Raw genomic sequence first — 56,145 nt, 5'->3', positions numbered from 1 at the left:
CTGTTTTGGCCTTCTTCAAGCGTTTTGTAAAGCCTTCCTGATCTGACACAAGATCGGTAAATTCCTCATTGGCATATGTCACATAGTCAGGGTAAAGGTTTTTCTTTTCACTCAAGGACAGGCTGATTTTTTGTTTGACGGCTTTTTTGTATTGCTTTTTGGTGATGACGCCGTCTTTCTTTAAAATACCTAGCAGCCGTTCTTGGCGTTTCTTTGTGTGTTTGAATTGCTTCAATGGGTCATACAGTGTTGGGTTGTTTGGAATCGCAGAGATAAATGCCATCTGTGCAAGCGTTAAAGAACTAAGCGGCTTATCAAAATAGTAATTAGCCGCAGAACCGACACCGTAAACACCATTACTGAAATAAATCGTATTTAGATAGCTTTCGAGAATTTCATCTTTCGAGAATTTCCGCTCTAATTCATAGGAATAGAGCAGTTCTGTAAACTTTCGGGTGAACGAACGTTCATGGCTTAAATATAAATTACGAGATAATTGCTGTGTGATCGTACTTGCGCCTTGGCTAATGCCATGGTTTTTCACATTTGAGGCAAGGGCACGAACAACTCCCATAAAGTCAATGCCTTTATGGTCATAAAAGTTACGGTCCTCTGAGCGGAGGAACAGCTCCTTCACATGATCAGGAATTTTATCATACGTGACGAACACTCGGTTTTCATCGTTTGATACGATCTCAGAGATGAGAGAACCATCCCGGTCATACATATAACTGTTTTGGGAAAAATCTATCTTTTCCAGCTTGATTTTTTGATCAAGCACTTCGTTCACAGGCTTCACACTTGCAGCTTCTTCCTTTGATAGATAAAAAGTCAGAACAAATAATGGAATGAGGGCAGCAAGTAATAACCAACCAATCATTGCACGAAACATGAGGTCACTCACTTTCTTCAATTTTCTAGCCATATCGTACCATTCTTTTGCGAATACGAGAAGGTTATTTTTAGAAAAGAATGGGCTTGAAGTCTAGTGAATAAGGCTTCTACACAAGAAAAAAGAGTATCTGATGTTGGATCAGACACTCCTTTCTTTTGCCTTGGACTGTGAGCGGACTGCCCATAAAAATAATGCGCCAAATAGAAAAATGCCGGCGGTGACATAAAAGACAGCTGGAATCCCGTAATGACTCGCCACAATGCCGCCAATCACCGGACCGACAACATTCCCAAGAAAGCGGAAGCTGACATTGTATCCAAGCACTTCCCCTTGCATAGAGGCAGGTGCTTTGATCCGAATATACGCCGTCGTACACGGAATAATTCCGCCAAGTGCCATCCCGTATAGAAAGCGGAAAAGTACTAACATCGCATAGGAATCCGCCATTGCTTGCGGGATGAATAAAATAGAGGAGAGGATGAGAAGGGCAAGCAGCACCTTGTCGTGACCAATTCGATCTCCGAGATCTCCCCATTTTCGTGTAAAGAGCAGGTTGCCAAGTCCAGTTGCAGAGAACGCAAGACCTGCATAAAATGCGAGATTAACAGGACCGTGTAAATCATGAATGTATAAAGCCAAAAGTGGCTGAATGCTAAAGTTCCCTACTTGTGTAATAAACGTTAAAAGCATCGTGACGACAAGCAAAGGCTGTTTGAAAATATGAACGAGCACATCCTTCCGTGAGTAAGAAACGCGCCTCGCTTCTTTTGAACGGATGGGATGTTCTTTCACTCCGAAAATAATCACAATTGCTGACGCATAAATGACAGCCGCTGTGAGGAAAAACGTGTAAATAAATCCGACGCTGTCTGCCATGAATCCGCCCATTAATGGACCAAACAATCCTCCGGCAACATTACTCATCTGCATCGTACCAAGGGTTTTACCGGCAGTTGCCTTTTCCGTCTGTGCAGAGATGAGTGCCATTGAAGTCGAGATAAAGCCTGTGACAAGCCCCATGAAGAGCCGCAGGGCGAATAGCTGATAAACGGTTTGCACAAGCCCCATTAATAGAATACTTGTTGCAATCCCAATTCCGTTAATGAGCAAAATCTTTTTATAGCCATGCCGGTCTCCAATCCGTCCCCAAATCGGAGAAATCAGAAAGGCCGTTAAAAACGTGACGCCAAAGACATAGCCGCTCCATCTTTGGACAAATTCATTTGAATAACTGCTATCAAGAGATTCTATGTAAAGTGATAAAAAAGGGACGATCATTGTAATGCTGGCAGATACAAAAAAGTTCACAAACCACATGATGTATAAGTTTTTCTTCCTGTTTGTGATAGAGACCACCTTCTTTATTTATTTCGTGTTCCTTAATAATTATAAAGGAAAATAAACGATCTTTCATCTGATGGATAGGTTGGGCATAGTGAATCTGCATTATTTTCAAGAAAATGAAGTGATTTCAAGGTCCGTCTTAATATAATGGTATCAGAATGAAAAACTGACGAAAAAGTGAGGTGAGACTGGTGGAACAGAAGACGGTGCTTGTGGTCGATTTTGAATTTACAATGCCTGATGGAAAGTATCATCCGCAAAATTTTTTTCCTGAAATTATTGAAGCTGGGGTAGTGAAAGCGGCAAGTGAAACGATCATAGACACATTCTCTAGCTACGTCAAACCGAAAAAGTTCCCGAAGCTGACGAAGCGCTGTAAATCGTTCCTCGGCATTACGCAGCAGGATGTAGAGAGCGGGATTTCCTTTGAGGCATTTATCGAGAAGCTTGTGTCGCTTGCTGGGGGAGAGGATTGTGAGATTATTACATGGGGCAATATGGACATGAAAGTGCTGAAGCAAAACTGTATGCTCAATCACATTGCCTTTCCTTTTAAGGGGAAGCAGAGGGACCTTGCCTTTGAATATAAAACTTTTTTTGGTGATCGCACACTGACAGGGCTTCGGAAAGCGGCGAAGGAATACGGCAGTGAAGGAGCTGGTAAGCATCATAAGGCACTAGATGATGCCATGACGACTTATCAGCTGCTAACCCTTTTTGAAAAAGACAGAGCCTATGTGGAAAATCCGCAAACAACCAAAATTGGTGAGCTGATTGATTTCTCACACTTTTTTGATTCGGCTGATTAGCGGGCGTCTTCTGGAAAATAATCTTTTTCGAGAGAAGATAGGCATGCTCTTGATTTTTCAGCCCATTTTGAATCATCCGCATGGAGCGCTTGTTTTAATTTTTCTACAGCTTCTTTTAGTGATACTTGATAATCTGGTATAACGCCATCAGAAGGCTTCACCATATGATGAGGGATATTCGTCTGTTCACGATAGGCCAAAGCCCGTCTTTCTTGGAAAAAAGGCACGTCTGCTTCTTTTGGGTGATGCAGGTCGCCTTGAGTGGGATGTGTCAGAACGGCTTTTACTTGAACGAGATAGGCCGATGGTTTCACTGCTGTCACTTCCCCAACGTAAACACCTGTTTTATAAAATCCTTTCACAACTTGTCCAATTTGAATGTCTGTCATGTGAAATTCCTCCATTTCCTTCTCGTAGGAAGGTATTTCATTTCTTTTAGCCAATATAGTGAAGTAAACGAGCAAAAGGGGGAATGGCGAATGCTGTCGTTCATCGCACTCTTTCTACTGTATTTTCCTGAAGATAAAAGGGAGTACATCCCAGCGGCAATCACCACGGTGATTTTCTTTATGGCTGCATTTATTTGCTTTCGTCTGATCGTTCGTGCGTCTAAGAAGCAGGAGCGGATAGATGAAAAAAAGACAAAAAAAATGGAGTGATCATTTTCTTCTTGTATCTTCAGGAAACTTCACGGTAACGGTTGTACCAGACTGAAGCGAGCTTTTGAAACGAATGGTGCCATGGTGATTTTCAATGATAGAAAATGTCACGGTCAGCCCAAGTCCAGTCCCTTTATTTTTCAAGGTGTAATAGGGTTCGCCAAGCTTTTTCATTTGGTTTTCTGTCATTCCTACACCGTTATCTACGAAATAAATGCATATTTTATGATTTTCTTTTGAAGCAAAAAGTTCAATTTTCCCTTCGTGTTCTGGGGCTGCTTCAATCGCATTTTTAATTAAATTAATCATGACTTGCTTGATCTTCGTTTCATCACCTTGAATGTATAAGTCTGGTTCAATGGATTGATGAATCGTGACCGATTTGAAATTCGCATAGGATGTCATCAGTGATGCACATTCCTCGAGTAATTTAGATAGGTTGAGAGATTCAATTTGATAATAATTTTGTTTCGCAATGTCAAGATAACTCGTAATAATATCCTGCGCCCTGTCTAACTCGGACAGAACGAGATTTTTATAATCTTTATTGGTTGACGTCTCTTTTGTATTGTCACTAGAAAAGAGCAATTGGATAAAGCCCCTCACCACTGTCAGCGGATTGCGTACTTCATGGGCAACGCTTGCAGCGAGTTCACTTACAATGGTCAGCTTTTCTGATTGGACGAGCTGTGTTCTCATTTGCGCATTTTCTTTCACGAATTCAATGGAATAGATACTTAGCACGAGAAAGAATATGTAGTAAAGAGTTGAGAAAAATAACTCAAGTAACTTCTGCTGCATAATAAATGCCGGGCTGTATTCCATTAAGCTGACCGCAAATAGTCCAATGTAAATAAAGAATCCTTTGGATAAACCGATAAGCACTCCATACATCAGCTTTTTCAGCTTCGGATATTGACGCCATTTCCGGTAGAACAGAAATGGGATGAAAAAGTAAATCGGTACGACAATGAGTCCAACCCATAAAAAAGAGCCATACATCACGAATTTGACCATGGAACTTATCAAGATGGCGACGATCCCAGCTGTGTAGCCTCCGTATAAAATGGCAAGTACAAGAGGGATGGATTGAAGGCCAGTCTGCAAGTCTAAAATCGAACCAACTGGATACATAATACATAGTGCTGAAGAGATGGATGCGAATACTGTGATGAGCAGTTTATTCGTTTTTGGGAAATGAGCAGGGGTCCGGCTTAGCCATAGCGCATGATATAAAAAGATTGGAAATAGAATAAAAGATACATGGAGCAGAAAATCCTTGAACATTTCCATTTAAATGCTCTCCTCGTAAATAATAGTAATTCCTCTCATTATATCATTTCATGTACAAAGTAGATATGATAAAAGGAGGGTTTTTTTCTTTAAAAAGAACACCCGTGAGGATGTTCTTTCGATCATATAGGCCTTATTCAGATGATTGCGTAAACGCTTGATGAAGGCGTTTCAATCCTTCTTTGACTGTTGAAGCAGGACAGCCGAGATTCATCCGAATAAAGCCGTCTCCTTCGAGTCCGTACACGTGACCAAGCTCTAGGATCACTTTGCCCTTTTTTAGCAAATTGCGTTTCAATTCCGCTTGACTGAATTGATAATCCCGAATGTCTAGCCACAATAAATAAGAAGCATCTGGTTTCATATAACGCATGTTTGGAAGATGTTCGTCCATATAGTCCATTGCCATTTTCATATTGTTTTCGAGATAAAGAACAAGTGCATCAAGCCACTCATCCCCATGGCGGTATGCTGCTTCCATCGCAGGGATCGCAAAAGCATTCAGTTTGGCCAGTCCGTTTCTTTGCATTTCATTGTTGAAAAGGGTTCTTTTTTCTTCATCGGAAATGATAATGGCAGATGCTTGGAGGCCAGCTAAATTAAATGTTTTACTTGGTGCAATGCAAGTCACTGTGATATGTGCTATGTCGTCAGAAAGACTAGCAAATGGCACATGCGGCTTTCCGTATAGCATCAAATCAGAATGAATCTCATCTGAAACGACTGTGACACCGTGCTTGATACAGAGGTCTCCTACTCGCTTTAACTCTTCTTTTGACCACGCTCTTCCGGAAGGATTATGCGGATGACAGAGGAACATGAGCTTCGCTTCTGGTCTGCTTAATTTTTTCTCTAAATCATCAAAATCCATGACATAGCGGTTGTTTTCTATTTTTAAAGGATTGGTTGAGACTGTTCGTCCATTTCGTTCAATCATTTGATAAAAAGGAGTATACACAGGGGACTGTATGATGACTTCGTCACTTGGTTCTGTATAGGCTTGGACTGCAAAACTAAGTGCCGTGACAATCCCAGGTGTGAAGGTGACAGCTTCTGTCTGGATCGACCATCCATGCCTTCTTTTGAGCCATTCAGCTACTGCCTGCTGCGTATCCTGATCTTGAAAAGCATAGCCAAATACACCGTGATCCAATCGCTTTTTTAATGCATCAAGGACGACCTGCGGCGCTTTAAAATCCATATCGGCTACCCACATTGGCAGCGCATCTGTTGTAAGGAATAAAGACTCTGCTTGATCCCATTTCACTGATTTTGAACCTTTACGTATGATCTGTTCGTCGAAATTCATGAAACCCACCTCTAGCCGTTTTTCAACCATTGTTGGTTGTGCTAAAATAAACATCACAAAATTTATTATAAGCGGTGATACCGATGAAAGATAGTCAAGCTGTAGAAGAGATGATTCAACTCATTAAGGCATGGGACCCTTTTCAATATGGGGAGGACTTTTATGAAACGGAGCCTGCTGACGTCATCAGTGCATTATACGACGCAGAAGACTCTTTATCTTTAGCAAAAGACATTCAAGCCATTTATCATCACTCATTTGAGCAGCTCCTGCCTTTTGAGAGCTGTCAACATATAGCGAATCAGCTTTTCGTCATACGAGACAGCAGCTCCTGCACACGCTAAGACAGGCTGAAATGTCCGATTTGATCAGACACAAAGACCGGATTTTCTTCAGGAACGAGGTGCCCGGTTTTTTTTAATGCGTGCAAGGTCGAGTTTGGCAGATCCTTGTGCAGCCTCTCTCCTATTTGGATGGGAACGATTCGATCTTCCTCACCCCAAATGAGCAGCACGGGTGTCTCCATTTTCTTTAGGACATCCGAGGTCAAATCCCCTTCCCGGTGCCGAATCAAGCGGAAAATCCCTCGGAAAATTTGATCATCAGAAAAAGGCTTTAAATATCCATCCACCATCTCTTGATCAATGATGGAATGATCATGCACAACAGCCGTTAAATTTTTCATGATGCCTTGCTTCAAGAGCTTTCTTTTAAGATAGAGATAAAAATAAGGAATATATGTGCTGTAAACAACTGATCTCTTTGATTTATTTAAATATCCTGAGCTGCACAAAAGGACCGCCTTTTCAAATAGGTCTGGCCGTTCAGATGCGGCATATAAAGCAATTTGGCCGCCCATCGAATGACCCACAAGGATCGCATGCTGAATCTGTAAGTAACCAGCTAGCTCGATAATGATCTTTGCCATGTTGCGATAGCTGTAAATAAACGTATTCGACTTCTCGGACTGTCCAAATGGCGGCAGATCGATCGCGATTAAATTGAAGTCTTGTTTCAGAAGCGGGATGAGCTTTCGATAGCTGAAGATAGAAGAGAAAAGACCATGAATTAAGATCAATGTTTTCTTCCCCTGATTTGGATAGTGCTCGTAATAGATGTCTAAACCGAATTTACTTTTCATATAAGCTGGATGAACAATGTCCATACTCATCACTCCGATACTTGATACTCTCTCTGTTAGGTGACTGTATTGTACCCTAAAAAGTGGATCTTAAGCTATGGTTAGCATCTTTTCCCTGCTTAGCATAATGGGAAAAACGTGCTATAATGTTCAGAAGATTTTTTAAAACTAGCTTTTTACAATCTGAGGTGTGAAATCAAATGAAATTAACAGAAAAAGAAACTGAAATATTAGAGATTTTAGATGAAAACAGCCGTGCCGATTTAAATACAATTGCAAAAATGGCAGGCGTGACAACAGAAGAAGCAGAAGCGATTATTCAAAAACTTGAAGATCAAAAAGTCATTATTGATTACTCAACCATGATTGACTGGCGTAAAGTAGATGGTCACGAAGGCGTCACAGCAATGATTGATGTCAAAGTGACACCAAAAAGAGGCGTCGGATTTGATGAAATTGCTGAACGTATTTACCGCTTTCAGGAAGTGGAGTCTGTCTATCTCATGTCAGGTGTTTACGATCTATCTGTTGTGATCCGCGGAAGATCTATGTCTGATATTGCCCGCTTCGTGTCTGAAAAATTATCGACACTTGATTCCGTTGTTTCAACAACTACCCACTTTATTTTGAAGAGATATAAACATGATGGGAAAGTGTTTGAAACAGGAGACGATGACAAAAGAATCGTGGTGTCACCTTAAATGAAAAAGTCTTATTTATCTGAAACGGTGCAAAGCATTCAGCCGTCAGGTATTCGGAAATTCTTTGATTTGGCAGCCACAATGGAGGGGGTCATTTCCCTTGGTGTTGGCGAGCCAGATTTCGTGACAGCTTGGAATGTCAGAGAAGCAAGTATTATGTCATTAGAACAAGGGCTTACCTCTTATACGGCGAATGCAGGGTTATTATCTTTGCGAAAAGAATTGAGCAACTATTTATATAAGCGGTTTTACATTGACTACAGTCCTGAAGAAGAACTGATTATCACAGTTGGCGGAAGCCAGGCACTTGATTTGGCGTTTCGTGCAATTTTAAACAGCGGGGATGAAGTGATCATTCCAGAGCCTTGTTTCGTAGCATATGGGGCCCTTACGACACTTGCGGGCGGAGTACCTGTTTATTTAAGTACATCGGCTGAAAAAGATTTCAAAGCAGATTCTGCGGATCTTCGCACGAAGCTGACGCCTAAGACAAAAGCGATTCTGCTTTGCTCACCATCAAATCCAACTGGCTCAGTCTATTCAAAGGAAGAGCTTGAAGATATTGCTCAATTTGCAAAAGAGCATGACCTTCTCATTATCACAGATGAGATTTACGCAGAGCTGACGTACGATGAAGCTTTTACAAGTGTGGCGGCAATTCAAGATATGAAGGAAAGAACGATCCTCATTTCAGGCTTTTCAAAAGGGTTTGCTATGACTGGCTGGCGCTTAGGATATGTGGCAGCACCACCTGTACTGCGCGATGCCATGTTGAAAATACACCAATATTCTATGATGTGTGCGCCCTCTATGGCACAATATGCAGCAGAAGAAGCCTTGAAAAATGGGCTTGAAGATGTAGAGAAAATGAAGAAAAGCTACAGAAGGCGGCGAAATTTGTTTGTCGGCTCTTTGAATGAACTAGGGCTCACATGTCACCAGCCAAACGGCGCATTTTACGCTTTCCCGTCCATTAAAACGACGGGCATGACGTCAGAACAATTTGCTGAGGAGCTGCTCCTAAGTGAAAAAGTAGCCGTAGTCCCTGGTAATGTCTTCGGACCGAGTGGTGAAGGTCATATTCGTTGTTCATATGCTTCGTCTCTTGACCATCTTCAGGAATCACTTTCAAGAATCCAGCGCTTTTTGCAGGAACGACAAGTGAAAGAAGAAGCACCTGCCATCATCAAATAAAAAAAGGCATCAATCCATTAGGACTCATGCCTCTCAAATTAGGGGGGAATACTAGAAAGCATTCTTGTTTTCAGGTATTCCCCCTTTTGAACTGATCTAAACCCAATTAAAAAATATTTTGCGTAAAAGACCGTTCTATGATATAGTTTTTAATTGCGTATAAACGAATATTAAAACATTTATTTAGGAGTTGTTATCATGGCGACAAAGTTTGAAGTAGGCAGTGTTTACACTGGTAAAGTAACAGGATTACAAGCGTATGGTGCGTTTGTTGCATTAGATGAAGAAACTCAAGGACTTGTGCATATTTCTGAAGTAACACATGGTTTCGTAAAAGACATCAACGAGCATCTTTCAATTGGTGACGAAGTTCAAGTGAAAGTTCTTTCTGTTGATGAAAAAGCTGGTAAAATCAGCCTTTCTATCCGTGCTACACAAGAAGCACCTGAAAGAAAAGAAAGCAAACCAAAGAAACAAAGACCACAGCAAGTGAAAGAAGAAGCTGCTACACCACAAGGTTTCAATACGCTTAAAGATAAACTTGAAGAGTGGATTGAGCAGTCTAACCGTAAAGACTTAATCAAGAAATAAAAAAAGCACCGCTTCAAACGGTGCCTTTGGCTGCCTCGTATAGGCGGCCTTTTTTATGTCTTTTTGTTTAGCGAACCTCTGGATTCGGCTCGTCACGGCGAACAGCTTCTTCGCTTGGCTTGAACAATAGACCAAGGTTAACAAGACCTGCAATTCCAACAAGACCATAAATAATACGTGATAATGCAGAGCCTTGTCCGCCAAAGATCGCTGCTACTAAGTCAAATTGAAAAAAGCCGATTAGTCCCCAGTTAATAGCACCGATAATCGTGAGCACGAGGGCAATACGCTGAATAGCACTCATCGTGATTCCTCCTTTCGCTACAGCATCAATACATTTATATTTTGCAGATTTTTAGCCAAACTATGCGTAAGAAAATGGATTAAAGCAAATTACTTTACTTTTGGAATGATTGAGGCGCATAATGTAGCGCGAGGAGGAGATCAAATGGATCGATTTACTTATTGGAACCCAACGAAATTAATATTTGGAAAGGGAGAAGTTTCAGCCCTTTCAGATGAACTCAAACACTACGGAAAAAACGTATTACTTGTATATGGTGGAGGCAGTATTAAACGAAACGGCCTTTATGACCAAGTTGTCAGCATCCTAAAAGAATCAGGAGCTGCAATCACTGAACTTGCTGGTGTTGAGCCAAACCCGCGCTTAACAACGGTAAGAAAAGGGGTTGAGCTTTGCAAAGAGAACAACGTTGACTTTATTTTGGCAGTTGGTGGCGGCAGTGTTATTGATGCAACGAAAGCGATCGCAGCCGGAGCCAAGTACGATGGAGATGCTTGGGATATCGTGACGCGTAAGCATGTCCCAATGGAAGCAATTCCGTTCGGTACGGTGTTAACCCTTGCTGCAACAGGTTCTGAAATGAACTCTGGATCAGTGATCACAAACTGGGAAACAAATGAGAAATATGGCTGGGGAAGTCCAGCAGTTTTCCCTAAATTCTCTATTCTTGATCCAGTGAACACATTCACTGTACCAAAAAACCATACGATTTATGGCATGGTTGATATGATGTCTCACGTGTTCGAACAATATTTCCATCACACGGAAAATACACCTTACCAAGACCGGATGTGTGAAGGGCTTCTTCGTACAGTCATTGAAACAGCACCGAAGCTGATCAACGATCTAGAGAACTATGAGCTGCGTGAAACGATCTTATTCACTGGGACCATTGCGCTCAATGGTATGCTGTCAATGGGAGCACGCGGTGACTGGGCATCTCACAACATCGAGCATGCGGTATCTGCTGTCTATGATATCCCTCATGCAGGCGGACTTGCGATCTTGTTCCCGAACTGGATGAAGCATGTCATTCAGGAAAACCCAGGCCGCTTTAAACAATTAGCAGTACGCGTATTTGATGTGGATCCTGCGGGCAGAACAGACGAAGAAGTCGGCTTAGAAGGAATCGACAAATTGTCAGCTTTCTGGACAAGCCTTGGCGCACCGAACCGTTTAGCGGACTATGATATCAACGATGAGAAAATTGATTTAATCGCAGATCGTGCAATGGCACGCGGTGAATTTGGTCAATTTAAAAAGCTAAACAAAGAAGATGTTCTAGCTATTTTGAATGCTTCTTTATAATCAAACAATGAAAAGATAATTGCTTTCGAGCAGTTATCTTTTTTTGAGTTCGACGTGTACATATGTTAAAGTAGTCTTTCATGTTTTTGGATATATACGCTGTAAGGAGATGTATCAACAGATGGAAAATTTTATTTATTATAATCCAACGAAATTAATGTTTGGAAAAGGACAACTAGACGGACTAAAAAGCGAACTCGCTCGTTATGGAAAACGAGTGTTACTTGTATATGGTGGAGGCAGCATTAAGAAAAATGGTCTTTATGATAATGTGATCAGCGCGTTAAATGAAGCAGAAGCTGACGTATTTGAGTTGTCAGGTGTTGAACCAAACCCGCGCCTCACCACAGTGAAAAAAGGAATCGACATCTGCCAAAATGAAAAAATTGATTTCTTATTAGCTGTTGGCGGCGGCAGTGTGATCGACTGTACAAAAGCGATTGCAGCCGGAGCGGAATATGACGGAGATGTGTGGGACATTATCTCAAAGAAAACAACCGCTCAAAAAGCATTGCCGTTTGGCACAGTGCTCACACTTGCGGCAACTGGTTCAGAAATGAATCCAGACTCTGTCATCACAAACTGGGAAACAAATGAAAAATATGTGTGGGGCAGTTCAGTCACTCATCCTGCTTTTTCAATTTTAGACCCTGAGCATACTTATTCAGTGCCAGAAAACCAGACGGTGTACGGCATGGTCGATATGATGAGCCACGTCTTCGAACAATACTTCCATAATGTCAAAAACACGCCTTTACAGGATCGAATGTGTTTTGCTGTTCTTCAAACAGTCATCGAGACAGCACCAAAACTGCTTGAAGACTTACAAAACTATGAGCACCGTGAAACGATCCTTTACGCAGGAACGATCGCTTTAAATGGCACGCTGCAAATGGGTTACTTTGGCGACTGGGCGTCCCATACGATTGAGCATGCAGTATCGGCTGTCTATGACATTCCGCATGCAGGCGGACTTGCGATCCTCTTCCCAAATTGGATGCGTCATACACTCGATCACAATGTGGAGCGCTTTAAAAATCTCATGCTGAACATGTTTGACATCGAGACAGAAGGAAAATCTGATCGTGATATCGCATTAGAAGGTATCGACAAGCTGTCAACATTCTGGACAAGCCTCGGTGCACCAAGCCGTCTAGCCGATTATGACATTGGTGAAGATCAGCTGGACAAAATTGCCGACATTGCGGCGAAAGAAATGGAATACGGTGGTTTTGGTAACTTTATGAAACTTGGTCGTGATGACATTCTTTCTATTTTGAAAGCTTCTTTATAATCCTGCTTGCCGTTTCTCTCTATGAGAAACGGCTTTTTGCTATCGGAGTGACGATCACTTGATTTCAATAGCTAGTTCCGCTAAAGTGAAAGGGACAGAACTAACGTAATGGAGGGCTTACAAGCGATGACACATATTCAATTTGACTACTCAAAAGCGTTACCTTTCTTTCAAGAACATGAGCTTACATATTTAAAAGATTTTGTGAAGGTGGCCCATCATAATATTCATGAACAAACGGGTACAGGCAGTGATTATTTAGGCTGGGTTGACTTGCCGAAGCAATATGATCGCGAAGAATTTGCCCGCATTAAAAAAAGTGCAGATAAAATTAAGTCAGACTCTGATGTCTTGCTTGTTGTCGGAATCGGCGGTTCGTATCTCGGCGCACGTGCGGCGATTGAATTTTTGAACCACTCTTTCTATAACACGCTACCAAAAGGCAAACGCAAGACGCCGCAAATCATCTTTATTGGAAACAACATCAGTTCTTCTTATTTAACAGATGTGATGGATCTATTGGAAGACGCAGATTTCTCTATTAACGTCATTTCAAAATCTGGTACAACAACAGAGCCAGCGATTGCGTTCCGCATCTTTAAAAAGCTCCTCATTGAAAAATACGGTGCCGAAGAAGCGAAAAAACGTATTTATGCAACAACTGATAAGGCACGCGGTGCATTGAAAACATTAGCAACAGAAGAAGGCTACGAATCATTTATCATCCCTGATGATGTAGGTGGACGCTATTCAGTCTTAACAGCAGTAGGTCTATTGCCAATCGCAGTGAGCGGTGCAGACATTGATCAGATGATGGAAGGTGCGGCAAAAGCAAGCGAAGACTTCGCTTCATCTGAGCTTTCTGAGAATGCGGCATACCAATATGCTGTCGTCCGTAATGTCCTTTACAATAAAGGCAGAACGATTGAAATGCTGATTAACTATGAGCCAGGACTGCAATACTTTGCAGAATGGTGGAAACAATTATTCGGTGAAAGTGAAGGGAAAGATGAAAAAGGAATCTACCCTTCATCTGCGAACTTCTCAACAGATCTTCATTCACTTGGTCAATATGTTCAAGAAGGAAGAAGAGACTTGTTTGAAACAATCGTTAATGTAGACAAGCCTCGTCATGAGCTTGTCATCGAAGCAGAAGAACAAGACCTTGATGGCTTGAACTATCTAGCAGGAAAAACGGTTGATTTTGTTAATAAAAAAGCATTTGAAGGAACGATGCTTGCTCATACAGATGGAAAAGTACCGAATCTGATCGTCACAATTCCTGAGATGGATGCTTATACATTCGGATATCTCGTTTACTTCTTTGAGAAAGCATGCGCAATGTCTGGATATCTACTAGGCGTCAATCCATTCGACCAGCCTGGCGTAGAAGCTTATAAAGTGAATATGTTTGCTTTATTAGGAAAACCAGGCTTCGAAGAGAAAAAAGCTGAGCTTGAAAGCCGACTGAAACAATCGTAAGAATGGGAAATAAACCTTTTTCAGCGTGATAGAAAACCTTTGAAGTCTAGGAAGGGCAGCTACTTTTGCGGAGCGAATTGAACATTCGTGAGCACCAGCGCGCAGACCTGACAACGAATGCGAGGGTTTGTCTACACGCTGAAGCACACCTTTGAAGGGTGTGCCTTTTTTATTTTCTCACGGTTCCTGTGCAAGCCTCCTTACGCTCTGTACATAGAATAATGAGCAGAGGAGGGTGAAACATGAGAACGAATCATATTTACATTCACGATATTTCTGGCCAGGCAATCGTCAACTTTGGCAATGTCGGACGCATTTGTCCTATGAGTGCTACGAAGGAAACATCAGGTTCCGTCAGTGCGAACGAGACGAATCAATCATCCAATCAAAGCTTATTTGATGCCACTTTTTCAAACAATGTACAAATCACGAGAGATAGATGTATGAATTCTTCTCTTTAACGAAACCTATTAGACAAAAGGAGGGTTTCGTATGATTCATGTACCATCCAGGCTGCCTGGTGAAAGCTTTTCACTTTACCATTTAGAAGAGACAATGAAGCCGCTCGGTTATGTGATTAATGGTAACTGGGATTACGATCACGGATACTTTGATTATAAAATTGATAATCGTGATGGCTATACTTTTCTCAGAGTTCCTTTTACAGCCGAAAAGGGCCAGCTGGATCAGCCAGGCGTTGTGGTGAAACTTGGAGATCCATTTCTCTTAAAGCATGTCTATCAAGATAAGTTAGATGATCATGCGATGGTTGGAAATGTGGGAGCATCCTTTAACCAATTCCAAGAACCAAAAGAGAAAGATGGAGATGTATCAAAAGCTTATACTGAGATTGGCTTTTCGCTCGTCAAGGAATTAGAAGACGCACTGCTTTAAAGGCTGATTAGTTCATCCTCTGGATGAAGCTCATAATCAAAGGGAGGATTCATCATGGGTCCTTCTTTTTTTTGTACACCGACAATGATCACATGATGCTCTAAAAAATGATGGAGCGCTGTTAAGAATGTTTCTCCGGCTAACGAAGCTGGAACCGGTATGATGGTGATCTGTTTATGCAAGGTTATATGTCGTTTTTTCTTTAACGCTTTGAACTGTTCCTTTAAAAGAAAATGCTCGACCATTAAATGATTGACTGCATCAGAGGTATGAATGACTTGATTGGCGCCAGCCCGCTCGGCATTTTTCACGTAACGATCTGTTAAAATTTCAATTAAACAGTATAGAGAAGGGTTTAATCCTTTTGCTGCAAGTAATGTTAAAACACTCTGCATATCAGCTGTCACTTCATTCTCGTGCTGATCTGCGGTAATCATCAGTGCATCTGCACCTGAAATATTGGCTTTGCGAAGTGTGCCATCTTCGGTGCCATGTCCTTTAATAAAATGAACATTCTCTAAAAGCGGCCCTTCCTTCAAGGAGTCATCAATCAGCACAATCGGCATAGCTGGATCAATTGTTTGAAACGACTGAAGCAGTTTGTTCGTTTTCTCATTCCAGCCGACGATAATGAGATGTCCTTTTCCTTTAAAGGCGACCTTTCCTTCTACATAATGGTGCTGCTTGCTGAACACAGCGGCGGCAAGTGTGGCGAAATAAGCCGTGACAAAGCTTGCCCCGATCAGAATCAGCGCCATACCTGCGATTTGTCCGGGCATGGTTTGCGGCACAAAATCACCGTAGCCGACCGTCGCGACTGTAATGAGGGCCCACCAGATCCCATCAAAGATCGTATGATACTGCTTCGGTTCAAGTAAAACGATTAATTGTCCAAAAAAAAGAAGCAAGAAACAGATGATGATGGCAATTCGAAGATACAGTGGCCACCTTAGCCAAGCGATAAAGATACGATTTGATTTCATTGGACTCTTCCTTTCAGGAAACTGCTAATGTCAGTATGCCCGATTGAGGAAACATTTTTTCATCTTCGTCATGTAGATCCCATATCTTAAAATAAGAGAGAAGAAGGAGGAAATGCGAATGTCGTTCGTTCAAAAGACCGTACTTCTTTTTATCGGCGCTCACTTTTTATCATCAGCTATGATCTTACTTGTGTTTGACTTAAATGCGGTGAATCATTTTATGAATGATTTTTCATGGCTGCACTTTTTTCAAAACCTATACGGAACGGTGACCTTTTATACAGCATGCTTAGGTGTGTTCTTCTTTTTCATTGGCGTGGTGATCCCCCTTAAAAAGACCTAGTGCTTTTTTCTGTACACGTTACATAAAAGTCATTAAAATTGTAAATAAATATATAAAATAAAAAGGAAGCTGATGAGCATGCTGTTTTTTTATTTTTTAACTTTTGCCGCATTGGGATTATCATTTTGGGCACAATTTAAAGTAAAGAATAATTTTGAAAAGTATTCAAAGGTTGAAGCATCCAGTATGAAAACAGGTGCGGAAACCGCTCGACATATTTTAGATCGCAACGGGTTATACGACGTGCCTGTTGAACAGGTAAGAGGAACTTTGACTGATCATTACGACCCGACGCAGCGTGTGGTTCGCTTATCTGAACCTGTGTACTACGGCCATTCCATTTCGGCCATTTCAGTCGCATCACACGAGGTTGGACATGCCTTGCAGCATCAGGAATCCTATGGTGCGCTTGTCTTGAGACATAAGATCTTTCCTGTCGTGAACTTTGCATCTGGTGTTGCCCCGCTTCTTTTCCTTGGTGGAATCTTACTTGGCAGCCTTAACTTAATCGGGCTTGGGATCATTTTGTTCTCAGCGGCTGTGTTCTTTCAGCTTGTGACATTGCCTGTCGAGTTTAATGCAAGTTCTCGTGCGAAAGATATCATTGTTTCAGAAGGAATCATTAGAAGCAGTGAAGAAAGAGGCGTGAACAAGGTGTTAAATGCTGCCGCTCTTACGTACGTCGCAGCAGCCCTTGTCTCCTTGTTTGAATTGCTCCGTTTTGTAATGATCTTCCTAAATGGCCGTAATGATTAATTGATGCCAGAGGAGGTGAGCCCTTACCATTGTTAGGTAAGGGTTTTTTTGTATATTTTAAACGTATTTTTAGTCATATTACTCATTGCTGCGACAGCATTTTTTGTTGTCACTGAATTTGCGATTGTGAAAATTAGAGGCTCTAAAATCAATCAACTGATTGAGAGCGGAGATAAGAGAGCCATTCACGTACAAAAGCTTATATCAAATCTCGACGAATATTTATCCGCCTGTCAACTCGGCATTACCATTACCGCTTTAGGCTTAGGGTGGCTGGGCGAACCGACTGTGGAGCATTTTCTGCATCCACTGTTTGAGGATTTGGGGCTTCATTCCGCATTAACCGACATCCTATCGTTTATCATCGCATTTGTGATCATTACGTTTTTACATGTCGTTGTGGGAGAACTGGCGCCTAAAACGATTGCCATTCAAAAGGCAGAGGCGGTCAGCCTTGTGACAGCAAAGCCACTCATCTTTTTCTATAAAGTCATGTACCCGTTTATTAAAGCATTAAATGGATCTGCGCGAGGCATTGTGAAATTATTCGGTTTTCATTCTGTCAAAGAACATGAAGTGGCGATCAGTGAGGAAGAATTGCGTCTCATTTTATCTGAAAGCTATGAAAAGGGTGAGATTAACCAATCTGAGTACAAATATGTGAATAAAATTTTTGAATTTGATAACCGAGTGGCGAGAGAGATCATGATTCCTCGTACAGAAATTTCAGCCATAGAGATTGAACAGACGCTTGAAGACGTGACACATTATATGCTGAACGAAAGATACACACGCTACCCCGTCATTAAAGAAGACAAAGATCATGTGATTGGTGTCATCAATAGCAAAGATGTGTTTAAGGCGAGTTTCCTGAATCAAGATGTGACGATTAAAGACTTAATGCGTCCTGTGATACGGGTGATTGAAAGTACGCCTGTTCAAGAATTGCTCATTTTGATGCAAAAGGAACGAATTCATATGTCAGTGCTCGTAGACGAATATGGAGGAACAGCCGGGCTTGTTACAGTAGAGGACATATTAGAGGAAATCGTGGGCGAAATTCGTGATGAATATGATCAAGATGAAACACCTCATATCGTCAAAAAAGGTGACTTCCATTATGTAATGGATGGGAAAGCCTTGATTGATGAAGTGAATGATTTATTGGATTTAGCTATAGAGAATGATGATGTTGATACAATTGCTGGCTGGATGATGACACATAAATTTGATATTGAGATTGGAGATACGATTGAAGCAGAAGGCTGTGAATTTACCATCATAGATGCGGAAGACCATCATATTCGGACCATTGACATCAAAAAGGTCCACTTTTCCTAAAAACCTCGTAACACTTGACGAGGTTTTTTCACTTGGTAAACTTTAGGTGGGAGAATACCTTCCACCGATAAACAGTGATTGATTTCACATAAAAAGGGTATGGTTTTATAGAAATAACAAAAGGGAGCCGCTCATATGAAAAAAATCAATGTACAAACAGACAGACGCGATGAGATGATCGACGTGACGAACGAGGTCCATCAATATATTAAGGAAACAGGTATTCAAAACGGAACCGTCATCGTCTACTGTCCTCATACGACAGCAGGGATGACCATTAATGAAAATGCGGACCCAGATGTGAAACGAGATATGCTCCGCCGGCTTGACGAAATCTTTCCGTGGGAACATCCGAAGGACCGCCATATGGAAGGAAATACAGCCGCACATATGAAAGCGAGCTATATGGGTGCCTCGCAGCATGTTCTCATCCATCATGGTGATCTTGTCCTTGGCACATGGCAGGGAATCTATTTCTGTGAGTTTGACGGGCCGAGACATCGCCATTTTTATATACAGGTATCATCAAACGAGTAAGAGATGGGGGAAATAAATGGGGGATATCACGAAATTACTGCAAATCAAATATGGGATGATCCAAGCGCCAATGGCAGGAGGTGCCGTGACACCTCAGCTGGCAGCCGCTGTTTCGCAATGCGGAGGACTTGGCAGTTTGGCAAGTGGATATGTGCAGCCTGACCATTTGAGGCAGCAGATCAAACAGGTCAAACAGCTGACAACGGGCCTGTTTCAGGTCAATGTATTTGTACCAGAGCCAATTTCTGAAGTCAAAAAAGAGGATGTGGCTTTTTGGGAGAAGAGATTGCCAGCAAGACCAGTAGCTTATAGTCTGCCGAGCGAAGAGGAATTGTGGCATGATTTTGAACAGAAAATTAATATTCTTTTGGAAGAAGACGTACCGGTCGTTTCCTTTACCTTCTCTTGTCCAAATGAACAAACGATACATCGCTTAAAACAAAAGGGGATCTTTTTGATCGGAACCGCCACAACAAAAGAGGAAGCACTGCTTTTAGAGGAAAAAGGGATGGATGCCATTGTTCTGCAAGGAAGTGAAGCAGGGGGTCACCGAGGTACCTTTTTACCTGCAAAAGGAGATGCCCTGATGGGACTCTTTAGCCTGATCTCTGATGTCAAGACGCTCTGTCATGTGCCATTGATCGCCGCAGGCGGGATTACAGATCGAACAGGTGTGGAAGCCGCTCTAGCGCTTGGAGCGGATGCGGTGCAAATCGGCACACGATTTTTAGCCAGTCAGGAAAGTGCTGCGGCAGACGTATACAAAAAGGCGATTTTACAGGCAGAAAGCAGTGAAACAAAGATCACAAGGCTTTTTTCTGGAAAAAGAGCAAGAGGTATTGTGAATCAGTGGATGGAGGAAGAAAGACAGAATGAAGATAGGGTTCTTCCTTATCCGGTTCAGCATGTATGGACGACACCGATGCGAAAAGCAGCAGCTGCTGCGGGAAACCCTGATCAAATGGCTCTTTGGGCGGGACAGGGCGTCGGTCGCATTCACTCGATTTTAACCGTTGAGGAGATCATGCATGAACTGACGCACATATAAAATCATGTTGGGTGGTGTGAAAGGGTGGACATCTTAAAACATTCATACCGAAAAAAAGGACAAATTGAATTTTGGTTTGATGAATTTCCGCACTCTCCTGCCGTCCTTACGCCCATTCGTCATTACTATTTTGTTCGTTATGTAAAATGGAGCCGGCACGATCCGCCGGTCACAAGAAAAGACTTAGAAAAAATGGAGCTCCTTGCGAACACGATGCTTGGCACGCTGCAAGATTATCGAAAGCGCAAGGCATACAACAGCCCCTTGTCATAACCACTAGACAAGAGGCTTTTTTTAGCTGCCAAACATTTGCCTGAGATAAATCACATCCATCCGAGTAGTCTGCGGCAATAGATAAGCAGATTGAACAGCACCTGGCCGCCTTCTCTTATTCAATTTATCGATAATTTCTGCCGCTGTTAAAATCCCTAGTCCATGTCCGTAATATTGATCTTCACCTAAGTAAATCACATTTTCCCCGCGCCACTGTGACTGCTGATAGCTAAACTCTGGATTCTCAAAATATAAGCAATCCCCATAGATAAAGTCATTCCCGCGCTCTGTATAAATCGACAATGTATCATAATGCCAGTCATACAGGGTTAGACTGCGAAGCCTTCGGTTAAACTTCTCGTCTCCTACCGTTTGCAAGACGCCCATATAAAACACGATGACAATGGCGGTGGCACATTCAAATGCATATTGTGAGCCATTTTCAAAAATGTCTTTAATGCCTCTAGATGGTTCGACTTGATAGCGCAGCTCTAATGCCCCTGCTTCAGATACGCGCCAAAAGGCGTCATTTGCACGAGACCTTTGAAAGATGGCAAATGAGGCACCACTTTTATGCAAATCTCTTGCAGCATTCATAATGTTCGATCTCAATGTGACCTCAAATAACAAATCAGATGCTTGCCTGTAGCGGAACGTATCATTTGAGGCTTGTAACTGCATCAAAATGATCCGCTTTTGTCCTTCTAGCTGAAATGAAGCCAGCTGCTCATTTGTCACTGGCTGTCCTGAAAGGATAATCATATGAAAAGCGCCCCCTTTTGTATTAGCGTATGCAGGGTGCTTGGGCAATGAATCAATTTGTGGAAATAAACAAAAAGGCATCCTTTTTATTAGAAAAACATGAAAATAATATGAAGATGTCCGATATATAACATATCGTTTAAAAGGAGGAAAAACATGAAAAATGCAATAAAATGGTTGAAAAAACCATCGATTTCTAAGAGATTGATTATTTCATTCACTCTCGTTCTTGTCTTGCCAATTATTACACTCAGTACAATTTCATATCAGATTGCCAAAGAAGAATTAGATCATGAAATCATGTACGGAGCAAACACAAGAGTCAATGAACTGAATGATATGATCCAGCAAAAGCTTATGAATAAGGAAAACGCAGTAAAACTCTTTACTGAAACATCTACTGCTGCAGACTTTAAGAAGAACAACCAGGATGAACTGTATGAGCATTTCGAGATATACAGTAAAATCAATGAAGATGATGTGGTTGGATTTTATGCAGCAAGTAAAAAGCGTGATTTCATTCAGTTTCCTAAAGTAGACATGCCAAAAGGCTATGATCCAACAACGCGCGATTGGTATCAACTAGCTATGCAGGATGACAGTGGTAATCCAGTTGTAACCAACCCATACATCTCTGCTACAACAAACGGTATGGTTGTCACGATTGCCCAGCGTCTGAAGGACGGATCGGGAGCGATCGGAATTGACATTGATGTGCAAGACATTGTCGATAAAATAAAAGAGATTAAAATCGGACGAGAAGGATATCCAATTATTGCAAATAAAAACAAACAAATTGTGGCTCATCCAGAAGAAAAGTCAGGATCTAAGGTCACTGAAAATATTTCATCTATCCTTTACAGCGGAAAAGAAGGAACGTCAACTTATGAGAATAAAGGAGAACAAAAGCGTCTCGTTTTTGTGACAAATGATTTAACAGGTTGGAAAATTGCTGGAACGATGTTTGTATCAGAAACAGAAGAAGCAGCACAGCCAGTTTGGAATTCTGCCATTATTCTTTTAATTTCTTCTTTTATCCTTGGCGGTATTGCGATCTTCTTTATCGTTCGCTCCATCACAATTGGACTTCGAAAGCTTGTTGATTTCTCAGAAAAGGTGAGTGATGGTGATTTAACCGAAACCCTTGAAACCAAATCGAAGGATGAAATTGGAGATCTCACGAGAAGCTTTAGCAAAATGAGTGAATCCCTTCGTGACGTCATTCGAGCGGTACAGCAATCTGTCGACAATGTGGCTTCCGCTTCCGAGGAGCTGACGGCAAGTGCCAGCCAAACAAGTCAAGCAACCGAGCATATCACAATGTCGATTGAACAATTTTCAAACGGAAATGAAGCACAAAACGAGAAAGTCGAATCTAGTACGAATCAGCTTGTGGCAATGAATGAAGGATTACAAGGCATGTCACAAACGTCATCAGAAGTGGCTACTGTCTCACTTCAATCGACAGAGGCAGCTGGTCAAGGCGGCCGAATTGTTGAAAGCACAGCGAGCCAAATGAAACATATTGATACATCTGTACAAGAAGCAGAACAAGTCATGAAGCAATTAGAATATAAGTCTAAAGATATTACGAGCATTTTAAATGTCATTAACGGCATTGCAGATCAAACGAATCTTCTTGCGTTAAATGCAGCCATCGAAGCAGCTAGAGCAGGCGAATCAGGACGCGGCTTCTCTGTCGTGGCAGAAGAAGTGAGAAAACTAGCTGTCCAATCGGCAGACTCAGCGAAAGAAATAGAAAAACTCATTCAAGAAATTGTGTTAGAAATTGCTAAATCTCAAGATATGTTTAAAACGGTCAATCGAGAAGTACATGCAGGACTTGGTATGACAGAAGAAGCAAAAGAAAGCTTCCAGAACATTTATGAGGCGGCAGAAGGAATGTCGAAAAAACTGACGCAATTAAACGATACAGCCATTGATCTATCGAGCGGTTCGAAGCTAGTTTCACAAGCTATGCAGGAGATGCGCCAAGTCTCTAGAGAAAGTGCGGCAAACATTCAGGACATTGCGGCTTCTGCTGAAGAGCAACTTGCATCTATGGAAGAAATATCATCTTCTTCAGTGACGCTATCTAATATGGCAGAGGAACTAAAAGAGCTCACAAGTCAATTTAAAATTGATTAAATAATGATGAAAAAATACCCAAAATTGTCTGGGTATTTTTTTTATATTTTAAACATCGTTTTCAGCCTGTAAAAATAAACCTTTCATCCGATAATAACTTTAGAGAAGTAAAGGGGGAAAGAGAAAATGGGGAAAATGATCCAATGGTTAAAAAAACCATCCATTTCAAAAAAATTAATTATGGCCTTTTTGGTAGTCCTTATCCTGCCAACCACTGCACTGACAATTAGTGCATTTTTTACATCAAAGACAGAGCTAGACAAACAGATTATGGGCAGTGCAATGAGTCAAGTCAATGCATTTGATACTTTAATCAATGAGAATATAGGAAATAAAGCAGATGCTGTGGCTCTGTTTACAGACTCACTCAAAGCGTCTAATCTCCAAGAAAAAAATAGAAATTCGACCATTAAAGAATTGCAGCAATTTGGAAAAATTAATGAAAAAGATGTTTCCGCTATCTATGCAGGCTCCGAAAAGGGATTGTTTATGCAATATCCTGTTCAAAAGATGCCTGATGGCTACGATCCGAGAGAGCGCCCATGGTATCAAGAAGCGCTCAATGCAGAAAACGGTAAACAAGTCATCACAAAACCATATGTAGCAGCCTCCACAGGCAAAATGGTCATCACCATTACTCAAAAAATGAAAGATGGTTCAGGTGTTATTGGACTTGATATGGAAATTGACACCCTGATTCAAAAGTTAAAAGAAATCAAAATTGGGCAAAAAGGTTATGCCTTCATCATGGAGAAAGATAAAACAGTTTTAGCAGATCCGACCCAAAAGCCAGGAAGTCAGGTCAATGAGAATCTAGCAAATATTATTTATCAAAACAAAGAAGGAAGCGGCAGCTACACACTCAAAGGAATAGATAAAAAGGTTGCGTATGTGACCAATGAATTAACCGGCTGGAAAATCGGTGGAACGATGCTCGTATCAGAAGTAGAAGATGCAGCAAAGCCCGTTTTCAATACAGCCATTATTGTGTTCAGTGTGACACTTATCGTAGCAGGTACCCTCATCTTCTTTATCGTCCGCTCTATATCTAAAAGATTATCCAACCTTGCCCGCTTCTCGAAAAAAGTCAGCGAAGGTGATTTGCGAGATAAGCTTCAGATCCAATCAGATGACGAAATTGGCCAAGTTGGGAAAGGCTTTAATACAATGATTGACTCATTAAGAACCCTCATTGGTGCCGTCCAAACCTCAGTCGAAAATGTCGCTTCTTCATCAGAAGAACTGACCGCCAGCGCAGGGCAAACAAGTAAAGCAACAGAGCATATTACACTAGCCATTGAACAATTCTCAAATGGAAATGAAAGTCAAAATGACAAAGTAGAATCCAGCTCAGAAGAGTTAGATGAAATGAACCGTGGCCTTCAGCACATGAATGAGTCGGCTGAATCCATTACTGCTTCATCGATCAAATCAACAGATATCGCAGGGGAAGGCGGACAGCTTGTCGAAAAAACCGCTTCTCAAATGAATGTCATTGATCAGTCCGTGAAAAAAGCAGAGAATGTCATCAGCGCTCTTGAAAGTAAATCAAAAGACATTACACAAATTCTAGGTGTCATCAATGGAATCGCCGACCAAACGAATCTACTTGCGCTAAATGCAGCAATTGAGGCAGCAAGAGCTGGGGAATCCGGCAGAGGCTTCTCCGTTGTAGCAGAAGAAGTAAGAAAACTGGCTGTTCAATCAGCCAATTCAGCGAAAGAAATCGAGAATTTGATTAAAGAGATCGTTCAAGACATCGATGTATCACAGGAAGTATTCACTGCGGTGAATCGAGAAGTTCAATCGGGCTTAAGCTTCACTGAACAAACAAGAGTCAGCTTCCACAATATTTTCGAAATGACAAAAGAAATTTCTGACCAGCTTCAAACAATGAATCAAACAGTTGTTCAGCTTTCAAATGGCTCTGCACATGTGTCAGAGGCTGTCCGTGAGATTGCAGACGTCTCACGTGAAAGCTCCGCAAACATTCAAGACATTGCGGCTTCAGCGGAAGAACAGCTCGCATCTATGGAAGAAATCAGCTCCTCCTCTGCTACGCTTTCATCAATGGCAGAAGAATTGCGTGATTTGATCAGCAAATTTAAAGTCGAATAGACATAATGAAGAGCCCTTCAGCTAGAGGGCTCTTTTTCAATTGAGTAAATCAAAAGAAATAGGTAATTTTACTTATTTTTATTTATATTCGAACATTAAGTCTTGAAAAATAATTCATATTACCTAAGAATAGAAGAGAAAGACCACAAATCATAATCCAAAAGGAGTAGAGTCGTGAAAAAAATCAACTTTTTTAAGCACTTTACAATGTCGAAGAAATTAATTACTGCATTCTTAGCGATTCTCTTAGTGCCAATTCTCGTATTGGCAGCATTTTCTTATGAAGTGGCATCAAAGTCTCTCAATGATGAGATTATGTCTAGTGCTGCAAATGGTGTTCAGCAATTAAACGAACTCATTAATAAAGATGTACAGCCTAAAATTGATATCGTTTCTTATTTATCGAAATCGGTGAAAAAGAGTGAATTGACTTCTAAAAACAAGGATTTACTCAAGGTGAAATTAGAGCAATTATCGGAAACAGATGAAGATGTAGTGGAAGTATTCATTGCAGATCAAAATGGTAAACTAACCGAATATTCCGAGATTCATAAAGGTAGTGCGGCGAGTGCAAAAAACGAACCGTGGTTTCAACAATCGATGGGAGATGAGAAACTCATCATTTCAGATCCTTTTGTCGACAAGTCATCAGATGACCTGATCATCACAATATCAGAACAGTTAGCAGATGGTTCTGGAGTGATTGGAATCAATGTGCGCTTGAACACGATCGTGAAAGATACAAACAGTATCAAAATAGGCAAAGAAGGCTATGCGTTTGTCGCGACTCCAGATCAGCATTATATTGCCCATAAAACAGACAAGCCTGGGGCGAAATTGACAGGTGATTTCATCACGAAATTGTATGATAAAAAACAAGGCAGTTTCAAATATGAATACAATGGACAGCCGAAGCAAATGTTCTTTGACACAAATGAAGCAACAGGCTGGAAGCTTGCTGGAACCATGTATGTGGACGAAGTCCATGAAGCTGCAAAACCAGTGCTCGACTTAACAATGATCATACTGGCAGTTGCGATTGCCATAGGCGGAATTGCGATTTATTTTATTATTAAATCGATCCGAAAGCCACTGATAGCACTCTCTGAATCGGCTGAGAAAATCAGTCAGGGTGATCTGACCCAGCACATTGAAGTTCGTACTCATGATGAAATCGGTAAGCTTGCGCAGAGCTTTAACGAGATGTCAGCTAAGCTGAAACAAGTCATTCAAGCTGTTCAGAATTCCATTGAAAATGTGGCCGCCTCTTCTGAAGAATTAACAGCAAGTGCGGGACAGACCGCTCAAGCGACTGAGCATATCACATCATCTATTGAACAGTTCTCAAACAGCAATGAACATCAAAATGATATGATCGAAAAAAGCTCAGTCCAGTTGAACGAAATGGATCGCAGCTTATCCCATATGGTCGATACGACCTCTCATATGATGGAATCGTCGATTGATTCAAGCAAAACGGCTCAGGCCGGTGGAGAACTTGTTCAAAAAACAGCAGGGCAAATGCAAACCATCGAGCAGGCAGTGAAAGAAGCAGAGCTTGTGATTCAAGGCTTAGAGCAAAAATCAAAAGATATTACGAACATTCTGGGTGTCATTAACGGCATTGCCGACCAAACCAATCTCCTAGCTTTAAATGCTGCGATAGAAGCCGCTCGGGCAGGAGAAGCAGGTAGAGGTTTCTCTGTTGTTGCAGAAGAAGTTCGTAAGCTGGCAGAGCAATCCGGAAGCTCTTCAAAGGAAATTGAAAGCCTGACGAACGAGATTGTAGAGGAAATTGAAAAATCACAGAACATGTTTAAACAAGTAGCAGGTGAAGTACAATCTGGATTAAATATTACAGATGAAACGAAAATTAGCTTTGAGAAAATCACCGATAAAACATCAGAAATGACAGAGCAAATGAAACAAATGAACGGAACGGCCAAAGAACTCTCACATGGCTCAAATGATATTTCACATGCGGTGAATCAAATCAAAGAGCTTTCACGAGAAAGCTCCGCAGGCTTCCAAGATATCGCAGCATCCGCAGAAGAACAGTTGGCATCTATGGAAGAGATTAGCTCCTCCTCTGCTACGTTATCTCAGATGGCAGAAGAGCTAAGAGAGCTCATTAAACAATTTAAAATGTAAGAGTATAAGGAAGCACCTGACGTTTTGGCGTCAGGTGTTTTTCCATTCAATGCATATAATTTGGGTATTTTGGTCTTATTTAGACTTTAATAAGTTAAAAAAGTAAAGAACGTAGTAGTGCTTCCGATATATATACTATCTTACTAAAAGGAGTTTTCTTTTTTATGAAATTCATACAGTATTTCAGAAAGCCATCTATTTCAAAAAAGCTCGTATTCTCTTTCTTATTCATTCTTTTATGCCCAATCATTGTATTGGCATTCTTTTCATATCATACGGCGAGCACCTCCTTAAATGATCAAATCATGCAAAGTGCAAAGGAGAACGTCGAGCAGCTAGATAAAAATATTACGAAGGTTGTGAAAGTGAAAACAGACGCAGCCGATTTCTTTAGCAAATGGATCACGGAGAAAAAGCTTAAGCAAAAAGGCACGACAGATATTCAAGGGCGCTTTGAACAGTTCATGAGTATGAATGATGACACAGAAGGCATTTTTGTCGCTTCAAGTGATGGCAAAGTGTTTTCAAGATATCCTAACAAAAAAATGCCTGCTGACTATGTCGCAACGGAGCGGGATTGGTATAAAGACGGCTGGGCGAAAAACGGAGAGCTGTCTGTTTCAGCACCGTATCCAACAGCTTCCACAGGTACGCTTGTGGTCACCATCTCTAAAAAATTAGAGGACGGATCAGGAGTCATTGCAATGAACCTAGACATTGCAAATCTAGTAAAAGAATCAAATAGCATAAATATCGGGAAACAAGGCTATGCCTTTATCGGAAGTCCGGATCGTACCTTTGTTGCCCATCCTACGAAAAAAGCTGGAACAAAATTATCTGGTGAATGGCTAGAAAAGCTTTATTCACAAGATGAAGGTTCTATGAGTTATATGTTTGAAGGAAAAGAAAAGCAAATGGAATTCACCACAAACAAAGCGACTGGCTGGAAAATTGTCGGTACGATGTTTGTGATGGAAGTAGAAGAAGCTGCACAGCCAGTCTTTAACATGGCTGCTATCATTTTAGCTGGCGCGCTCATCATTGGCGGGATTCTGATTTTCTTCATTATCCGTTCCATTACAAAACCACTTTCTATACTTGTCTCTTCTTCAAAGAAGATCAGTGAGGGAGATTTAACAGAAAAAATTGATGTTCGGTCAAAAGATGAAATTGGACAGCTAGGCACAAGCTTTAATGAAATGAGTGAGTCATTAAGAGATGTCATCCAAGCAGTACAAACATCTGTAGAAAACGTGGCTTCTTCATCTGAAGAACTGACAGCAAGCGCAGGTCAAACAACAAAAGCAACCGAACATATCACATCATCTATTGAAACATTCTCAAACGGAAACGAAAATCAAAGCGAAATGGTGGAGCAAAGTGCGGCTCATTTAAAACAAATGAATGAAGGTCTGAACGAAGTCGCAGAAACATCTGATGTCATCACAGCATCATCTATTCAATCAAGAACAGTCGCGGAATCAGGCGGACAGCTTGTGGAGCAAACCGTTGGCCAAATGAAGACGATCGACCATTCAGTGAAAGAAGCTGAAGGGGTGATCAACGGGCTAGAGCATAAATCAAAAGACATCACAAGCATCCTAGGCGTGATTAACGGCATTGCGGATCAAACGAATTTACTTGCACTCAATGCTGCCATTGAAGCAGCACGTGCAGGTGAGTCAGGCAGAGGCTTCTCTGTTGTTGCAGAGGAAGTGCGTAAACTTGCAGTTCAATCATCAGATTCAGCAAAAGAGATTGAAAAGCTTGTGAAAGAAATTGTATCTGAAATCGAAACATCTCAAAATATGTTCAAGTCAGTGAATGAAGAAGTGAAGAATGGTCTTTCCATTACAGATCAAACGAAAGAAAGCTTCTCACAAATTAATCAGCAAACAGCCGAAATCGCTAAAAGAATGAATGAAATGAATACAACAGTACGCGAGCTTTCAAAAGGATCTGAGCAAATTTCTAAAGCAGTGAATGAAATTGCAGATGTATCACGAGAGAGTTCAGCAAGCATCCAAGATATCGCTGCATCTGCTGAAGAGCAGCTTGCTTCTATGGAAGAGATTAGTTCTTCCTCTACGACTCTTTCCCAAATGGCGGAAGAATTACGTGATTTAATTAAAAAATTTAAGATCAGCGAATAAGATCAAGTGGTTCTCCTCAAGGGGAACCGCTTTTCTTTTTAAGAGGTCATCTCGTACAATAGAGGAAATCGAAAGAATAGGAGAGATGTTATGCGTTTATCAAATAAGAAGGTCATTGCGTTTGTCAGTGATGATTTTGAAGATTTAGAGCTATGGTATCCGGTTCTACGTTTAAGAGAAGAAGGGGCAACTGTGCATCTTGTAGGAGAAAAAGCAAATCATGAGTACACCGGGAAGTATGGTGTGCCGGCCGTATCTGATGCAGATTTTTATTCCATTCAAGCGGATGAATATGATGCTGTGCTTGTCCCAGGAGGATGGGCGCCAGATAAACTGCGCCGTTATCCAGAAGTGTTAAACATCGTTCGTTCATTTGATGAAAAGGCGAAACCAATCGGGCAAATTTGCCACGCTGGCTGGGTGCTGATTTCAGCAGGAATCCTGCACGGCAAAAAAGTGACAAGTACACCTGGTATTAAAGATGATATGACAAATGCTGGAGCGGACTGGTTTGATGAAGCAGTCGTCACAGATGGTCACCTCGTCTCGAGCAGACGTCCGCCGGACCTTCCTCCATATGTGAAAGCATTTGCGGATGTGTTAGCGGCAACATAAACAATGGATCCACAACAAAAAACAAAGGGCGAACTTGCACATCATGTTCGCCCTTTGTTTATCATTTCATGCCCATTCATTTTATCTATCGGCAGGAAACCTCACGCCCATTTGTTTTCTCGCCTCGTCCATGACGGACATGGTTTGAACAGATAAGGCAAATGTATTGACCGGAGACTGAATCATTCCTTGCTGAATACACTCAATAAAATGACAGATTTCATAATACATGGCTGGCTGATCATCTTTGAGAGAGATGTCGGTATGGTGTCCTTGCCGATCATGGATCGTGATATGCGAAGGACGGTGGAATTGATCAATCACCATCGTCGCATCCTCTCCTTGAATTTCCGCAGATAAATGAGACGTTGAAATTTTAGAATGAAAAAGGAGTGCTTGATGCCCGTCATATTGTAAAAGGACAGAGCCGCTCCCATCTACACCAGAAGAAAGCTTATAGCCTCTTGCGGTGATTTGATTCGGCAGACCAAATAAATAGAGCGCCGGGTAGACGAGATACACACCGATATCCATTAAAGAACCATTGGATAATTCAGGCTTAAACGCATTTGGAATCTCGCCATTTCGGTAGGCATCGTATCTTGAGGAATATTTACAGTAATGAGCGACCACTTGCCGAATGGGTCCAAGCTGATCAAGGTGCTGTTTGATTTGAAGGAAGTTGGGCAGAAATGTCGTTTTCATCGCTTCCATCAAACACACTTGATGTTTCTTCGCTGCAGCAATCATCTCTTCCACTTCTTTTCGGTGAGAGGCGAATGGTTTTTCGCATAAAACGTGTTTTTGGTGCTCCATCATTAACATGGCCTGCTCTTTATGAAGGGCATTTGGACTCGCAATATACACGGCATCAAACGCATCACTTTCTGCCATTTGATGTAAGTTCGTGAAAACTGTATCAATACCGTATTTTTCGGCAAATGCCTGGCCTTTTTCAGCGGACCGTGAATAGACGGCTGTACATGTAAAATCAGCTACTCCTTCACCGGCCTGTAAGAATCGATCTGTAATCCAGTTCGTTCCGATGACAGCAAATCGAATCATGTCGTTCCCTCCTTCTGCTTTTCTCTGATTATACATCCTTTGAAAGCGTTTGTATGAAAGAACATTCTTTTTATTGAAAAGCGGATGAAACCTTTATATAGGCTGATGCGTCTTACATAAAGGATATAAATGTACGAAAAGGGGTAGTTTCTTCCTTCATTCGGGTAATACTCTGATAGAAGGGAGAGGAGGAAACGACCATGAAGCGAATCCTGCATATAGGAAGTACATACGTCTTTGCGCTTTTATTCATAGCAGCCGGTATTTTTCATGTGATAGAGCCGAGCGGCTTTGCCCGTATGATGCCAGGCTGGCCATATCCATATGTAATGGTCTATGCGACGGCATGCTTAGAATGGCTGCTTGCTGTCTTGCTGCTTTTGCCAAATGTCAGGATCGCAGCAGCAAAAATCATTGCTGTCTATCTTGTCCTCATTTTCCCTGCAAACTTATTTGCTGCACGAGAGGGAATTCCATTTCCAGGTCAAGAAAGCACAGAGCAGTCTTTGCTATGGATAAGACTGATAGGACAGCCAATTCTGATTGTATGGGTGATGTCCATTGCAAAATGGGAAAAAAAGCTGAAACAATGACCACCATATCATGATCAGGTAGTGTACAATTTATTCATAAATAAGCCCGAGTTTGGAGGAACGATATGAATTCTATGCAAATGTGGAGCAGTCGATTTAGAAAATTTTTTCTTGATAACAAGTTTGTTCTCTTTTTACTCGTCCTGCTATTAATCGGATTGAATATCCTTGTTTTCATGAAAACATCCTTTATTTTCACACCGCTCATTGTACTCGTCAAAACTATTGCCTTACCGATTATTTTAACGGGGGTCGTGTATTATTTATTAAATCCGATTGTCAATTTGTTAGAGAAGTTTAGAGTCAAACGGATCTTTTCGATTTTGCTTTTATATATTGTCATTATTGGCATTATTACAGTGACGATCGTGTCTATTATTCCGTTTTTACAAGCGCAAATGATGAGTCTGTTTCATAACCTTCCGAAATATGTTGATACGGTAGAAGATCAGATTAGACAACTAACGGGAAGCAACTTCATTAATCAAGCGCAAAAAGCGATGAATTTTAACGTTTCTGAATTGGTGAGCAAAGCGTCAAGTCAAGCGACGAAAATTTTGGAAAGTACCTTTACCGGAGTGGGGACATTCTTAGGGGCGCTCACTGAAGTCATCATCTCGATCGTGACCGTCCCATTCATTCTGTTTTATTTATTAAAAGACGGCAAAAAATTACCTGACTATTTCTTGAAATTTATTCCGAATAAGTTTAGAGAACATACACATATCGTGCTTCACGAAATGAACCATCGCCTGAGCTCTTATATTCTCGGACAGATCATTGTCAGCTTTTGTATAGGTGTTCTTCTTTTAATTGGTTATATGATCATTGGGTTAGACTATGCCTTTTTGTTAGCTATCATTGCGGCATGTACAAGTATTGTGCCTTACCTTGGTCCAACGATTGCCATTACACCAGCGATTGTGATTGCCCTTGTTACGTCACCAATTATGCTGCTCAAACTAATCATTGTCTGGACAGTTGTTCAGCTCATTGAAGGGAAATTTATCTCACCTCAGGTCATGGGGAAAAACCTTCATATCCATCCAATCACGATTATCTTTGTTCTCTTAACAGCAGGTAAATTGTTCAGCGTAGTCGGCATCATTGTTGCGATTCCAACATATGCCGTCCTGAAGGTCATCACGACCCACTTGTTTGATTGGTTCAAAATGCGATCCAATTTGTATAAAGAAGAAAAGGTTTAATGTCATAATCTTTTTTTGAAAAAAATATAGTATCATAAAGACGAGCTTTCGATGAAGAAAGCTTGTCTTTATGTGGACATAGATGGTTGCCTGTTCAAAAGATCAGAATTGAAAGGAAAGAAAATCATGAATCTATGGGATTTATTCGTGGCACTGGTTTTAGGAATTGTCGAAGGATTAACAGAGTATGCACCTGTCTCGTCTACAGGTCACATGATCATTGTCGATGATCTATGGTTAAAATCAAAGGAAATCATTACGCCAGAGGCGGCAAACACATTTAAAGTCGTGATTCAGTTAGGCTCTATTTTAGCTGTCATGATTGTGTTCAAGGATCGGATTTTGAACTTGTTAGGCTTAAAGAAAAATATCACTGAAGAACAAAAGCGCAGCGGGCATAAGCTGACCATTGCTCAAATTGCAGTAGGACTCGTCCCAGCCGTCATTTTAGGATTCTTATTTGAAGATTATATTGATAAATACTTGTTTGACGTGAGAACAGTTGCTGTCGGTTTGATTTTAGGCGCAGTGCTGATGCTTGTCGCTGACTGGATCAATAAACGTAAAACAGAAACAAGCTCTGTCGATAACATGACGTACAAACAGGCGCTTTATATCGGACTGTTTCAATGTTTGGCGTTATGGCCAGGCTTCTCTCGCTCAGGTTCAACAATCGCAGGTGGTGTTATTCTTGGTTTGAATCACCGTGCGGCAGCTGACTTTACATTTATCATGGCGATGCCGATTATGGCGGGCGCAAGCTTCTTAACACTTGTGAAAAACGCCGAATATTTAACAACAGACATGCTGCCATTCTTTATCGTCGGCTTTGTGAGTGCATTTGTTGTGGCTCTCTTTGTTGTTCGATTCTTCCTAAAACTGATCAATAAAATCAAGCTGGTGCCTTTTGCAATATACCGAATTATCCTAGGTGTGATTTTATTTATCCTATTCATGTAATGCTGAAAACTACTCTTTAACTACTCTTTAAAAAGAGTAGTTTTTTTGTTATTCCAACTCTTTTAAACAGTAAAATCACCCTCTTAATTGGTAGAAAAAGAAGTTTTTTCATAAATTAGTGTTTAAGAGACAAGAGAAGGGGTAGTACATAAACATACCAATTAAAGGAGGAGTTAGAAATAATGAGAAAAACAAGCAAATTTTTTGTTAGTTCTGTGATCGCTACGTCAATGGTTGCTGCCCCTCTATCTCTTACGACTTTTGGTCAAACGGCTGAAGCTGCAACGACAACAGGTGTTGATGGAAGTGTCTCTATTGATCCAGTAGCCATTGCCGATAAAATTGAACAAGCAGTAAAATCATCTCAAAATCGTGATGGATTCGTTAAAAATGCGGCGTACAGCGCCTTCTATGAAGCAGGTCAAAACTATAACGTCGTTGTCCAAAACTTAAGCCAAGACCATGACTTTAGCGGACTGAACAATGTGGTTTACTATGATAGTGTTGAATATGATGGTATTACGTTTGGTATTTGGGTATTTGAAGATGGGACGTTCGTCAATAATGGTGACGGCGGCTATATTAACTGGACATTTGTCGGCAGCTTTGACCGTGAGGAAGGAAGCGGCACTGTCGACTTCCATAAAAGATTCTAATCTTATTGTTAAAAGTCTGCCGATTCACCGGCAGACTTTTTTTATAACGCACATTCTTCTATGTCAAAACCTAAATCTTCAATGATATGATGATCCATTTGGACTTGCTGACCTTTTGTTGTCAAATAATCGCCTACGAAAATGGAATTTGCCGCATAAAGGGCAAGCGGCTGAAGCGTCCGTAAATTGAACTCTCTGCCTCCAGATACTCGAATTTCCTTGGTTGGATTGACAAACCTCATGAGTGCCAACACTTTCAATGCTTTGACCGGATGTGTTCGTTCTTGATGCTCAAGTGGTGTTCCTTCAATTGCATGAAGAAAGTTGACTGGAATAGAATCCGCATCAATGGCTCTGAGCGCAAAAGCCATTTCGACAATTTGCTGGTTGGTTTCACCCATTCCAATGATCACCCCTGAGCAAGGTGACATGCCCGACTGTTTGACCTCCTCAAGGGTCGACAAGCGGTCATGATATGTATGAGTTGTCGTAATGTGAGCATGATGATCTTGATGTGTATTGATATTGTGATTGTACCGATGAACCCCTGCTTCCTTCAGCCGCTTCGCTTTGTCTTCATTTAATAACCCAAGACATGCACACACCTTCAAAGGCATGGTCTCAGTGATCTCTTTTACTGCTGCCGTCACCTCATCTAATTCTCTGTGAGAAGGTGCTCTGCCGCTCGCGACAATACAATAAGTCCCCGCTTTTCTCTTGAGCGCCTCACGCGCGCCAGCCACAATCGTTTTTTGATCAAGCATTGTATATCGTTCAACCGGTGCTTTAGAAATGATCGACTGTGAACAATAACCACAGTTTTCAGGACAATAACCGCTTTTTGCGTTAAAAATCATATTTAATTTCACCTTATTTTGAAAAAAATGAAATCGTACTTGATAGGCTGCATGCATGATAGATAATAATTCTCTCTCGTCAGCTTCAAGAATATCTAGACCTTCTTGCAGCGTGATCCGTTCATTTTTCAGCGCTTTCTCTGCTATTGCTTCCCAAGACAAAGACATTGGTTTTCCCATCATAAGCTCCTCTCATTATGTTAACTTATTTTTATTAAAAGTTAACATAATGGATAGTCGTTGGCAAGCATTGGATAAAAGAAGTCTACAAAAATACTTGAAGACACACAAAAAGGCGATGATCATGAAGTCATCGCCTTTTTATATGTAAAGCTTTATAGCTTATCGAACAGTAATATAGTTAATCACAAGCTCGCCTAGTGAATTATAGTAGGAAACTGTGACAGAACCACGTTGTACGGCACGAATCCAAGTGAAGTTCGGAGTTGTTTGATCTAATTGAATGGCATATGTTGCGCCTGACACAGAAATTTGACTTGCTGGAAGAGAAACGGCGATTGAAGAACCTACAGTAAGCGTACGGTTCACTGTAATCACTTTATTCATAATAGGAGCTTTTGCTATAACTGGTTCTTTTGGCTGTGCAGCTGCATGAGCACCTTCAGTTTGGAAGAACGTAAGAGCACCTAAAGCAGCTAAAGACAGTGTACAAGCTTTCATTAATTTTTTCATCGGTAACACTCCTTTTTTTGGTATATACATATATTAATAATAATAGCATTATATGTCAATTAAAATATGTGAAAAAAAGAGTATTTATGGTGAAATTTGTCACATATTATTCATGAGTCTTCTCTTTTTTCGGGGGAAAAAGAGACATAAAAAAAAGCTGGTGTATCCCAGCAATGTAAAGCTTTATGAAAAGAGATGATCAATCGTCGTCTCGCTGTTTTGGCTGACGGCCTTTTTGCTTCTCTTTTTCTTTAATGTAGTGAATAAAATCGATGGTTTGTCTTCGTGCTTCTTCGGAAAAATCGGAGGCAGCCTTAAACGCAATTTGCAAATCAGGATCGTCTGCAAGGTCGGCATCAGTTCCGCCTTTGTCCTTACCTGTGAGAAGATAGTCCGTTGAGACCCCGTATAACTCGGCGATTTTCACAATCATTTCACCGTCGGGCTTTCTCAAGCCATATTCCCAATTTGCATAAGTGGACATCGCCTTTAATCCGAGTTTTTTAGCAACCGTTGACTTGCTCCATCCATGCTTCTCTCTTAATTCAGTTAAAATCTTTCCAGTCAAATTATCCATTGGAAACACCTTTTTTCATGTTATGAGTAAATTTTATCATGAATTACACGGAAAAGATAAATAATTACACAAAAAGAATAAAAAATGATTGACTTACTCGTTTTGTGTATATTATCATAATAAATATAACTTACACATATTGAGTAAGAGGTGGAAAGATGAAACTTGAAAATTTACGAGAAGAACGCATTTTACAAGGAAAAACACAAACCTATATGGCGAAAAAGTTAGGGTATAAGTACACGAGCGGCTATGCAAATATAGAAATGGGCAGAACGAAGCCCAGCTTAGAAATAGCAAAGCATATTGCAGATTTGCTAAATAGGGGTGTTCAAGAGCTTTTTTTTGATCAAAAGTTACACGTAATGAGTAATTCTTTAAAGGAAGAGCACTTCTTTGAAAAGGAGAGACAAACAAAATGAATATTGAACATCCAATGGTAGCGCAGATGAATGACTTTGGATATCCAAAAAGCTACTGGTCATATGACATGACACGTTGTGGGTATCAAGCAGAGATTGAGGAAAGTCTGGAGGGATTTGAAGAAGATGAAACATCAGATGACGTTTGATGCCAGAAAGGAAGCGCAGCTTTGTTTAGTCCAAGCTGGCGGCTGGATGACCTTTCATCATCAGAAACCGGTGTTTGTTTTTTCCACATCAGAAGACAAGCAAACATACATGACCCTCTTGGCGGAAAAGGTCGCTGAAGCAAAAAAGGAGGAATCAAGACGACATGAAACGATGGAAGAAAATCATGGCAATCCTCAAATGCTTGCTCAAAGCGAGTAAAAACGAACAAAACATCCGTCAGTGGGAAAAGGATGACGGGAGATCATAACATGGTCATCCATTTCATTATTGAGGCAGAGTTTTTGTTAACAAAAGATACATTGATAAAAAGAATACGAGCAGCAGCAAAAGCGCAATGCCCGCATAAAATAAAAGACGCACTATCACTCGAGATTCGTTTATTTGACGACATGCCGCTTGACATAGCTGACTGTCAAATCAAGCGTACATACGCAGAAAAAGGTTTGATACGTCCAGTGAACGTCAGCATCTTTCAGCCCCGACTACACCATATTCAAGAAGCACTTCATTCTATTGCGGATAGGGCCCCTCTACAGATTGTCGATTTAAGAGTTTCCCAGTTTTATAGTATGCGTCCAAGAATTGAAATCATTTTAAATACGATAGGTGATGGCACGAAGTCCTCACCAATTAAGGAGACAAGCATATGAACGAGCCAAAACAATTATTCATTCAAGAAAACCAGACATTTGTCGGTGAGATGGAAACAGGAAAAATTCAAGTCATCGTGTTAGATGGGAATGTAGGAACAGCTTATCAGATAGATGTACCTGAACATGGAAAAACCATTATCCAAACGGCAAAAGGTCATTTTGCAAGAGTAGATCACGAGATTGGTTTTAAAATCAGCTAGATCACTGAACAGATCACAACATCATACGTCCAAGACGGAAAGCCTGCGGACACTGATCAAGACCCTATGAAAAGGGGACTGATTGGTGTCCGTTTTTTATTTTCTTAAAAAAGGGAGAGAGCCAATATGCAAGATTTACTTATCGAATACAAACGAGCATTAAAGGATGCTAGAAAAAGATATGAACCATTTAGAGAAAAAGAAGACAAACAGCTGTCAGATCAAGAGAAGCATGATAAAAAAATTATCGCTAGTATGGTCAGCGATCTCGAATACGTCGTGGAATGGCTTCAAATTGGCAGACAGCCAGGCGCACGCAGAGGTTTAGACAGACGTTCAGTCTATCAGCGCACCATTCTAGCAAATCCAGAAGTGTTAGAGGCTTTATCACATGAATATACACTCATCCAAGAAAATGAAAAAGAATTCAGTGAGCGGGACAAGAAACGAATTGACGAAGCCTTGTCCGTTTTAACGGATCGAGAAAAGGACGTATTCTTCATGCACACAACACAAGGATTATCGTTTAGCGAGATTGCGATTATGCTGGATGTGAAAAAAGGAACTGTCCAAAAACATATGGAGAGAGCTCGGACAAAGATGTCCAAAAAAGTACAAGAACGCCTATTCGAAGCAGCTGAATAGGCGTTTTTTCTTTCACAAAATAAATGGAGCACACTTGTCTTACAGTTGCCACCTATAGTTAGAAAGACCAAACGGATGTTTGCTAGCCCTACACAAATGATTCCTTCACAGGAAATCGTTCGAATTAAAAGGAGGCGGCAGGTGAATGTAAATGAAAGATAAACGGATAGAAGCCAAGCAAGATTATATGAAAGGGATGACGTACCAGCAAATTGCTGATCATTACAATGTCTCGATCCATACCGTGAAATCATGGAAAAGACGATACGGATGGCAAAGGCCAAAAGATTCGTCAAAGCAGGCACACTCGATCTTCAATCAGTTTCTTTCAGATGAAACAATTGAAATCATGGAGAAAATGAGCGGGCGTACATCGCTTGATTTAATCTGGGATCAAATTCAAATTCAATATGCTGCCATTATTCGGGCGCAGCGCATCATGTATGTGTCAGATCAAGATGACATGATCAAAGAGCTGAAAAAGACGGCATACATGCCTTCTTCATTAGAAGAAACAGTAGAAGGCATTCAGCCAGAACAAGAAATCAGCACAGAAGAATATTCGTTTCAATTTTCATGGGATCGGCATGCCACCTTTTTAAATGCCCAATCCCGTGCAATGGGAGAGCTCAGGCGTCTCATTAAACAGTTTGAAGAGCTTGCACATACGAAGGATGAACGAAGATTAAGGCTAAAGCAAATTGAACTGACCATCGAAAAAACAAAAAAAGCAGTGCGCGAAGAAAAAGAGGAAGATCTTCACATCATGATCAAGCGAAAAGAGGATAACTCATGACGTCATTGATTGAAAAAGAAGTCAATCCTCACTTTGAACATTTTCTATTCGATTGGAATCAAAAGTTTCAATTTTTAGTAGGCGGCTACGGCTCCTCGAAAAGCTATCACATTGCGTTAAAACTCATTTTAAAGCTGCTGGAAGAAAAACGGACAGCACTTGTCATTCGAGAAGTATATGATACGCACCGCGAATCAACATTTTCTCTCTTACAAGAGATCGTCAGCGATCTTGGCATCGGTCATGTGGTGAAGTGCCGCAGTTCGCCGCTTGCCTTGACGTTTCGAAATGGCAGCAGCATCTTATTCAAAGGGCTGGACAAGCCTGAGAAATTGAAATCGATTAACAACATCTCGATGATTTGGATTGAGGAGTGTTCAGAGGTTTCTTATGAAGGCTTTAAAGAGCTGCTTGGAAGATTGAGGCATCCGTCCTTACCGCTTTATATGATGTTATCGACCAATCCTGTTGGTCAAGATAATTGGACGTACAGACATTTCTTTCGAGATGAACAGCTGAAGCGATTTGTCCTAGATGACGAAACCTTATACAAAAAACGCACCGTTGTGATCAAGGATACGTACTATCATCACTCCACAGCGGAAGATAACCTATTTCTCCCTAAAAGCTATGTTGAGCAGCTGGATGAGCTGAAAGAATACGACCCAGACCTCTATCGAATTGCGAGGAAGGGCTATTTCGGCATCAATGGAACAAAGGTTTTTCCTCAATTTGAGGTAAGAAATCATTCTGATGTATTAGAAGCCATTCAGCAGATTGATCGGCCGCTAAAACGAGCAGGCATGGATTTTGGATTTGTTGAATCATACAATGCGCTCATTCGATTAGCCGTCGACCATGAAAAAAAGTACTTATATATTTACTGGGAATATTACGACCGCGGGAAAACAGATGATGAAACAGCTGTTGACCTAAAAGAGTTCATTGAATCAAAGGAACTCATCAAAGCCGATGCAGCAGAGCCTAAAACCATTCACTATTTTCGGCAGCGTGGATTTCAAATGGTGGCAGCACATAAGTTCCAAGGCTCGCGTTTGCAGTATACGAAAAAGATCAAACGATTTAAGAAAATTATTTGCTCTGATGCTTGTCCGTACACAATCTATGAACTTCAATCACTGACCTATAAGGCAGATAAGGATGGACGTTTAGAGGAAGATGCATTTCAAATCGACCCGCACACATTATCAGCGATCTGGTATGCGCTGGATGATTATGAAGTGACGGATTTGAAACAGACCGCCTCGGAGCGTGTTCGTCCAAACAGAGAGAGGAGGTCCATACAATGAAACAATTGAAAGCAACGATTATGAAGGCAAACATGTCTGATCATACAAAACAAATGTATGCAGATGAATTTTCCTATGAAAAAGATGACATTGTTCCCCCGCCTTACAACATCAATGAATTAAAAAGCATGGCAGAATATTCAACCATTCTTCAGCAATGTATTGATGCGTACAAAACGAATATTTTAGGCTTTGGATTTGGAGTGGAATATGCCTTTGACTTTAATGCAGAAGGTGTAAAACCGGCAAAAAAGAAAGCCGCAGAAAAGGAATGGACAAGACTTGAAGAGTTTACGAAGTACATGAACTATGATGAGTCCGCTGATGTGATTCTTGGCTATGTCCTTGAAGACCGAGAGAAAACGGGCAATGGTTTTTTAGAGGTGCTGAGAGATGGACAAGGAAAACCGGCCGGAATCGAGTATTTAGATGCGCTTCATATCCGCATTTGCAAGCTTAGTGAGCCAGTCGACGTCGAATTCAGTTACACAGAAAATGGCGAATTAAAAACAATGAATCGAAAGAAACGATTCCGCAAATATGTGCAGGTGATCAACGAAAAGAAAGTCTTCTTCAAGGAGTATGGTGACCCGCGCATTTTGCATTGTGAAACAGGCAAATACGATGACACCACACCAGAGCCGCTTCGCGCAACAGAAGTAATTCATTTTAAAATTGGCAGCGGAACGTATGGGATTCCCCGCTGGATTGGCAACATCGTCAATATGTACGGAGCACGCAAGGCAGAGGAGCTGAACTATCTTTATTTTAAACAAGGGCGGCATGTACCAGGTGCCATCATTGTCGAAAATGGCATGCTGTCAGAATCCTCTTATCAGCAGCTTCAAGATTATATGGACGATATTGAAGGATCTGATCATGCACATAAATTTCTATTGCTTGAAGTTGAAGGTCTGCCGACAGAAAAAGGGTTAACGGGAGAAGAAGATGTCTCAAATGTCAAAGTAAACTTCAAATCTCTAGCCGAGATCCTGCAAGAAGATGCGCTTTTTTTAGAATACGATGAAAAAACAAGAAACAAAATCCGCTCGGCGTTTCGCCTTCCACCTATTTACACAGGTGAGTCTCAAGATTATAACAAAGCGACAGCAGATACAGCGCGTAAAACAACAGAAGAGCAAGTATTTCAGCCGGAACGGCATCTCATCACAGGAAAACTCAATACTCTTTTCCTGCCGGATCTTGATATTTGGCATGTCCGTTTTCTATTAAATGGTCCTGATTTTAGAGACCCATTAGAGATTGCCAAGGTACTGACACCATTTATTCAGGCGGGAGCAGTGTCACCAAACGATTTGCGCGATCTAGCAGGAAGAATCCTCGGAAAAACGCTAGAGGAATGGCCTGAGGAACTGTATCACCGCCCTTTAGAAAGCCGCATGAAATCAGCTGAAGAAAAGCCTCAACCAGAGCCGGACCAGCTGACGAAATAAACAGAAGCGAGTGCGCTTTTTTGAAAGGGGGTGAACATATGCCAAGAGAACTAAAAAACGCTAAAATTACGCATGTTTCCTACGTGGACAAAGCAGCGAACAAGAAGAAATTCTTTCTGATGAAAGCAAAGAAAAAGCGGCCTGACTTTCAAAAGGAGGTCAGTGTCCTGACAAAGGCAGAAGATGCTCATCGCCTCGTGTACGGTGTCGTGTATGAGCCGAATACGCCTGATGCACATCAAGACTTTATGACAGCCAAGGAAATTGAAAGAGCGGCACACGGCTTTATGAAGGATGCCCGTCATATTGACAAGCAGCATGATTTTCAGGATGGTGTTGGCGAAGTGGTTGAATCATATATTGCTCCGGCTGATGTTGAAGTGGGCGGGGAGCTGATTCGCAAAGGATCTTGGGTGCTTGTGACAAAGGCTTCCCAAGAGATTTGGGATCAAATTCAAAAAGGCCACATTACAGGCTATTCAATGGCTGGAACGGCGGACATCGTCGCCATAGAAGAAAAAGATCAGCTTCTATCTCAAGATACAAATGAGAGAGGGCTTTTTTCTTTGCTGAAAAATTTCTTTTTAAAAGAGGAAGGTGCAAACATGTCACAACCATTTTGGAACGTTTTAGACCATCTGCTGGAAACCTTACAGTCAAGTGATGGTGATGAGGCGGAAGTAAGAGCTGCCTTAGAACAGCTCATTCCAATCATGCAGGACATCCTGAAGTCAGAGGATGTCATTCAAACGATTGGTGAAAGGCCAGCAGACGTACAAAAAGAAGAGGCCGCTTTGACGACGGATCAAGTACGAGAGCTCGAAAAAGCAAAAAAGGCCATCGAAAACGTCTTGCAGCAGGCTGAACAGCAGGAAACAGAACAAACAGGGGAAGAACCTGTCCAAAAAGTGCTCGAGCAAGTCGTTGCACCGATTCGTCATCAGCTCTCTTCCTTAGAGAAATCAGCTAGCAGAGAAAAAGCAGCGATGCAGGAAGTGCTTCAGCAGCAGCTTTTGCCTATTTCAGAGCGGATTCACATGCTTGAAAAGGCAAGGGGCATATCAAAACAAACAATCCACGATACACAAAACGACACGACAAAACCCATATGGGATGGCTTACTATAAGCCGAAATAAGGAGGAAACAGTGTGAGAAATCAAGAGTTGATTCGTAAGGCTGAAATGACACTTGCCAGCTTAAAAACCGGCGGTCTCATGAACGCAACCCAATCCAACACATTCATTAGAATGATGCAAAACACACCAACCGTTTTAAATGATGCACGCATCATTCCGATGGAAAGTGATTCACAAAAAATCGAAAAAATCGGCTTTGGCCAGCGTATTTTGCGCCCGGCAGAGGAAGGCAAAGCGCTTGATGCGAAAGACCGTGTTGTCCCAGCGACAAGCACTGTCCAGCTAAATGCAAAAGAGGTCATTGCAGAAATTCATATGACCTACGACAGCATTGAAAACAATATTGAAAAAGACGGAATTCAGCAGACCATTATGCAAATGCTTGCTGAACGAGCGGCCGTTGATATTGAAGAGCTCATCGTCAATGGGGATACGACTTCATCAGATCCGTTTTTAGCCCAAATGGATGGCGTGAGAAAACAAGCAGTATCTCATATTGTTGATGCAAATGGAGCGGAAATTAGCCGCCAAATGTTTAAACAAGCCTATAAAGCGATGCCGTCAAAATATTTACGTGTACCTCAGGATTTCCGTTTCTACACATCCCCAAGTTTAGAGGTGGAATGGAAGGATCAAGTAGCAAACCGTCAGACAACTCTCGGAGATGCGGTGATTCAAGGCGGACTTTCTTCTGCATTCGGTGTGCCGGTCAAAGGTCTTGCCAATATGCAGCCATACGACAAAGCGGGAACAGACGTATCAGATATTTTGCTGACACACCCTAAAAATATTATCGTAGGTTTTTCTCGTCATATTCGAATTGAAGTAGAAAAAGATATTCGTAGCCGGAAATTTATTATAGTTCTGACAGCGAAGCTAGACAGCAAATTTGAGGAAGAGGATGCTGTAGCAAAAGTGATGAAAGTGAAAGAGTAGGTGACGGCAGGTCATGATTATTTCTCCTGAAGAACTGCAAGCCTATTCTGTATTTGAGCGTGTGAAAAATCGATCTGTAGAAAGACTGACAGCAGATATTATCGAAGCAGAAGCTGCGGTATTTCAGATCGTAGGTCATGATTTCTCAAGCGGAAAATATCAGCCCCTCCCTGAAAAAGCAAGAATCGCATTATTAAAAATGGCTCAATATTTTGCAATGTTGAATGATGATGAATCTATGATGAAAGGCTTTACGTCAGAAAAAATGGGTGATTATTCATATGCGAAGGCAGCTGATCAAGTGAAAGGCAAACCTTATGTATATGCCCTGCTTGTCGATTACATTGAACCATCATTATCGGGCGGCAGTACCAAATTAAAGGTGAGATCATTATGAGTTATCAATCTCTCTTAACAGACCGCTGTGATCTTTTTCACCTTGAACATCAGGAGGCTTCCCGAGGAAAATTTGGGATTCCAGCTGATGACTTACAAATGACTCTTTCCTATCCCGATGCGCCTAGCCTGACGGACCTGGCTTGTTATGTCATAGAAAAAAATCAGTCACTTGTGCAAGAAGAGCCGAATACAGTGATTTATCAATCCTATCTTGTCCATTTTCCTTTAGCAAGTGATATTCGCCTACATGACAAAATGGTGTGGAACGGCGTCTCACTTAAGTTGCAGCAGCCCAAAATAATGAAAAATCATCACATTGAAGTGATGGCAGTCAGGAAGGAAAATCTATGAAAATTGATGGACTTGACCGGCTACTTTCACAGCTGGAAACAGCGTGTGCTGGCGGCTTAAAAGCAGAATATCAAGATTGGCTAGAGGATATGGGCCTAGAGCTTTTGGACATCATTCAAGATGAGCTAATCAAGGAGAATGCTGTCGATACAGGCCGGCTTCTAAGCTCCTTTACGCAAGGAGACAAGGAGAATCATTTTCTCATGTCAAAAGGTGGTCTCACACTTGAAGTGGGAACGCAGCTTGAATATGCCTCCTATGTCAATGACGGACATGCTACTTCTTCAAATGGGGAGCGAAGATGGGTGCCTGGCAGGTGGGCTGGTAGCCGCTTTGAATATGATCCGAATGCAAAGACAGGAATGATGCTTGCCTCTCAATGGATAGATGGAAATGGCTACTGGGATCATGCTGTCATGCTCTATGAGCAAATGTTTGAACGGTCGCTGGATCGAAAGCTTCAAAGCTGGTTCGATCGACATTTTGGGAGGTGATGAAATGAATCAAGAAGTCGGGGCAATCATGCATTATATTTACACACACTTTCCTGTGACAATGTATGATCGACTTTTACCAGAGCGTTTTCAAGTACCATCCGTTTATGTGCCGCCCGTAACAGTCATCAGCGGTCCAGATACGGTATCTACGTTTATGAAATCTTATTCGCTGCAAGTGAAAGTGTTTCATATGGATTCAGAAAAAGCGCATGACGCGGCAGAAATAATTGTTGATGCATTGCTTGCTGATCGTCAAATGATTCAGATGATGAGTGAAGATGGAGAGGTGCTTGATGATTATGTCCGCATAAAAAGAGTGGAAACCAGAATGTTAGATCAAGGCGTAGCAGCGATTGTCCTGACGTGGGATAGCAGTTATTGGTACAACCGAGACAAACAAGCGAGCCTTGAAGATATCAACTTTTCAGATGGGGTGATCAAACGTGAGCAAGACTAAAAAAGCAGAGCCCGCTCAAACAGCTGGCGAAGAAAAAGAATTTGGCTTTTCATTTGAAGCTTTAAAGGAGCACAGTAAGGATCTTTTTGGGGTTAAACCAGAAATCCTTGAAGGTGCTCTTTTTTATATCAAACATCAACCAATTACAAAAACAGAAGCGAAAAAGCACATTGATGCTTTTTTGTCCAAGGAGGTTTAAAGGATGAACGGAGGCACATTTACACCAGGTACAGAGAAAAAGCGTCCTGGCATTTACTTTAATTTTAAAACAACAGCAGAGCAGCGAATTACTTTAGGCGATCGAGGTACGGTGGCACTTCCTCTTGTGATGAGCTGGGGAGAACCAAAAACCTTTATTTCCATTTCCAATATGGAAGACTTAAATAAAAAGGTTGGACTTAATATTGATGACAAGTCGCTTCTTCTTTTCCGTGAAGCAAAGAAAAAAGCGCAAACGGTCTTGCTTTACCGCTTGAACGAAGGGGAGCCAGCCAAAGCTGAAATCTCAGAAAACTTTGTGGTCACAGCCAATTATGGCGGTCTAAAGGGAAATGAGATCACCATTCAAGTGGCAGAAAATGTACTCGACAGCACAAAACGTGACGTCATTACTTATCTTGGAACAGATATTGTGGATAAGCAGATTGTGACGGATGTCAAAGATCTTGTGAAAAACAAATATGTTCAATTTTCTGGTGAAGGTGAAGCAGCTATCACAGCTGGTGTGGCACTAAGCGGCGGAAAAAATGGTGTGGCAAGTGTCGCAGATTATACAGCTTTCCTAGAAGCAGCAGAAACAGAATACTTTGATGTCATTGCGCTCCCAGTCGATAATAGTGAGCAATTAAAAGCAACCTTCGCTTCATTTATCGAGCGTCTACGTGATAAGCAAGGACGTAAGGTGCAAGGCGTTGTGGCGAACTATGCAGCTGACCAAGAAGGCATCATCAATGTGACAAGTGGTGTCGTGCTGGAAGATGGAACAGAACTAACACCTGCTCAAACAACAGCTTGGGTCGCAGGTGCAAGTGCAGGTGCAAACTTCAATCAGTCACTCACCTTTGTGGAATACGAAGGAGCAGTGGATACATTAGAACGCCTTGATAATGATCAAGTAGAATACCGATTATCACAAGGGGAGTTCCTCTTCACCTTTGATGCGAGAGACCGCACGGTGAGTGTTGAAAAAGATATTAACTCTTTAACAAGCTTCACAGCTGAAAAGAATCAGCAAATGGCGAAAAACAAAATCATTCGTGTGCTTGATGCCATCAACAATGATTTAACGTTCGAATTAAAAAATCTGATTAAATTACGCAAAGCCAATGGCAATGACATCCCAGCATCTGATGATGGAGTGCAACTTGTGAAAACACTGATTACACAGTATCTCACACAGCTTCAAGATGGCAGCGGCATTACAGGCTTTAACTCAGAAACAGATATCGTCATCGGTCTCAATGAAGATCGTGATGGATTTATTATCGATCTAGCTGTTCAACCAGTAGATGCAGCAGAAAAATTCTATTTCAATGTGGAGGTGAAGTAAGATGGCTTTTAAAGCGCAAAATACAATTTCAGGTAAAGAGGGTCGTCTTTTCTTAGAAGGTGAGGAACTTGCCTTTATCAAAACGTTTGAAGCAAACGTGGAAAAAAACAAATCAGAAGTCAACGTGATGGGCCGCCGAATGACTGGTCATAAAACAACTGGGGCAAACGGAACAGGAACGGCAACATTCTATAAAGTTACGTCTCGTTTCGTTCAATTAATGCTCAACTATGTGAAAAAAGGGGAAGATACTTATTTCACTCTTCAAGCGGTGATTGACGATAAATCATCAGGCCGAGGTACTGAGCGTGTAACATTATTTGATGTCAACTTCGATTCAGCTAAAATTGCTGGTCTGGATGTCGATTCAGAAGCACTAGAAGAAGAAGTTCCGTTTACGTTCGAGGACTTTGATCTTCCTGAAAAGCTGAAGAATTCCTTTTAATGAACAAAAGGCATACAAATGACGAAAATATATGTTGTTTTTATTTTATTCAACGATATGGTATAATTTTTCATAGTTACAGGGTAGCTACAAAAGAGTGACTGTGTAACCCCAAAAAGTTTCTTAGAAATATGTTTACATGCAAAGTACTTTGCATAAAATAAAAAGAAGCCAGGATGCGTCAACATCCCGGCAATGTACAATTTGGCCCTCAAGGGGCTGGCTAATCGAATAGGATACTTTAGGATAGACTTCCCTTTTACCTACCAAAGCTCAAGGGGGAGTCTATTTTTTGTCTATATACGTCAACAGGGTTATGATAAATGACCCGAAAGCAAGCATTAACATTAGTGCTTGAAATGTTGACATGAGCATCACCCCCTTCCTATCGGGGGATGAGCCAGACACCCTTGAGCTAGCCGTTCAATTGTACAATTTAAATTATACATGAAAAGATTGGAAAGCACATTCAAAAATGGATGTGCTTTTTTGCATTCAAAAAAACATAACAAAGGGAGTTTTTAAACATGAGCGAAAAACAAACATTTGATCTTTCATTTTTTATGCCAGGACAAACAGTAGAAGCAGAAGAGGTCAAAGTGCCAATTTCTAAGCGTTTTGTTGATAAAAAAGGGAATGTCATTCCTTTTGTCTTTAAAGCCATTACAACTGAACGCATTGATGAACTGGAAAAAGAAAACACCACGTTCAAAAATGTCAAAGGAAGAGGCCGTGTGAAAGACTTAGACAGCCAACGCTTCTACGCACGTATTGCCATTGAATCAACGATTTACCCAGATTTCCGCTCAAAGGAATTAAGAGAAGCCTACAGCACACAAGATCCAGTTGAAGTCGCAAAACGTGTATTATCTGTCGGCGGTGAATACGCAAACTGGTTAAACAAGGCGATTGAAATCAACGGATTCGAAGACGAAATTGAAGATTTAGAAGAAGCAGCAAAAAACTAATAAAAGATGGGGATAAAGAAGCCGTGTTTTTATATTACGCCATGCATGAGCTTCACTACTCCCCATCTGAACTCCTAGATTTATACGAATCACCAAGACCATTCAAAGCACTCCTATTTGGACTCATCAGCTACAAACTCGACATGCTAGAAAAAGAAGCAAAGAAAGGAGGGAAATAATTGGCGAAACTCACTGCACGATTTGAATTAGAAGACAAAGTATCGAAGAAGCTGCTGCGAATACAAAAGCGATTTCAAACATTTGAGAAGCAGCTCAAACCATTTAGAAAACCGGTGAAAATAAACCTGGATATAGATGACAAGAAATTAAAAAACTTCAGTTTATCACTTCGGAAAATGTCAGCGATTTCCATGAGACTGGATCAAGGAATCTTTCGTGATCTTAAAGCATTAAACAATCAGTTAAATATGCTCCCGAATCACTTGGTCATATCCATTCAAGCGAAGGGGCTAGATGTCATGAAATCCAGCATAAATCGTTTAAAGCAAGCGGGAACAAGCCCCATTATGCTGACGTTTAAACTAAACGATCAATTGTCAGGTAAAATGTCATCAATCAAAAAATCTATCTTTCAGCTCATGAACAGAACGTACTATATGAGATTAAACATGGTTGACCAAGCCACCGCTGCAATTCAACGAATCAAAAAGACACTCAAAAGCTTGACGATGTCTAAACACGAAATCAGAGTGTCTGTTCAAGACAATGCAAAGAGTAAGTTGAAAAAACGAGATCAAGCAGAGTCGGTTGTGAAAGAAAAGAAAACAAAAAAAGAATCAAATCCAGCAGCCTCTGCGAAAAAGATTCAAAACAACCAGAGCTGGCTAGGAAACTTCGGAAACAAGGCGCTAAAGGAAATTGAAAAATATGCAAGTGACGTCTCGGATAAGTTGAAGGAAAAATTGAGCCCTAGAAAATTTTGGGATGACAAGGCGTTACCTTGGATTGAAACGAAAATAGACGAATACAAGCAAGAAGTGATTGGACGAATTAGTGAGAAGATTAAAATCAACCCTGAGGAGTATCTAGATAAATGGTTTAACAAAGGGTTAGATTGGATCCTTGGTCCGAAAAATCAATCAAGCGAAAACAACAGTAGCCCATCGGCTCAAAGTCAAACTACTGAAGCACCAACAAATCCAACTCCTAATACGCAGCCAAATAAACAAAAAGGAAAAGGTTTATTTCGTAATAGCTGTTGCCCTTGTTGCGCTCGAGGTTTAAGCAGGCGTGGTTCTGATAGAACTAGAAATAGAAATAAAAATGGTCGTTCACAAAGACAACCCACAAATCCTACAGCCACTATGAGAACTGAAAGAAATAGAAGACCTCCAGGTAGACTAGGAAAACTGAAAACAAATGCAGGTAAATTTATTGGTAAAATCCCAAGTGGATTAAAGAAAGGCTCGGCTATAGCGGCTTCTGTTGCGGGGCTTGCAGGTTTGATGAAAGGTAGCGGAGGTTTAAGTGGGTTAGGCGATGCATTTAAAAATATAGGTCGAGGAAGTAGTAAGTTATTAAAAAGAGTACCTATATTGGGGAACTTATTAAGTGCAACGGATTTAATAGGAACCACGAAAGAAAACGTTGGGGAAAAAGTAGGTGGTTTCTCTGGGGGGCTTGCAGGAGGAATTAGTGGAGCTGCCATTGGTCAGGCTCTAATTCCAATACCATTTGTAGGAGCTGCCATTGGTGGTGCTGCAGGAGGAATGGCTGGTACTTATGGAGGATCAAAATTAGGGGAGATATTTGATACATCAGAACTTAAAGAGAATATTTCCAACACTTTATTTAATGGCGAATGGTGGAGTGAAAAGTGGGGGAGTGTTAAAACCTCTGCAGAAAAGTCTTTAGGGAACTTAAGTGAAAAATGGGAAGATATAAAAACTACAGCATCGAATACCCTGTTTAATTCAGAATGGTGGGCAGAACAAGCTGGATACGTTACAGGAGTTTTAGAATCTACTGTCTTTAATGGCGAATGGTGGAGTGAAAAATGGGATGCTATCAAGGACTGGACTCAAGAAAAATGGGATAGTGCAGTCGAAATATGGGATTCTATTAAGGGGAAACTTAGTGAGACTGTGTTTAACGGAGAATGGTGGGGAGAGAAGTGGAATGATGTAAAAAAATGGACAAAAGAAAAATGGGATGGTGCAGTCGAAATATGGGATTCTATTAAGGGGAAACTTAGTGAGACTGTGTTTAACGGAGATTGGTGGGGAGAGAAGTGGAATGATGTAAAAAAATGGACAAAAGAAAAATGGGATGGTGCAGTCGAAATATGGAATTCAATTAAAGGAAAAATTCGTGAAACGGTTTTTAACAAAGATTGGTGGGGGGAGAAGTGGGATAACGTAAAAAGTTGGTCAAAAAGTAAATGGGAACAGTCAAAAACAATTTGGTCAACTGCAAAAGCAACTATTTCTTCAACTCTATTTAATAAAGACTGGTGGTCAAGTAGGTGGAGTGATGTACAGTCTTGGGGTAAAAATATTTTAGGAGATTCATGGGATTTACTCAAAAATAAAGGCGCAAAAATCGCTAGTAAGCATATTACAAAATTTGAAAAAGGTCGAGAAAACGGGAAAAAAGATTTTAAACCCGATAAAAAAGCCACAGGCGGCTATATCACCCAGCCAACCTTATCATGGGTCGGTGAAGCAGGTAACGAATTTGTCATTCCAACTCAAAATAACCGAGGGCGCGGGAAGATGCTGCTTGCTCAGGCTGCTTCTCATCTTGGAATGTCTGTTATGCCAAGCGGAGCAGTTGGAAATCAAGTATCAAGCTCTCCAGCTCCTACAGCAGTAGCTTCATCATCTTCTGTCGGTTCAATAGATGGATCGGTCTCGATGACTGGGAACATTCAAGCCTCTAGCATAGGCGAGCAATTTAATAAGGATTTTGAACAAGGATTAAATCAAAAAGTGATTACACTTGATCAATGGAAACAAAAGAATATTCAGCAGCCTTTTGGTCAATTGACCTCAGACTCAAATAAGTATGGTCAGCAAACAGTTGTTGCTTTTGCGAATGGTCAGCAGGTGACACCAACAGGAACAGACAGCTTTTTGCAAAGTCGTGTAAAAGCACCATACCAACAAGTGATGACAGCATCGCCAACTTGGGGTTCTGGAACGGTTAGTGGTTTTGCCACAGGTCAAAATGCTACATCAGTTGGTACTAGCCAATACGTAGATCAGCACATCAAACAACCATTTCTACAAGTAAAACAAGAATCACCAGGCTGGGGCTCAGGAATGATGGATGCCTTTAACAGTGGCATGCGTTCAAAAGCAAGTGAAGTCACACAAGCCGCCAAAGAAATGGCGAAGAAAGTAGAGCAGGCGTTTAGAGAGGAATTAGACATTCATTCCCCTTCACGCGTCATGATGAGTCTTGGGAAATTTGCATCGATCGGTGTCGTCAAAGGGCTCGACTCAGTTGATGTGAAAAAGTTTGCTGAAAATCAGGCTGGTTCATTAATTGGAGCTTTCAGCGGTATGGGGGCTTCGGGTCTTAGTGTTCAGCAATGGCTCATGGCAGCTCTCATGGCAACTGGCACATCGATGAACTGGCTTCCAGGTCTTATGACCATTGCGCAGCATGAATCGAATGGAAATCCGAGAGCAATCAACTTATGGGATTCTAACGCTAAGAAGGGAACGCCTTCTAAAGGCTTAATGCAAACCATTGGAACGACGTTTAACGCCAATAAAGGCAAGGGCATGAATGACATTTGGAACCCAATTCATAATGCCGTTGCAGCCATTAATTACATTAAGGGCAGATATGGCACAGTCTTCAATACACCGGGATTACGAAGTATGAGAAGAGGCGGACCTTATAAAGGCTACGCAAATGGTGGACTGATTACTCAGGAGCAGGTTGCTAGAGTCGGTGAAGGAAACAAACGCGAATGGATCATTCCTGAAGAAAGAGGCATTCGCGGAAGGTATTTATTAACGCAGGCAGCCAAGGCACTTGGGATGCAAGTATATGATCCAGCAAATGCGTCTGCTCCTTTACCAGAATCACAAATGCAGCAAGTCACCTCAGTTCAGTCTTCTAGTCGTACAGCATCGTCAAGTAATAAGCAAATCACCATTCAATTGAATGGGGATCAGCATTTTCATAATGGACAAGATCAGCAATCGCTTGTCGAAAAAATTAGACAAATGCTCGTAGATGAACTGGAAGTAGAGCTTCATACAGGAACGAAGGGGGTCGTGATCGATGGGTAAATCAGTGTATCAATTGTGGATTTCCCAAGGAAAGGACAAGTTGCGATTCCCTGTCCTTCCATCCGAACTTGAAATCACAAATAACGTACAAAATGAAACGGTAAAGGTTGCCTCTTTTGGAGAACTAACCTTTATTGATGTCCCATCGGCTAAGCAAGTATCATTCACTTCATTATTTCCTAAGAAATATTCGCCAATTGCTGAATATAAAAGCATTCCATCACCAGAGAATGCGATAGCGAAAATAGAACGAATGATGCGTTCAAAGAAGTCTGTGCGGCTGATTGTAACGGGGACAAAGGTCAATATGACGTGCAGCATTGAAAGTTTCACCCATAAAGAAGGGTCATATGATATTGGCGATCGTGAATTTACGATCGAGTTAAAGGAATACAAAACCGCATCGCCTAGGAAAATCAAACGAAAGAAAAAAGCAAAACAAACGAAAAAGAAAAGGCCTTCAAAAACACCACCAAAAATGTACACCGTCAAAAAAGGGGATACGCTATGGGCGATTTCAGGCAGGTTTTATGGCGATAGTACAAAATGGCGGCGTATTTGGAATGCCAATAAATTAGCGATGATTAAACGGAGCAAACGCAATATTAAGCAGCCGGGGCATTGGATTTTCCCTGGACAAAGGTTAAAAATACCACAATAGGGGGGCTGGCATTGATCGAGCTTTTTGCCATCAGAAGCGGCACCATGTATGAGCTTGTCACAGAGAGTGTGACACTTCAGGGGCAAAGGTATCAAGCCCCTCGCTCTATTCAAGCAAATATTATCACAAAGCAAGGGAGTCAAACATATTACCGTGTCTCAGAAGGGGACACGGTTCTTTTTAAATGGAAAGGAAAAGAGCTGTTCAGAGGCATTGTGTTTTCTCGGACGCCTGTTGAAGGGAAACTGACCTTTACCGCATACGACATGCTTCAATATTTGGTGAAAAACCAAGATGTTTATGTTTTTTCAAAACAAAGAGCAGATCAAATCTTGAGACGGATTGGGGCTGACTTTCAAATTCCAATGACCTCCATCGCCAATACAGGTCATGTCATAAAATCACTAGTGTTTAAAAACGATACGAGCCTATATGACATGATTCTGAAAGCATTAAAAGAAACAAAGCGGCAAACCGGCAGAAACTATCAAATCTATTCTGCTAAAGGAAAGATGGGGCTGAGAGCTTGGCCAGATCCAGAGGACGTATGGGTCATTGAATCAGGTGTCAATCTCATTGGCTATCAGTACAGCACCTCGATTGAAGAAACAGCCACTCGTGTCAAGCTGCGCACGTCTGCGGATGAACAGGGGAAAAATAAGAAAAAAGGTAGCAAATCAGAGATTGTAGTGGTCGAACAGGATAAAGCAGGTCAGAGTAAATACGGTATTTTACAACATGTTGAGACGGTTACAGGACAAATCAACCAGCCGCAGCTGCAAAAAAGAGCCAAAGTACGGCTGGCAGAGAAAAAAGGCTTGAAACAAGAAGTCAAAAGCATCCAAGCACTTGGCATTCCTGAACTGCAAAGCGGTCTTCCAATCTATTTAAAAATCCCTGAAATCAACGTGAAAAAAACCTACTGGATCGATCAAGACAAACATGAATTTAGTGGAGTGAAACACATCATGACAATAGATGTCGTTGAGAAAAATTCCATTCCAAAGGGTGATCAAGCGTGAGGTTAAGTGAAGCAATTAAACGATTAGCAGTGAATGCTGTAGATGCCGCCTCTCCAATTGATCTGGTGGTTGGAGAAGTCACGGCAGTTTCTCCTGTAAGCATCCGGTTAAATGAAAACCATAAATTGGTCATCCCGGAAGAATTACTGATTTGGCCAAAGCGCCTTAATAAGGGTGAGGATGATGAACTGAAAAGGGGAGACAGCATTATGGTGCTGGCAATGGCAGGAGGGCAATCCTTCTACATCATCGACAAATTGTAAGGGAGGTGATGAACGTGGCACTTTCACCAGAGGAAGAAATTGAGGAAACAGAAGAAGACGAAGAGGTGGAAACCTCGACGACGTATCGAATAGATGTTGAAACTAGCAGACTGACAGGCGAAACCATTTCAGGCATTGAAGCCATTCGTCAATTCGTTTATATGACACTTAGGACAGAGCGGTATGCACATCCTATCTACAGCCACGACATTGGCACTGAAATTCAGGAGCTCTTGACGGATACAGAAGCCACGGATGAATACAAAGAAATGGAGATTCCAAGGCTACTAGAGGAAGCATTGATTGTGGACGAACGGATTGATCATATTGAAGAGATAGAGGTCACTAAGGAAAATGACTCGTTTCATGTCAAGCTAGCTATTGTCACAGATGAAGGCACATTAGAAATAGAGGAGGTGATGGAGAGCGATGTTTGAGGAACAAACGTACGAAGCATTAATGGAAAGAATGCTAGACAGACTGCCA

At 41.3% G+C, this 56,145-nt stretch carries 66 protein-coding genes and 3 pseudogenes (2 of these 69 running past the window's edge); 55 read left to right on the top strand and 14 right to left on the bottom strand.

What is annotated here, in order from left to right; translation table 11 throughout:
- Together NST39_RS15210 and NST39_RS15205 are read right to left on the bottom strand one after the other, a co-directional pair.
- On the bottom strand, positions 1-925 hold the 5' end (the start) of the coding sequence (locus NST39_RS15210; RefSeq protein ID WP_044140808.1) for a transglycosylase domain-containing protein. 977 nt of this gene lie to the left of the window's left edge; the window shows 925 of its 1,902 coding nt (coding positions 1-925); its start codon is at positions 923-925; the stop codon falls past the left edge of the window.
- 108 nt (positions 926-1,033) lie between these two features.
- Positions 1,034-2,212, bottom strand: coding sequence for an MFS transporter (locus tag NST39_RS15205; RefSeq protein WP_044140807.1), 1,179 nt, complete (start codon positions 2,210-2,212; stop codon positions 1,034-1,036).
- 218 nt (positions 2,213-2,430) lie between these two features.
- Here NST39_RS15205 and kapD point away from each other — a divergent pair, with 218 nt between their 5' ends.
- Positions 2,431-3,048, top strand: a complete 618-nt coding sequence (gene kapD, locus NST39_RS15200; protein WP_341029089.1) for a 3'-5' exonuclease KapD — start codon at positions 2,431-2,433, stop codon at positions 3,046-3,048.
- On the opposite strand, the gene NST39_RS15195 is transcribed toward kapD, so the two are convergent.
- Positions 3,045-3,437 (bottom strand): kinase-associated lipoprotein B, encoded by a 393-nt coding sequence (locus NST39_RS15195; RefSeq protein WP_341029087.1) that lies wholly within the window; start codon positions 3,435-3,437, stop codon positions 3,045-3,047. The genes kapD and NST39_RS15195 overlap by 4 nt on opposite strands.
- A 90-nt stretch (positions 3,438-3,527) precedes the next feature.
- Between NST39_RS15195 and NST39_RS15190 the strand changes: the two genes are divergently transcribed.
- Positions 3,528-3,707 (top strand): hypothetical protein, encoded by a 180-nt coding sequence (locus tag NST39_RS15190; protein ID WP_044140804.1) that lies wholly within the window; start codon positions 3,528-3,530, stop codon positions 3,705-3,707.
- Here the strand turns inward: NST39_RS15190 and NST39_RS15185 are convergent, their stop codons facing one another.
- Complete coding sequence (locus NST39_RS15185) at positions 3,708-5,000, bottom strand: ATP-binding protein (protein ID WP_341029084.1); 1,293 nt, start codon at positions 4,998-5,000, stop codon at positions 3,708-3,710.
- Positions 5,001-5,133: 133 nt separating this feature from the next.
- Positions 5,134-6,309, bottom strand: a complete 1,176-nt coding sequence (locus NST39_RS15180) for a MalY/PatB family protein (protein ID WP_341029082.1) — start codon at positions 6,307-6,309, stop codon at positions 5,134-5,136.
- A gap of 83 nt (positions 6,310-6,392) precedes the next feature.
- Here NST39_RS15180 and NST39_RS15175 point away from each other — a divergent pair, with 83 nt between their 5' ends.
- On the top strand, positions 6,393-6,653 hold the full coding sequence (locus NST39_RS15175; RefSeq protein WP_003213422.1) for a YugE family protein: 261 nt from the start codon (positions 6,393-6,395) through the stop codon (positions 6,651-6,653).
- Here the strand turns inward: NST39_RS15175 and NST39_RS15170 are convergent.
- Complete coding sequence (locus tag NST39_RS15170; protein WP_341029080.1) at positions 6,650-7,474, bottom strand: alpha/beta fold hydrolase; 825 nt, start codon at positions 7,472-7,474, stop codon at positions 6,650-6,652. The two genes, NST39_RS15175 and NST39_RS15170, sit on opposite strands and share 4 nt — an antisense overlap.
- A gap of 176 nt (positions 7,475-7,650) precedes the next feature.
- Between NST39_RS15170 and NST39_RS15165 the strand changes: the two genes are divergently transcribed.
- The 3 genes from NST39_RS15165 (at position 7,651) to yugI (ending at position 9,936) form a co-directional block, all read left to right on the top strand.
- Positions 7,651-8,151: an Lrp/AsnC family transcriptional regulator gene (locus NST39_RS15165; protein ID WP_003213765.1), complete on the top strand. Its 501-nt coding sequence runs from the start codon at positions 7,651-7,653 to the stop codon at positions 8,149-8,151.
- Entirely contained in the window at positions 8,152-9,345 is a 1,194-nt protein-coding gene (locus NST39_RS15160; RefSeq protein WP_113768022.1) for an aminotransferase, read from the top strand.
- 198 nt (positions 9,346-9,543) lie between these two features.
- The gene (yugI, locus tag NST39_RS15155; protein WP_003213420.1) at positions 9,544-9,936 is read left to right on the top strand and encodes a S1 domain-containing post-transcriptional regulator GSP13; all 393 of its coding nucleotides are present in this window, start codon (positions 9,544-9,546) and stop codon (positions 9,934-9,936) included.
- Between the two features lie 67 nt (positions 9,937-10,003).
- On the opposite strand, the gene NST39_RS15150 is transcribed toward yugI, so the two are convergent.
- Positions 10,004-10,240, bottom strand: a complete 237-nt coding sequence (locus NST39_RS15150) for a DUF378 domain-containing protein (protein ID WP_003212952.1) — start codon at positions 10,238-10,240, stop codon at positions 10,004-10,006.
- Between the two features lie 144 nt (positions 10,241-10,384).
- Between NST39_RS15150 and NST39_RS15145 the strand changes: the two genes are divergently transcribed.
- The 5 genes from NST39_RS15145 (at position 10,385) to NST39_RS15125 (ending at position 15,218) form a co-directional block, all read left to right on the top strand.
- The gene (locus NST39_RS15145) at positions 10,385-11,548 is read left to right on the top strand and encodes an iron-containing alcohol dehydrogenase (protein ID WP_341029078.1); all 1,164 of its coding nucleotides are present in this window, start codon (positions 10,385-10,387) and stop codon (positions 11,546-11,548) included.
- 121 nt (positions 11,549-11,669) lie between these two features.
- The gene (locus tag NST39_RS15140) at positions 11,670-12,842 is read left to right on the top strand and encodes an iron-containing alcohol dehydrogenase (protein WP_065099061.1); all 1,173 of its coding nucleotides are present in this window, start codon (positions 11,670-11,672) and stop codon (positions 12,840-12,842) included.
- Positions 12,843-12,968: 126 nt separating this feature from the next.
- Positions 12,969-14,324 carry a glucose-6-phosphate isomerase gene (locus NST39_RS15135; protein WP_012011080.1) on the top strand — a complete coding sequence of 452 codons (1,356 nt, stop codon included), beginning with the start codon at positions 12,969-12,971 and terminating at the stop codon, positions 14,322-14,324.
- A gap of 242 nt (positions 14,325-14,566) precedes the next feature.
- The gene (locus NST39_RS15130) at positions 14,567-14,785 is read left to right on the top strand and encodes a spore germination protein (protein ID WP_341029077.1); all 219 of its coding nucleotides are present in this window, start codon (positions 14,567-14,569) and stop codon (positions 14,783-14,785) included.
- 31 nt (positions 14,786-14,816) lie between these two features.
- Positions 14,817-15,218, top strand: coding sequence for a YugN-like family protein (locus NST39_RS15125; protein ID WP_012011078.1), 402 nt, complete (start codon positions 14,817-14,819; stop codon positions 15,216-15,218).
- On the opposite strand, the gene NST39_RS15120 is transcribed toward NST39_RS15125, so the two are convergent.
- Positions 15,215-16,201, bottom strand: a complete 987-nt coding sequence (locus NST39_RS15120) for a potassium channel family protein (protein ID WP_341029076.1) — start codon at positions 16,199-16,201, stop codon at positions 15,215-15,217. The two genes, NST39_RS15125 and NST39_RS15120, sit on opposite strands and share 4 nt — an antisense overlap.
- A 118-nt stretch (positions 16,202-16,319) precedes the next feature.
- Between NST39_RS15120 and NST39_RS15115 the strand changes: the two genes are divergently transcribed.
- The 6 genes from NST39_RS15115 (at position 16,320) to NST39_RS15090 (ending at position 20,499) form a co-directional block, all read left to right on the top strand.
- Positions 16,320-16,544 carry a hypothetical protein gene (locus NST39_RS15115; protein WP_003213467.1) on the top strand — a complete coding sequence of 75 codons (225 nt, stop codon included), beginning with the start codon at positions 16,320-16,322 and terminating at the stop codon, positions 16,542-16,544.
- 81 nt (positions 16,545-16,625) lie between these two features.
- On the top strand, positions 16,626-17,300 hold the full coding sequence (locus NST39_RS15110; protein WP_341029979.1) for a zinc metallopeptidase: 675 nt from the start codon (positions 16,626-16,628) through the stop codon (positions 17,298-17,300).
- Between the two features lie 48 nt (positions 17,301-17,348).
- Positions 17,349-18,641 carry a hemolysin family protein gene (locus NST39_RS15105; protein ID WP_341029075.1) on the top strand — a complete coding sequence of 431 codons (1,293 nt, stop codon included), beginning with the start codon at positions 17,349-17,351 and terminating at the stop codon, positions 18,639-18,641.
- 135 nt (positions 18,642-18,776) lie between these two features.
- Complete coding sequence (locus tag NST39_RS15100) at positions 18,777-19,178, top strand: secondary thiamine-phosphate synthase enzyme YjbQ (RefSeq protein ID WP_278176297.1); 402 nt, start codon at positions 18,777-18,779, stop codon at positions 19,176-19,178.
- Between the two features lie 16 nt (positions 19,179-19,194).
- Complete coding sequence (locus NST39_RS15095) at positions 19,195-20,226, top strand: nitronate monooxygenase (protein ID WP_341029074.1); 1,032 nt, start codon at positions 19,195-19,197, stop codon at positions 20,224-20,226.
- A gap of 24 nt (positions 20,227-20,250) precedes the next feature.
- Positions 20,251-20,499, top strand: coding sequence for a hypothetical protein (locus tag NST39_RS15090; protein WP_278176293.1), 249 nt, complete (start codon positions 20,251-20,253; stop codon positions 20,497-20,499).
- Positions 20,500-20,520: 21 nt separating this feature from the next.
- Here the strand turns inward: NST39_RS15090 and NST39_RS15085 are convergent, their stop codons facing one another.
- Entirely contained in the window at positions 20,521-21,261 is a 741-nt protein-coding gene (locus tag NST39_RS15085) for a protein-glutamine gamma-glutamyltransferase (protein WP_044140789.1), read from the bottom strand.
- Positions 21,262-21,417: 156 nt separating this feature from the next.
- On the opposite strand from NST39_RS15085, the pseudogene NST39_RS20025 reads away from it, so the two are divergent.
- The 8 genes and pseudogenes from NST39_RS20025 to NST39_RS15060 form a co-directional block, all read left to right on the top strand.
- Positions 21,418-22,467 (top strand): annotated as a pseudogene (locus NST39_RS20025) (cache domain-containing protein); the annotation flags it as partial.
- The gene (locus NST39_RS20020; protein WP_372706104.1) at positions 22,459-23,409 is read left to right on the top strand and encodes a methyl-accepting chemotaxis protein; all 951 of its coding nucleotides are present in this window, start codon (positions 22,459-22,461) and stop codon (positions 23,407-23,409) included. The pseudogene NST39_RS20025 and the gene NST39_RS20020, both read left to right, overlap by 9 nt.
- Before the next feature lie 126 nt (positions 23,410-23,535).
- Positions 23,536-24,582 (top strand): annotated as a pseudogene (locus NST39_RS20015) (HAMP domain-containing protein); the annotation flags it as partial.
- Positions 24,577-25,527, top strand: coding sequence for a methyl-accepting chemotaxis protein (locus NST39_RS20010; RefSeq protein ID WP_371475563.1), 951 nt, complete (start codon positions 24,577-24,579; stop codon positions 25,525-25,527). The pseudogene NST39_RS20015 and the gene NST39_RS20010, both read left to right, overlap by 6 nt.
- Positions 25,528-25,734: 207 nt before the next feature.
- A pseudogene (locus NST39_RS20005) lies at positions 25,735-26,739 on the top strand (HAMP domain-containing protein); the annotation flags it as partial.
- Positions 26,731-27,678 carry a methyl-accepting chemotaxis protein gene (locus NST39_RS20000; protein WP_425593014.1) on the top strand — a complete coding sequence of 316 codons (948 nt, stop codon included), beginning with the start codon at positions 26,731-26,733 and terminating at the stop codon, positions 27,676-27,678. The pseudogene NST39_RS20005 and the gene NST39_RS20000, both read left to right, overlap by 9 nt.
- Before the next feature lie 164 nt (positions 27,679-27,842).
- Positions 27,843-29,831 carry a methyl-accepting chemotaxis protein TlpB gene (gene tlpB / locus NST39_RS15065; protein WP_341029070.1) on the top strand — a complete coding sequence of 663 codons (1,989 nt, stop codon included), beginning with the start codon at positions 27,843-27,845 and terminating at the stop codon, positions 29,829-29,831.
- 90 nt (positions 29,832-29,921) lie between these two features.
- A complete protein-coding gene (locus tag NST39_RS15060; protein ID WP_044140784.1) occupies positions 29,922-30,446 on the top strand; it encodes a type 1 glutamine amidotransferase domain-containing protein in 525 nt (174 codons plus the stop codon).
- 81 nt (positions 30,447-30,527) lie between these two features.
- Here the strand turns inward: NST39_RS15060 and NST39_RS15055 are convergent, their stop codons facing one another.
- Positions 30,528-31,511, bottom strand: coding sequence for a Gfo/Idh/MocA family protein (locus tag NST39_RS15055; RefSeq protein ID WP_341029067.1), 984 nt, complete (start codon positions 31,509-31,511; stop codon positions 30,528-30,530).
- A 200-nt stretch (positions 31,512-31,711) separates the two neighbouring features.
- Between NST39_RS15055 and NST39_RS15050 the strand changes: the two genes are divergently transcribed.
- The 4 genes from NST39_RS15050 (at position 31,712) to NST39_RS15035 (ending at position 34,928) form a co-directional block, all read left to right on the top strand.
- A complete protein-coding gene (locus tag NST39_RS15050; RefSeq protein WP_268484300.1) occupies positions 31,712-32,104 on the top strand; it encodes a DoxX family protein in 393 nt (130 codons plus the stop codon).
- 65 nt (positions 32,105-32,169) lie between these two features.
- A complete protein-coding gene (locus tag NST39_RS15045; protein ID WP_003213553.1) occupies positions 32,170-33,312 on the top strand; it encodes an AI-2E family transporter in 1,143 nt (380 codons plus the stop codon).
- 126 nt (positions 33,313-33,438) lie between these two features.
- On the top strand, positions 33,439-34,272 hold the full coding sequence (locus tag NST39_RS15040) for an undecaprenyl-diphosphate phosphatase (protein WP_034660680.1): 834 nt from the start codon (positions 33,439-33,441) through the stop codon (positions 34,270-34,272).
- A 182-nt stretch (positions 34,273-34,454) separates the two neighbouring features.
- Positions 34,455-34,928 carry a hypothetical protein gene (locus NST39_RS15035; RefSeq protein ID WP_003212767.1) on the top strand — a complete coding sequence of 158 codons (474 nt, stop codon included), beginning with the start codon at positions 34,455-34,457 and terminating at the stop codon, positions 34,926-34,928.
- Positions 34,929-34,969: 41 nt separating this feature from the next.
- Here the strand turns inward: NST39_RS15035 and bioB are convergent, their stop codons facing one another.
- The 3 genes from bioB to NST39_RS15020 form a co-directional block, all read right to left on the bottom strand.
- A complete protein-coding gene (gene bioB / locus NST39_RS15030) occupies positions 34,970-35,965 on the bottom strand; it encodes a biotin synthase BioB (RefSeq protein WP_282062489.1) in 996 nt (331 codons plus the stop codon).
- A gap of 162 nt (positions 35,966-36,127) precedes the next feature.
- Positions 36,128-36,478: a hypothetical protein gene (locus NST39_RS15025; protein WP_341029062.1), complete on the bottom strand. Its 351-nt coding sequence runs from the start codon at positions 36,476-36,478 to the stop codon at positions 36,128-36,130.
- A gap of 199 nt (positions 36,479-36,677) precedes the next feature.
- The gene (locus NST39_RS15020) at positions 36,678-37,055 is read right to left on the bottom strand and encodes a helix-turn-helix domain-containing protein (RefSeq protein ID WP_003213241.1); all 378 of its coding nucleotides are present in this window, start codon (positions 37,053-37,055) and stop codon (positions 36,678-36,680) included.
- Between the two features lie 158 nt (positions 37,056-37,213).
- Between NST39_RS15020 and NST39_RS15015 the strand changes: the two genes are divergently transcribed.
- The 18 genes from NST39_RS15015 (at position 37,214) to NST39_RS14930 (ending at position 48,477) form a co-directional block, all read left to right on the top strand.
- Positions 37,214-37,477, top strand: a complete 264-nt coding sequence (locus tag NST39_RS15015) for a helix-turn-helix transcriptional regulator (protein ID WP_341029060.1) — start codon at positions 37,214-37,216, stop codon at positions 37,475-37,477.
- A complete protein-coding gene (locus NST39_RS15010; protein WP_341029058.1) occupies positions 37,474-37,626 on the top strand; it encodes a hypothetical protein in 153 nt (50 codons plus the stop codon). Before NST39_RS15015 ends, NST39_RS15010 begins: the two co-directional genes overlap by 4 nt.
- Complete coding sequence (locus NST39_RS15005) at positions 37,604-37,846, top strand: hypothetical protein (protein WP_065099047.1); 243 nt, start codon at positions 37,604-37,606, stop codon at positions 37,844-37,846. Before NST39_RS15010 ends, NST39_RS15005 begins: the two co-directional genes overlap by 23 nt.
- Before the next feature lie 50 nt (positions 37,847-37,896).
- Positions 37,897-38,298: a hypothetical protein gene (locus NST39_RS15000; RefSeq protein ID WP_044140778.1), complete on the top strand. Its 402-nt coding sequence runs from the start codon at positions 37,897-37,899 to the stop codon at positions 38,296-38,298.
- Positions 38,295-38,501, top strand: a complete 207-nt coding sequence (locus NST39_RS14995) for an XtrA/YqaO family protein (protein WP_012011053.1) — start codon at positions 38,295-38,297, stop codon at positions 38,499-38,501. The genes NST39_RS15000 and NST39_RS14995 overlap by 4 nt, the downstream gene beginning before the upstream one ends.
- Positions 38,502-38,627: 126 nt before the next feature.
- Positions 38,628-39,146 carry a sigma-70 family RNA polymerase sigma factor gene (locus NST39_RS14990; protein ID WP_341029056.1) on the top strand — a complete coding sequence of 173 codons (519 nt, stop codon included), beginning with the start codon at positions 38,628-38,630 and terminating at the stop codon, positions 39,144-39,146.
- Between the two features lie 151 nt (positions 39,147-39,297).
- A complete protein-coding gene (gene terS, locus NST39_RS14985) occupies positions 39,298-39,942 on the top strand; it encodes a phage terminase small subunit (RefSeq protein ID WP_341029054.1) in 645 nt (214 codons plus the stop codon).
- On the top strand, positions 39,939-41,252 hold the full coding sequence (locus tag NST39_RS14980) for a PBSX family phage terminase large subunit (protein WP_445662387.1): 1,314 nt from the start codon (positions 39,939-39,941) through the stop codon (positions 41,250-41,252). The genes terS and NST39_RS14980 overlap by 4 nt, the downstream gene beginning before the upstream one ends.
- A complete protein-coding gene (locus tag NST39_RS14975) occupies positions 41,249-42,706 on the top strand; it encodes a phage portal protein (protein WP_126741600.1) in 1,458 nt (485 codons plus the stop codon). Before NST39_RS14980 ends, NST39_RS14975 begins: the two co-directional genes overlap by 4 nt.
- A gap of 38 nt (positions 42,707-42,744) precedes the next feature.
- On the top strand, positions 42,745-43,833 hold the full coding sequence (locus NST39_RS14970) for an XkdF-like putative serine protease domain-containing protein (protein WP_126741601.1): 1,089 nt from the start codon (positions 42,745-42,747) through the stop codon (positions 43,831-43,833).
- A gap of 22 nt (positions 43,834-43,855) precedes the next feature.
- Positions 43,856-44,779 (top strand): phage major capsid protein, encoded by a 924-nt coding sequence (locus tag NST39_RS14965; RefSeq protein ID WP_341029051.1) that lies wholly within the window; start codon positions 43,856-43,858, stop codon positions 44,777-44,779.
- A gap of 13 nt (positions 44,780-44,792) precedes the next feature.
- Entirely contained in the window at positions 44,793-45,176 is a 384-nt protein-coding gene (yqbG, locus tag NST39_RS14960) for a protein YqbG (RefSeq protein WP_044140770.1), read from the top strand.
- Positions 45,173-45,529 (top strand): YqbH/XkdH family protein, encoded by a 357-nt coding sequence (locus NST39_RS14955; RefSeq protein ID WP_044140769.1) that lies wholly within the window; start codon positions 45,173-45,175, stop codon positions 45,527-45,529. Before yqbG ends, NST39_RS14955 begins: the two co-directional genes overlap by 4 nt.
- A complete protein-coding gene (locus tag NST39_RS14950; protein ID WP_341029050.1) occupies positions 45,526-46,023 on the top strand; it encodes an HK97 gp10 family phage protein in 498 nt (165 codons plus the stop codon). Before NST39_RS14955 ends, NST39_RS14950 begins: the two co-directional genes overlap by 4 nt.
- A gap of 4 nt (positions 46,024-46,027) precedes the next feature.
- A complete protein-coding gene (locus tag NST39_RS14945; protein ID WP_050944007.1) occupies positions 46,028-46,483 on the top strand; it encodes a hypothetical protein in 456 nt (151 codons plus the stop codon).
- On the top strand, positions 46,470-46,682 hold the full coding sequence (locus tag NST39_RS14940; RefSeq protein WP_003212736.1) for a hypothetical protein: 213 nt from the start codon (positions 46,470-46,472) through the stop codon (positions 46,680-46,682). The genes NST39_RS14945 and NST39_RS14940 overlap by 14 nt, the downstream gene beginning before the upstream one ends.
- Before the next feature lie 3 nt (positions 46,683-46,685).
- A complete protein-coding gene (locus tag NST39_RS14935; protein WP_341029049.1) occupies positions 46,686-48,032 on the top strand; it encodes a phage tail sheath family protein in 1,347 nt (448 codons plus the stop codon).
- Between the two features lies 1 nt (position 48,033).
- Entirely contained in the window at positions 48,034-48,477 is a 444-nt protein-coding gene (locus NST39_RS14930; RefSeq protein ID WP_341029048.1) for a phage tail tube protein, read from the top strand.
- Between the two features lie 285 nt (positions 48,478-48,762).
- On the opposite strand, the gene NST39_RS14925 is transcribed toward NST39_RS14930, so the two are convergent.
- On the bottom strand, positions 48,763-48,852 hold the full coding sequence (locus NST39_RS14925) for a putative holin-like toxin (protein ID WP_080772987.1): 90 nt from the start codon (positions 48,850-48,852) through the stop codon (positions 48,763-48,765).
- A gap of 152 nt (positions 48,853-49,004) precedes the next feature.
- On the opposite strand from NST39_RS14925, the gene NST39_RS14920 reads away from it, so the two are divergent.
- The 8 genes in view from NST39_RS14920 to NST39_RS14885 are tightly spaced (at most 41 nt apart) and all read left to right on the top strand, a layout consistent with a single transcriptional unit that may run on beyond the window.
- Positions 49,005-49,445, top strand: coding sequence for a phage tail assembly chaperone (locus NST39_RS14920; RefSeq protein WP_012011040.1), 441 nt, complete (start codon positions 49,005-49,007; stop codon positions 49,443-49,445).
- A gap of 41 nt (positions 49,446-49,486) precedes the next feature.
- A complete protein-coding gene (locus NST39_RS14915) occupies positions 49,487-49,624 on the top strand; it encodes a hypothetical protein (RefSeq protein WP_088002055.1) in 138 nt (45 codons plus the stop codon).
- Complete coding sequence (locus NST39_RS14910) at positions 49,625-53,713, top strand: transglycosylase SLT domain-containing protein (protein WP_341029047.1); 4,089 nt, start codon at positions 49,625-49,627, stop codon at positions 53,711-53,713. It begins immediately after the preceding gene.
- On the top strand, positions 53,706-54,374 hold the full coding sequence (locus NST39_RS14905) for a LysM peptidoglycan-binding domain-containing protein (protein ID WP_106066345.1): 669 nt from the start codon (positions 53,706-53,708) through the stop codon (positions 54,372-54,374). Before NST39_RS14910 ends, NST39_RS14905 begins: the two co-directional genes overlap by 8 nt.
- An 11-nt stretch (positions 54,375-54,385) precedes the next feature.
- Entirely contained in the window at positions 54,386-55,396 is a 1,011-nt protein-coding gene (locus tag NST39_RS14900; protein ID WP_341029046.1) for an XkdQ/YqbQ family protein, read from the top strand.
- Entirely contained in the window at positions 55,393-55,659 is a 267-nt protein-coding gene (locus NST39_RS14895) for a DUF2577 family protein (RefSeq protein ID WP_034659738.1), read from the top strand. The genes NST39_RS14900 and NST39_RS14895 overlap by 4 nt, the downstream gene beginning before the upstream one ends.
- A gap of 14 nt (positions 55,660-55,673) precedes the next feature.
- Complete coding sequence (locus NST39_RS14890; RefSeq protein WP_044140762.1) at positions 55,674-56,096, top strand: DUF2634 domain-containing protein; 423 nt, start codon at positions 55,674-55,676, stop codon at positions 56,094-56,096.
- Positions 56,089-56,145: the 5' end (the start) of a baseplate J/gp47 family protein gene (locus NST39_RS14885; RefSeq protein WP_113768008.1), read on the top strand. The gene runs 993 nt beyond the window's last position; the window shows 57 of its 1,050 coding nt (coding positions 1-57); its start codon is at positions 56,089-56,091; its stop codon lies off the right edge, out of view. The genes NST39_RS14890 and NST39_RS14885 overlap by 8 nt, the downstream gene beginning before the upstream one ends.

It is taken from the genome of Bacillus sp. FSL W8-0645, from assembly GCF_038007905.1.
In the GTDB taxonomy this organism is placed as follows: Bacteria; Bacillota; Bacilli; order Bacillales; family Bacillaceae; genus Bacillus; species Bacillus pumilus.
Note: the sequence above shows the minus strand (reverse complement) of the source record. Positions and strands in the feature narration are given on the sequence as shown.

Bases quoted from the DNA above. Each gene is read 5' to 3' on its own strand.
- NST39_RS20010 (WP_371475563.1), top strand. From the start codon at position 24,577: ATGATTGACTCATTAAGAACCCTCATTGGTGCCGTCCAAACCTCAGTC.
- NST39_RS20000 (WP_425593014.1), top strand. From the start codon at position 26,731: ATGTCAGCTAAGCTGAAACAAGTCATTCAAGCTGTTCAGAATTCCATT.
- bioB (WP_282062489.1), bottom strand. From the start codon at position 35,965: ATGGGAAAACCAATGTCTTTGTCTTGGGAAGCAATAGCAGAGAAAGCG.
- NST39_RS20020 (WP_372706104.1), top strand. From the start codon at position 22,459: ATGAGTGAATCCCTTCGTGACGTCATTCGAGCGGTACAGCAATCTGTC.
- NST39_RS15130 (WP_341029077.1), top strand. From the start codon at position 14,567: ATGAGAACGAATCATATTTACATTCACGATATTTCTGGCCAGGCAATC.
- NST39_RS14915 (WP_088002055.1), top strand. From the start codon at position 49,487: ATGCATGAGCTTCACTACTCCCCATCTGAACTCCTAGATTTATACGAA.
- NST39_RS14955 (WP_044140769.1), top strand. From the start codon at position 45,173: ATGAGTTATCAATCTCTCTTAACAGACCGCTGTGATCTTTTTCACCTT.
- NST39_RS15095 (WP_341029074.1), top strand. From the start codon at position 19,195: ATGGGGGATATCACGAAATTACTGCAAATCAAATATGGGATGATCCAA.
- NST39_RS15145 (WP_341029078.1), top strand. From the start codon at position 10,385: ATGGATCGATTTACTTATTGGAACCCAACGAAATTAATATTTGGAAAG.
- NST39_RS15195 (WP_341029087.1), bottom strand. From the start codon at position 3,437: ATGACAGACATTCAAATTGGACAAGTTGTGAAAGGATTTTATAAAACA.
- NST39_RS15020 (WP_003213241.1), bottom strand. From the start codon at position 37,055: ATGGATAATTTGACTGGAAAGATTTTAACTGAATTAAGAGAGAAGCAT.
- NST39_RS15115 (WP_003213467.1), top strand. From the start codon at position 16,320: ATGTCGTTCGTTCAAAAGACCGTACTTCTTTTTATCGGCGCTCACTTT.
- NST39_RS15160 (WP_113768022.1), top strand. From the start codon at position 8,152: ATGAAAAAGTCTTATTTATCTGAAACGGTGCAAAGCATTCAGCCGTCA.
- NST39_RS15185 (WP_341029084.1), bottom strand. From the start codon at position 5,000: ATGGAAATGTTCAAGGATTTTCTGCTCCATGTATCTTTTATTCTATTT.
- NST39_RS15120 (WP_341029076.1), bottom strand. From the start codon at position 16,201: ATGAAATCAAATCGTATCTTTATCGCTTGGCTAAGGTGGCCACTGTAT.
- yugI (WP_003213420.1), top strand. From the start codon at position 9,544: ATGGCGACAAAGTTTGAAGTAGGCAGTGTTTACACTGGTAAAGTAACA.
- NST39_RS14995 (WP_012011053.1), top strand. From the start codon at position 38,295: ATGAACGAGCCAAAACAATTATTCATTCAAGAAAACCAGACATTTGTC.
- NST39_RS14950 (WP_341029050.1), top strand. From the start codon at position 45,526: ATGAAAATTGATGGACTTGACCGGCTACTTTCACAGCTGGAAACAGCG.
- tlpB (WP_341029070.1), top strand. From the start codon at position 27,843: ATGAAATTCATACAGTATTTCAGAAAGCCATCTATTTCAAAAAAGCTC.
- NST39_RS15025 (WP_341029062.1), bottom strand. From the start codon at position 36,478: ATGAAAAAATTAATGAAAGCTTGTACACTGTCTTTAGCTGCTTTAGGT.
- NST39_RS15085 (WP_044140789.1), bottom strand. From the start codon at position 21,261: ATGATTATCCTTTCAGGACAGCCAGTGACAAATGAGCAGCTGGCTTCA.
- NST39_RS14970 (WP_126741601.1), top strand. From the start codon at position 42,745: ATGCCAAGAGAACTAAAAAACGCTAAAATTACGCATGTTTCCTACGTG.
- NST39_RS15045 (WP_003213553.1), top strand. From the start codon at position 32,170: ATGAATTCTATGCAAATGTGGAGCAGTCGATTTAGAAAATTTTTTCTT.
- NST39_RS14980 (WP_445662387.1), top strand. From the start codon at position 39,939: ATGACGTCATTGATTGAAAAAGAAGTCAATCCTCACTTTGAACATTTT.
- NST39_RS15125 (WP_012011078.1), top strand. From the start codon at position 14,817: ATGATTCATGTACCATCCAGGCTGCCTGGTGAAAGCTTTTCACTTTAC.
- NST39_RS15175 (WP_003213422.1), top strand. From the start codon at position 6,393: ATGAAAGATAGTCAAGCTGTAGAAGAGATGATTCAACTCATTAAGGCA.
- NST39_RS15035 (WP_003212767.1), top strand. From the start codon at position 34,455: ATGAGAAAAACAAGCAAATTTTTTGTTAGTTCTGTGATCGCTACGTCA.
- NST39_RS15055 (WP_341029067.1), bottom strand. From the start codon at position 31,511: ATGATTCGATTTGCTGTCATCGGAACGAACTGGATTACAGATCGATTC.
- NST39_RS14935 (WP_341029049.1), top strand. From the start codon at position 46,686: ATGAACGGAGGCACATTTACACCAGGTACAGAGAAAAAGCGTCCTGGC.
- NST39_RS15040 (WP_034660680.1), top strand. From the start codon at position 33,439: ATGAATCTATGGGATTTATTCGTGGCACTGGTTTTAGGAATTGTCGAA.
- NST39_RS15100 (WP_278176297.1), top strand. From the start codon at position 18,777: ATGAAAAAAATCAATGTACAAACAGACAGACGCGATGAGATGATCGAC.
- NST39_RS15190 (WP_044140804.1), top strand. From the start codon at position 3,528: ATGCTGTCGTTCATCGCACTCTTTCTACTGTATTTTCCTGAAGATAAA.
- NST39_RS15005 (WP_065099047.1), top strand. From the start codon at position 37,604: ATGAAACATCAGATGACGTTTGATGCCAGAAAGGAAGCGCAGCTTTGT.
- NST39_RS14945 (WP_050944007.1), top strand. From the start codon at position 46,028: ATGAATCAAGAAGTCGGGGCAATCATGCATTATATTTACACACACTTT.
- NST39_RS15205 (WP_044140807.1), bottom strand. From the start codon at position 2,212: ATGTGGTTTGTGAACTTTTTTGTATCTGCCAGCATTACAATGATCGTC.
- NST39_RS15150 (WP_003212952.1), bottom strand. From the start codon at position 10,240: ATGAGTGCTATTCAGCGTATTGCCCTCGTGCTCACGATTATCGGTGCT.
- NST39_RS14920 (WP_012011040.1), top strand. From the start codon at position 49,005: ATGAGCGAAAAACAAACATTTGATCTTTCATTTTTTATGCCAGGACAA.
- NST39_RS15135 (WP_012011080.1), top strand. From the start codon at position 12,969: ATGACACATATTCAATTTGACTACTCAAAAGCGTTACCTTTCTTTCAA.
- yqbG (WP_044140770.1), top strand. From the start codon at position 44,793: ATGATTATTTCTCCTGAAGAACTGCAAGCCTATTCTGTATTTGAGCGT.
- NST39_RS15050 (WP_268484300.1), top strand. From the start codon at position 31,712: ATGAAGCGAATCCTGCATATAGGAAGTACATACGTCTTTGCGCTTTTA.
- NST39_RS14925 (WP_080772987.1), bottom strand. From the start codon at position 48,852: ATGCTCATGTCAACATTTCAAGCACTAATGTTAATGCTTGCTTTCGGG.
- terS (WP_341029054.1), top strand. From the start codon at position 39,298: ATGAAAGATAAACGGATAGAAGCCAAGCAAGATTATATGAAAGGGATG.
- NST39_RS14905 (WP_106066345.1), top strand. From the start codon at position 53,706: ATGGGTAAATCAGTGTATCAATTGTGGATTTCCCAAGGAAAGGACAAG.
- NST39_RS15000 (WP_044140778.1), top strand. From the start codon at position 37,897: ATGGTCATCCATTTCATTATTGAGGCAGAGTTTTTGTTAACAAAAGAT.
- NST39_RS14930 (WP_341029048.1), top strand. From the start codon at position 48,034: ATGGCTTTTAAAGCGCAAAATACAATTTCAGGTAAAGAGGGTCGTCTT.
- NST39_RS15165 (WP_003213765.1), top strand. From the start codon at position 7,651: ATGAAATTAACAGAAAAAGAAACTGAAATATTAGAGATTTTAGATGAA.
- NST39_RS15060 (WP_044140784.1), top strand. From the start codon at position 29,922: ATGCGTTTATCAAATAAGAAGGTCATTGCGTTTGTCAGTGATGATTTT.
- NST39_RS14990 (WP_341029056.1), top strand. From the start codon at position 38,628: ATGCAAGATTTACTTATCGAATACAAACGAGCATTAAAGGATGCTAGA.
- NST39_RS15010 (WP_341029058.1), top strand. From the start codon at position 37,474: ATGAATATTGAACATCCAATGGTAGCGCAGATGAATGACTTTGGATAT.
- NST39_RS15140 (WP_065099061.1), top strand. From the start codon at position 11,670: ATGGAAAATTTTATTTATTATAATCCAACGAAATTAATGTTTGGAAAA.
- NST39_RS15170 (WP_341029080.1), bottom strand. From the start codon at position 7,474: ATGGACATTGTTCATCCAGCTTATATGAAAAGTAAATTCGGTTTAGAC.
- NST39_RS15015 (WP_341029060.1), top strand. From the start codon at position 37,214: ATGAAACTTGAAAATTTACGAGAAGAACGCATTTTACAAGGAAAAACA.
- NST39_RS14975 (WP_126741600.1), top strand. From the start codon at position 41,249: ATGAAACAATTGAAAGCAACGATTATGAAGGCAAACATGTCTGATCAT.
- NST39_RS15180 (WP_341029082.1), bottom strand. From the start codon at position 6,309: ATGAATTTCGACGAACAGATCATACGTAAAGGTTCAAAATCAGTGAAA.